Source organism: Microcoleus sp. N9_A1, assembly GCF_036701795.1.
Taxonomy (GTDB): domain Bacteria; phylum Cyanobacteriota; class Cyanobacteriia; order Cyanobacteriales; family Microcoleaceae; genus Microcoleus.
Genome location: NZ_JAUBRI010000020.1, coordinates 51,133 through 104,805, shown reverse-complemented (window position 1 = coordinate 104,805; position 53,673 = coordinate 51,133). Strand labels below are relative to the sequence as shown.

Below are 53,673 nucleotides of genomic sequence, written 5' to 3'. Positions count from 1 at the left end.
CTTTTTGCCAGGTAAATTAAATAAACCTGAATTCATTAAAGCTTTCTCAGTTCTAATTACAATTCGATAAGCATTTGATTCATTAATACCCCATTTAATTCCTAGATGAAAAAAAGTAGGATATTCTCGCAAATAGGATAATGTCATTAAGATTTGGTCTTCTACGCACAATTTACTTGGTCTTCCTGATTTTTTTTGAAATATTTTTTCCGCATTGACTATTTTTACCATTTCTTTGAATGTTTCTTGATGTACTCCACAGTAGCGTTTAAAGTCTTTGGGGGTTGAGTTTTGTAATTGTTCGTAATTCATATTATCAAGCTAATTTTTTCTTTTATTTTACTAGAGCGCTCGCACTTTCGCAAGAGGTCTAATAAATGAAATGTGTTAGAAATTGGGCGAACGGTAGGGTTTATTTCTCAACCTAACCTGCTACTATTTCGCCGACTTCTGCGCCTTTTTTTCCGATTCTACTAATTGCAAAGCTTCGTCAAGAATTACCCGTGCTTCTTCAGCTTTTCCCCTAGCTTCTCGATAGCGGACATTAGCTTGAGCGAAATTTTTGAGAACCTTGAAACCGTCTTTGAGACGACCAATTTCCTCGGCAGTCACAGCCTCATCTGTAAACAAAATATCGATCGCCTCCCGGATTTTTAGGGCTTCTTCGCGGGATTCCATCACCTTCAATTTGAGACTTGCCAAATTGCTCAAAATCTGCACTGCTTCAGTAATTGCGTCCTCACCGTCAGACACAGAAGCATCTTCGATCACTTCAACAAACTGCTTGGGCCCAAATCCTTCTGCGAGCTCTGTAGGTAGCTTACCTTCATCCATCAGCAGCATCAGCCGATCCATCGCTTCTTCGCGGGCTTTCGCTGAATCTTTCCCTTTGACAGTTAAAATAATTTCGGGGCTTTGAGGAAGTGTATAACGAACCATATTTTGACCACAAGTATGCGAAAACAATTGAATGATATTTTATCTTGATTCGATCGCCTGTTGCAGCTATCCATCCGCCCCATTACCAGAAAGAATTGGTTTAAAGCCTGAACCCTTGTAGGGAGAGATTAAAATCAGACTATTGATTACTCCAATCCTCGGACTTCTTTTGTCAAGTGCTGTCAACCCAACGACCTGCTCCCCTCGGCTTCGCTCAGGCCAAGCTGTCAACTGTCAACTGTCAACTGAATGAACAACCGCTTGCCAAAAATTTACAAATATACACTCAAAAGGAACCCTCGACCATGAAAGATAAAATTCTTAACTTCCTCAACTTGATTCTAGTAGCGGATGTGTTTTTCGTCTTTGCTATTTTTGCGTGGTTTATGATCGCCGTAGTTGGGCGATCGACCGGAGTGAATCTCGGTTTCGATTTATGGTACAGTCTGTGGCAGCCCGTATTTAATCCCGCTCTAGGAATTCTCATGGGCGGTGCAATTCTCAGCGGCATCATTAACCAAGTTTCTAAACGCCTCAATCCCAAGTAGGATTTATGTTGTATTTGAGACGGTGATTTGGGAGGCTAGAGCCACTAAATTACGTCGCAAATAAGGATTGGACGATCTGGATCTAAAAATATCAACTCATGTTCTGAGTAACAAAAGTCTGGCATAAATTATGGGAGAACAAAAGTGTATCGGCATTCTCACTAGCGGAGGTGATTGTGCAGGCTTAAATGCAGTGATACGAGCCGTTGTCTACCGCGCAACGGGAACTTACAATTGGAAAGTAATGGGAATTCGTCAAGCCACCAACGGATTGATGAGTCGTCCCCCGGAAGCAATTCCCTTGAATATTGAAAAAGTAGACTCTTGGCTCACCATTGGCGGTACAATGCTGGGCACGACAAATAAGGGCAACCCTTTTGCTTTCCCGATGGCTGACGGGACTGTGCGCGATCGCTCTGATGACATTATCGAAGGCTATCATCAACTGGGTTTGGATGCCTTAATTGTCATAGGTGGCGATGGCAGTCTCGCCATTCTCAGGAAGATTGCCAAACAAGGCAATTTGAATTTAGTTGCTATTCCTAAAACTATTGATAATGATGTCGGAATTACCGAGCGTTCGATCGGTTTTGATACTGCTGTCAATATTGCCACAGAAGCACTAGACCGCTTGCATTTTACTGCGGCCAGTCACAGCCGCGTGATAATTGTTGAAGTCATGGGACGCGATGCCGGACATATTGCAATTAGTGCCGGAATAGCTGGGGGAGCTGATATAATTCTGATTCCCGAAATTCCTTACAAAATTTCCCAAATTTGTGCCAAAATCAAAGAACGCCAAGACCGTGGGAAAACCTACTGTTTAATTGTAGTAGCGGAGGCAGTTCGCACAGAAGCAGGCGAATTAGTAATGCACACAAATCGCTTAGGTCAAAGTCGATTAGGCGGAATCGGTCAGTATTTAGCTGATACAATTTCTGAATGTAGCGGTGCAGAAACCCGCGTCACCGTTTTGGGACACACTCAACGCGGGGGAACACCTTCTTCGCTAGAAAGATTAATTGCTTCTGCTTTTGGTGTCGCAGCAGTTGATTTAGTTGCCGAAGAGAAATTTGACCAGATGGTATCTTGGCAACAGCGAGAAGTTGTCAGCGTTCCATTGGAAGATGCGATCGTCAAATACAGACCTGTAGACTTCAACGGTACTCTGGTTAAAACGGCCCGCGGTTTGGGAATTTGCTTGGGAGATTAGACAATTATTCGTCCTAGTTCTCAAAGAGTAACAAGAAGGAAAGAAACCGGGTTTTTTGGTGATAGAGGGTTTTGGGCTAGTATTTAGTTAAAAAACCCGGTTTCTGGCCCCATGTTTTTCACTTTCCCATCAGAAAATCATCGGCGTTTATTTGTGTCGATCGACTTGACACCTGCGATCGATCCTGTGATTTATGCAGAAAGTAGATTTGGCACTTGTCAAAAAACTTGAGGGTGTAATCCGCACGGGTAGCCCGCCTGCCAGTTTCGATATCGCAGGGGTACGATGGAATATAGGGACAAAGACCAAGCCCGTTAAGGTTAAGCTTGGCAATAATACCCACAGGAAGGTAAAAATGACACTTAACTTGCGGCGACCGATTTTAATAGGCGGAATAGGACTTTCAGCAGCGCTGTGGCTGCTGGAAACTCTACAGCATTCGGGTTCAGAAATGGGCGAAACGGCACTCATCGGCTTGGCGGCTGCCGGTGCGGGGTATTGGTGGTGGAAGCAACAATCCCCCAAACTCGAACTCGTACTCCCGGAACCCCTGGCGAACCGGGAAGCAGCCGAAAAAGCGATCGCCACGGCATCCGCAGCCATTAATTTGCTAGCTCAGGAAGCTCAAAACTCGGCAAATCCGCCTAATCTAACAGCAAAGCTCGATCGGCTCAGAACCGAATTAGACAGACAAGATTTGCGGATTACCGTAACTGGCGGCAAAGCTGTCGGCAAAACTGCCTTAATTCAAGTTTTAAATTCTAATTGGGCATCTCAACACCCGCAAAAGCTGAGTTTTCCAGAAACAGCACCGCTATTTGCTAATACAAATACCGATGCCAAAATCGGCGGTGATTTAGTGCTGTTTGTGACAGCGGGCGACATCACAGATTCCGAATTTAAAACATTATCTCAGCTAGCTGCAGCAGGTCAGCGTGTGCTGCTAATCTGGAACAAACTAGACCAATATTTGCCAGAACAGCAGTCGCAGGTTTTGAACTCTTTGCAGCAGAAAATGCAAGGAATATTGGGGACAGAAGATATAATTGCGATCGCAGCTTCCCCGAATTCTATTAAAGTGCGGCAGCACCAAGCGGACGGCACATTTAAAGAACGCATCGAAAATCAAGTCTCTCAACTTGAGCCACTGACGGAAAGATTGACTAAAATCTTAACGGAAGAACGGCAACAGTTGGTCTGGGCGAGTGCAGTGCGCGAGGCTGCAAGTATCAAATTAGAGGCAAAAACCTTATTAAATGCAGTCAGGCGCGATCGATCGATTCCCATCATCGAACAATATCAGTACATCGCCGCCGCCGCCGTTTTTGCTAACCCAGTTCCCGCCTTAGACTTGCTAGCAACAACCGCCATCAGCACCCAACTCGTCATCGATCTCGGCGCTATCTACCAGCAAAAGTTTTCCTTAGACCAAGCTAAAACAGTAGCGGGAACTTTAGCAACCCAAATGTTCAAACTGGGATTAGTAGAACTGTCTACCCAAACTATTACTGGACTGCTGAAAAGCAATGCCGTCACCTATGCAGCAGGAGGCGCGGTGCAGGGAATTAGTGCAGCCTACTTCACCAGAATAGCAGGACTGAGTTTAATTGAATATTTCTCAACTCAAGAATTGGAAAATGCTGCCAAAGGCATTTTCAATCTCGACCAGTTGACTAAAACTTTGCAAGCAGTATTTATGCAAAATCAGCAAGTTTCCTTCTTGCAATCTTTCGTCAACCAAGTGGCGAGTCGCCTTTCATCTCAGGTATCTGGGCCGCAGGCTGTTAATTCGGCCTCCAATTAAATAGGACTGAGGCACGGGCAACCAGAAACCGGGTATGGTTTGTCTGACGATTAGGTCTAGATCCCCCCTAACCCCCCTTAAAAAGGGGGGGACAAGAGAATTCTCAAAGTCCCCCTTCTTAAGGGGGATTTAGGGGGATCTGGCCTCGGGGGTAAACGACAGATATAAATGGTTTGACGCGGTTGTTAACACGCCTTGACAGTGCCGTGTCCCTACCTAATTCCCAAATAAAAAACTAGAAAATTATCAAAAATTGTATTAAAATAAGAAATAGAATGTTATAGTTCGACGCTCAATTATTCTTGCTTAAAAAAGCCGATCGCCAATGGCTGACAATTCCCTTCAAGAAAATCGCTTATCCCTTGCCCGCGCCAGTTTGCGCGAATCCCTGGCGCGCTATTCCCACCTGCGCCAAGGGAAAAAAAACTCGAATAATACAGAATTAGAAGCAGCGCTGCAATATCAGTTAGATATCTTAACTTCCACCTCAGAAAAACTAGACCACAACGTCATTCGCATTGCTACTTTCGGCTTAGTCAGCCGTGGCAAGTCAGCCGTATTAAACGCGCTTTTAGGTCACAAAATTCTGCAAACAGGCCCTCTCAACGGCGTGACTCAGTGGCCGCGTTCCGTGCGCTGGAGTGTGCCCTTATCCTTCCTTGACAGCGACGAATCCCCCCAAACCCCCCCTGGCAAAGGGGGGAAAGGAGGGGTGCAAGTAGAATTAATCGATACTCCCGGACTTGATGAAGTTGGCGGCGAAGTGCGCGGCGAAATGGCGAAACAAGTAACTCGCCAAGCTGACTTAATTCTGTTTGTCGTTGCAGGGGATATCACCCGAACAGAATATCAAGCACTGTGCGAATTGCAAACAGCGCAAAAACCGCTGATTTTAGTTTTTAATAAAATTGACCTTTATCCAGAATTAGACAGAAAAGCTATTTACCAAAGTTTGCAAGCGCTGGGAAATTCAGAACAGTTAGCAGCCGCTGCGCTAACAGAGGAAACAGATAGCGAAAATTTGTCCGATCCCCCAAACAACTCCTCCGATAAATCTACTGCAAAATCACCGCCTAAAACTTCCAAATCATTAGAAATAGTCATGGTAGCCGCCGAACCCGCGCCGGTGCAAGTGCGGGTGGAATGGTCCGACGGAAGAGTAACTAACCAATGGGAGTCGCCACCCCCGCAGATAGACGAACTCAAACATAAAATTCTCACAATTCTTAACAGAGAAGGTCGATCGCTACTCGCTCTAAATGCTTTAGTTGAAGCTAGAGATGCCGAAGCAAACATTGCCCGTCACGTTCTCAAATTGCGACAAACAGAAGCCGAAGATTTAATCTGGCAATTTGCAAAATATAAAGCTTTGGCTGTCGGTTTAAATCCAGTGGCCTTCTTGGATGTAATGGGAGCAACTGTCGCCGATTTAGCCTTAATTCGCTCTTTATCCAGACTTTACGGTTTACCCATGACTGGTTACGAAGCGGGGAAACTTTGGCAGACTATTTTCTCCAGTGCTGGCGGCGTACTTTTGGGAGAATTGGGTAGCAGTTTTTTGTTGGGATTTGGCAAAAGTGCGGCGGCCGCAGCCCCGCACATCGGCTTTTCTACTTTTGCCGGAGTTGCTGTCACTCAAGCTAGTTTAGCAGCTTACGGAACCTATGCTGTCGGTCGCGCCGCCCAAGTTTATTTAGAAAAAGGCTGCACCTGGGGCCCCCTGGGACAAGATACAGTAATTCAAGAAATTCTCGCCACTATCGAGCGTAATACAATTATCGATCGCCTCCAGCAAGAGTTTAAAAGACCTCTTGCATAAATCCGATCTCGATCCTGCAACCGCAGATGTCAGGCAGATAAACACAGATAAACGCAGATAGTTTCAAGATAGTTTGGGAATGAGTGCAAGAGTTTAAAATATGACACAAACAACAGCCATTACTGAAATTATCCAAACTTTAGCAGATGTTGAATCTCGATTCAATATTACGCGAACTGAATCGGAGGGATTTTTCCCAGAATGGTATGCAGATTTACCCGAAATTACAGAAGTCGATAAAGCCGCTCTCAATTTAATTCGGCGGCGATATCTCTATCATTTAAATGATGGAAGCCTTACAGAAGGAACCGTTACGCTAATTATGGGTTCGCCTCTATTGGAACGAGCGGGTTTTTACGATCCACCTTTTAAAATGATGGCTGAAAAATCTGTACAAATTGTTTTAGATGACGAGGATGATGAAGTAGAAACTCTCAAGGGAATGATTGATGTTTTAGTGATGCAAAATCAGTTTTGGGTGACACTCTTAGAGTCGAAGCGCACCACCATTTCAGTAATGTCTGCACTTCCCCAAACACTAGCATACATGACCGCCAATCCCCGCAAGGATAGACCGAGTTTTGCTGCGATGACAAATGGCAGTGAAATTGTATTCGTCAAGCTAGACTTTCAGAATCCGCCTAAATATGACTTATCAAGAATATTTTCACCGCTTCCTCTAATGAACGAACTTTATACGGTTCTTCAAGTCTTGATAAAAATTGGTCAACTGATTGCTCAGCCATAAAAATCGCAGTTGAGTATAAGTTGTCGCGCATTTATTTTGTGCACTTATTTTCATAAAAACCATTGTGGGCGGTTGCTCCTAGCCCGCCCGAAAAGTTTAATCTAAATACACAACAGCTTATTATCGTCTGGCAATTCTAACACCTTCCCTAAAATGGGCGATCGTCGCAATTACCGCTATAGAAAAGTAAAATATTCTAATCAGCCAAAAACACACCCGCATTGACCAAGAAACAATAGTCGGAGCAATTCCTGTGAACTGTACAAATCTGGAATTAACTTTTTTTTCAAAGCTGTCAAGGTCTTTCATCTCCGATTGTTTCGTCGGAATAACCGGAAACTGACCAGTATATACGTAATAACCGATAAAACCAGGCAATCCTACTTTTCTATTCAAAAATGAGTTAGTTAATGTTGCAGTTTGCGGAGGCGATAATTTATCGGATTCTCCTACTTTTTCCAGCCAAGAATTATATCTGATGGCTGGCGTAATCATGAAAACTAAGGGAACTATAACTATCAACAAAGCTGCACTAATTTTGCGACCATATTTAGGGTGTAGAAGATTTGTCGCCACACCCACTCCCATACCGATAAATGCAAATATCAATATATTTAACAGTTCAATAATTTCGATGCCCCTCAACAAATCGCCGATAATCAGAATTGTATATAATAATTTGTCTGCCAGTAGCAAAGCTGCCCACTTGATGAGCATTGAAACGCCTACAATAGTAGCTACAATTGCCACATACCCGATGCCACCTAGAACGTAAAGTAAAATTGAACCGGCTTGTTTTAATGATTGCATGGAATTATTCACTAAGTGAAAGTTTAGGAGTCTGATTGAAAAAAAATTTTGAAATTTTTGAGCAATCTGGAGTTCCAAATTTGATTTTTAAAAGAGATTAGTTTGACATCTTGAAATCAATCTAAAATCTACAATCTACAATCGATCGACAAGTTCCCGCGCCGCCGCTTTGGTGACTTGTGCGATCCGTTCTTTCACAACATCCTCTTCGATCGCCCTTTGGTCTGTTTCTTGTTCGCGATCGATCCCCAACCATAAAAGATACTCGATATTACCGGCCGGGCCAAGTAAAGGCGACCACGTTAAGCCTTTTTCCTGCCATCCTAAAGCTGTGGCTGCCTTCCACACTTGAAAAATCGCATCAGCTTGAGTTGCTGAGTCTCGCACTACGCCTTTTTTCCCGACTCTCTCGCGCCCTACCTCAAACTGCGGCTTTACCAGCAACACCGCTTCTCGCGGTGATACCAACAATTCCCACAGCGCCGGTAAAATCTTATCCAGGGAAATAAACGACACATCTACTACCGCCAAATCTGCATAAACCCCTATGGGCAACGAATCTTGTTCCCCCCCTTGAGAAGGGGGGGCTGGGGGGGGTGAATTCCCGTAAAGCTCAGCAGCAGTCATGTACCGCAAATTGGTGCGTTCTTTCAAAATTACCCTCGGATCATTCCTCAAGCCCCAATCTGCTTGACCGTAGCCAACATCTATGCCGTAGACTAGGGCCGCGCCGGCTTGCAGCAGACAGTCGGTAAAACCGCCTGTGGAGATGCCGCCGTCGAGACAAATTCTGCCTGCAACGGGAATCGCAAAAACTTCTAAAGCTTTGGCTAGTTTGTCGCCGCCTCTAGAAACGTAGCGCGATCGCTCTTTAATCTTAATTTTTGCTGCAATGTCAACCTCAGTGCCCGGTTTGTCAACTACCTGCTGGTTGATAGAGACTTTCCCAGTCCGAATCAAGGCCTGAGCTTGCTGTCTGGAACTGCACAAATCTAGGCTGACCAATAATGTGTCTAGTCGCTGTTTAGCCAAGGTTTTTAATCTGTACGGATAGGGTTAAGAACAGTACCAGATTAGCACTTACGCACAAGCCCCACTGCTAATTTTTGGCGATTATTTTGGTTTTGCGATTGTCGCGGGGCGATCGCCCCACCTGACATGATGTGACTGAGATCGCTCTGATTGTGTATTTTTATCACAGATAAACATTCATAGAATCACACAATAATTTTTGTGACTAGCGGATGATTTATATGCAGCTAAAAGCACTACAACTATCACCAGGGCGATCGACAATGAAAACAATTAACTTTCCTATCAGAAATCCTGGCACTTGTCAAGAAAATCCCCTCGCCTTCGTCAGCGGTGACATCATCCATATTCTTTACCCCAACGGCGAAGTAGAAGCAACAACCGTCGCACAAATCGAGCTGCGCCAAACCAAAAATCCCCTGGACAAATGCCTCGTCTGGGGATGTGTTGACGATTTTTAACATTAGTTTCAAACAAGAATGCAATTATAGGGAAGCTCCAAACCCTTAATTCATCAGTCATTCCCAATTATTCAAATTTTTAATCTATAATTTTTAATCTGAAATCTTTAATCTAAAATTGTATAACCCATAAAAAAAGATCGCTTGGAGGCTGTGAGGCCAAAAAAAGCGATCGATCCAACTGCTGCTAACTGCCAGCCACAAATGCAATTTGCGGCTAAAAGAACTAGCAAATTGACTTAAATATCTTGTTCGCTCAATTCGCGAATCAAGTAATCAAAAGGCTGCTCCAAAAAAGGCCCCACAGACAAGCCAGCAGCTTCCACCTGAGCCTTAACCATCTCCTTCATAATGCCAATCCCCATCACCGTCGGGCCAATGGGAACGCTTAGAGAATTGTAAGTTTCGCGCAAACCTTGCAGCACGCGCTCGTCTAGCACGTCGGTACTTCCAGCCACCAAGGCGTAAGTAGCATAGCGCAAGTAGTAGTCCATATCCCGCAGACAAGCCGCGTAACGGCGAGTCGTGTAGGCATTTCCGCCCGGACGGATCAATTCCGGCTGTTCGGCAAATAGCTGAATACCAGCTTGCTTGACAATTGTCGCAGCATTGCTGTTAATCGCCGCCGCAGCCTGTACCCGTGCCGTGCCTGTTGCAAAATAAGATTTCAACCGATCGATACCATCTCGGTCTAAATACCTACCAGCAACATCATAATTTTCAATCAGGCTCGTCACTGCATCGCGCATAAGTTTCTCTCCCAAAAATCTTTATCAATACTTTGCTATCTGAGACAGACCGCCTATTGTAGACTACTACAAATCGGCGTTTGATTAAGATTTGAGATAGGATTTTCACGAAGGGTAGTCTATCCGCGGCAAACTGTCGTAAAATTCAGCCGTTTGCCTTGTATCTTCAGCCGAAAAATCGACAGGGCAAGAATCACGAACTGCCCGGCCGCACTGGGCCCCTATTTCAAAATTTTGTAGCCCTAGATACAAAATAGTGGATACTGAAGGCCTACGATCGCCCAAACAGTCTGAAATCTGCCGTTAGCGAAGCCCTCGAAGAGGATCGCCAAGACCAAACCAATATCAGGAGTAAGTCATGTTCCAGACACCCCAAGAAGCCTTAAACTACATAAAAGAAAATAAAATCCAGATCGTTGACCTGAAATTCATCGATATGCCGGGGATCTGGCAACACCTTTCGCTGTACCACGACCAAATCGACGAAACCGCCTTCACAGAGGGCGTACCCTTCGACGGTTCCAGCATTCGGGGCTGGAAAGCCATCAACGAATCAGACATGACAATGGTCATCGATCCTACCACCGCGTGGATCGACCCGTTCATGGCAGAACCCACCATCAGCTTCATTTGCAGCATCAAAGAGCCCCGCACCGGCGAACCGTACAGCCGCTGTCCCCGCACCATTGCCCAAAAAGCCATAGACTACCTGCTTACGACCGGTCTCGGCGATACAGCATTCTTCGGCCCGGAAGCAGAATTCTTCATTTTTGACGACGTTCGCTTCGACCAAACCCAAAATTCCGGCTACTATTACGTAGATTCGATCGAAGGTCGCTGGAATTCCGGCAAAGAAGAAGCAGGCGGCAACCTCGGCTACAAACCGCGTTACAAAGAAGGTTATTTCCCAGTAGCACCAACCGATACCTCTCAAGACATGAGAACGGAAATGCTGCTGACAATGGCAAAATGCGGCGTACCCATCGAAAAGCACCACCACGAAGTCGCCACCGGCGGTCAATGCGAACTCGGTTTCCGCTTTGCCACATTAGTACAAGCCGCCGACTACTTGATGACATACAAATACGTCATCAAAAACGTCGGCAAAAAATACGGCAAAACCATCACCTTCATGCCCAAACCGCTGTTTAACGACAACGGTTCCGGGATGCACGTTCACCAGTCGATTTGGCAAGACGGCAAACCGTTATTTGCAGGCGATCAATATGCAGGTTTCAGTCAAATGGGACTGCATTACATCGGCGGCATTCTCAAGCACGCGCCGGCACTTTTGGCGCTCACCAACCCCACGACCAATTCATACAAGCGGTTAGTTCCGGGTTTTGAAGCGCCTGTAAACTTAGCTTACTCTCAAGGGAATCGATCGGCATCAGTGCGGATTCCGTTGTCGGGAACCAACCCCAAAGCCAAGCGGTTAGAATTCCGCTGTCCCGATGCCACATCCAACCCCTATTTAGCATTTGCAGCCATGCTGTGCGCCGGCCTAGATGGCATCAAGAATCAAATCGATCCGGGCGAACCTTTGGACGTGGATATCTACGACCTTTCCCCTGAAGAATTGAGCAAAATTCCTTCGACTCCCGGTTCCTTGGAAGGCGCTTTAGAAGCTTTAGAAAAAGACCACAGTTTCTTAACAGAAACCGGCGTATTTACCGAAGACTTCATCCAAACCTGGATTTCCTACAAACTAGATAATGAAGTCAACCCGATGCGGCTGCGTCCTCACCCCTACGAGTTTGCTCTCTATTACGACTGTTAGAAAATTAAGAATACAAAATTGAAAATGGGAATTATACCATTTTTAATCTTTGATTTTTAATTGAGAAGAACGCCGCCCTTAAAAGTGGCGTTTTTTTGCGGTTTAAAACTTCAGGATTGGGGCCCAGATTCTCCCGTTACCAGACACTATCTGGGCGACACTGTGAGTAGTAGCGCCCATTATAGCCTCCGAGACATTCTCTACAGCTCATTTGTTTGCTTTATCATCCACAATAGACCTTTTGCCTAAATATTTGATTAATGGGTTAACCGCAGATTTTAAGCGGATAAACACAGATGCAACGCAGATAATTCAATATAGTCTGCGAATGAATGCAAGAGGTCTAATAAACAAATCGTCAGCGGTAGTGCCTTCCTGAACCCGATATATCTTATTCAGAATGAAACGTGTCCGCGCCTCAGCTTTTGGTATGCCCGTAACTTCATCAGGATCGATAGAGAGGGCACTGCCTTCTTTTAATGTACCTTTCGAGTTACTTAAATTGCGATGCTCTTTTCTGCTATTTGCGCGCTGCGAAACTGTAAAGAATGCTCGGTCTCAGAAATATTCGAGGCAGCAGCTAGCGCCCACTTTTGCCCAAACCTAGAACCGCTGCAAAAGCCGTCAAAATTAGCAAAGGCTTGAAATAATGCACAGTTTTCATGCTTATTTGTTTGTCAGGTGCTGCTCTCAGTATAAAGTAGCAATTAGCAATTACCAATGACCAAACGATGTCCGATATTTTTGTGATGATCCGCAATCAGAGTAATAATGCTATGACTTCCGTTGAAGGCATTGCCTTTATTACTTTACTCACTCGGGACGGACGGGTATTGGCCGAAGAGACGGTTGCCTTGATTGAGGCAGATGCGGGGTTTGATGACTTGCCAACAGGACACTATACTGTAGTTGTCAGGCATGAACTGGTTGAACCGCGATCTGCCACCTGGGATGTAACTATCAGCAGTGAAGATCGAGTGATCATGCTGACATTTGTTTACTTAGAGCCCGAACGGGTTCTGCTTCGCATTCTAGCTTCAGTGGAAGAGAGGTTATGAGCATGACAGCTAAAGTTATTCCATCACAATCAATTAAAATGTTTCGCTATCGAGTGCATTTCTTGGCAAAAGACCTTTGGAATGAGAAAAACCCGGTTTGTCGGATGAATCTGGCTTTGCAGTTAGCGGATGCCGCGACAACGCTGGCTAGGTTGGAAGTAGAAGAGGCGCGAAAATTTCAACAAGAGCCTGCTAGTGTTGAGGCTTCAGAGTTTATGGAACCTGAAAAGTTTTGATGGCGCTACCATTGCTTGGGAAAGCACAGCACTTGCGGGGCTAGCAACTCAAAACTATTAGACATCCTGCATTCAGTCGAAAAGCACCTGAAAATTATCTGCGTTGATCTGCGTTGCATCTGCCATTATCTGCGGTTTCTGTATCGATCGAAGATTTATGCAATTGCTCGTCTGTAGAAATGCCAGCAAACAAAATTTCTCTGTATAAAATTTCCTCTGCTTGCTACACAAAAACTTCCGTCTTGCGAGGTAATTGGTTGTCGAAAAAACTGCGTTACACTTATACAAGTATCTTTACAAAACAACATAAAAGCATGACTGTTGCCTATCCCCACAAGCTTCGCAACGCTATGGGAGCGCGCGAAATTTTAGCTCAAGTAGTGCGCGATCGCGAAATCCACCTGATCACCCTCAACCGCTACCGCTTCAGCGAACAGCGCAGTTGCAAAGACCTCACCGACTTGATCGAACAGCTAGACGGCGAACCGGCAGAACTCGTGCGCGACCTTTCCCGGCACATCTCCGACGAAGCGCGGCACGCCATGTGGCTGACAGATTTGCTGGTAGACATCGGCCAAAATGTGGGAAAGCCGCCGGGAGTTTCCTACATAGACGAATTTGAAAGGTTGTATGACAGCGAACAACAAGACCCCACCAAAGACCGCGAAGATTTTGTAATTTCTTCCCTCGCCGCGATTAACGTCACCGAGAAGCGGGGATGCGAATACTTCTCAGCGCACATCCACGCCCTCAAAAAGGCTCCCCAAACCGACGAAAACGTCAAAATCCGCGAAACCATCGAAAAGATTTTTCCCGAAGAAGCTGGTCACGTCCGCTGGGGGAATCGCTGGCTGGGCGCAATTGCTGCTAAAAGCCCGGAACACCGCCAGAAGGTGGAACAGGCAAAACGCAAGTATGTGGCGATCGAACAAGCAGCATTTGAATCGGGAATGGATATCATGCTGGGGGCAGAACTCCGCCGCGTCACCCGCTTGGTGGACATTGCCAACACCATGCCGATGTGGGAACGCCCGCAATACCTGATGGAACGCTTGCCCAGAACCCTGCTGGCCCCCGACCTACAAATGACCAGAGTCGATGTAGCTCAGCGCGCCTGGAACCGCGACCCGCAGGCATTTGTGGAGAAATTGGTGCCGATGTTCCTCAACGGGTTGAATACCATTGAGAAGAAGCCGCCGGCGACTAAGCCCAAGGCTTAAAAACGATCGCGAACCTGGTTGAAACCGCTCTGCAAGTCAAACTTGCGTCTGCCTCCGCAAACAAGCGAGATATACTGGTTCCCAGGCATAGCCTCGGAACCAGTTATTTAAAGTCATCATTTTAAGCTTGAGCAATTGACATACTCACCGACTATCAGGTGCGGTGATTCTTGACACTTCATCGAAACTTGCTAGCGGACTAGACTTACTGTCTCTGGGCGCCCGTTTAAAGTCTCCCAATGCCCTATGGCGACTATCAAAATCTTTCAATTGTTGAAATTGAAAATGTATCAGTGCATTCAAGGTTGGATTCCACCATTGCCCTACATCTGCTTCCCGGATCTACTTCAGGCTCGGTTTCTTGCCTACTAATTTTCAGCAATATCGACTGCAAAGTTGGGTGGGTTGTTTAGACCACTTCTATTACAGCACAAGTTTTAGGAAAGCCGTCCTAAAAGGACGGGGCTTTTACCCAAGTTTTCGGTAAACTGATTATTGGAATAGTTTTCCGTCTAAATATAATCATGACTACCAGCGAGCCGAACATACAAACAGCTTCCGCAGAAAGCCTATCGAGGGAAAGCGCGATCGCCTCTGAGCAGGTCGAAAAAGCCACAGCCGTCACCTATGCAGAAGAAATTGAAACTGTCATCGCCAGCATGGCTGTAGACCAAAAAGTGATGGTCGGTCAAAATGAAGCTGGCGGACATCTTTGGAAGTTCAAGTACGGCAGTGTTGAAGTGTTCGTGCAACTCACGGGCGAAACCGAAGATGATACTTTGACTGTTTGGGCTTTTGTACTGCAGTTGCCGGCGAAGAATGAAGCTCAATTAATGCGGAAACTTCTAGAAATGAATTGGCTGTCTACTTTGGAATCTCATTTTGCGATTGTTGACAATCAAGTTGCGGTAATATCGACTCGGACGATCGCCGAAATCTCGACCGGAGAAATTTCTCGGGTGATTACTATTGTCGCCACGATCGCCGATGACAACGACGATATTCTGCAAGCAGAATTCGGTCATTAGTCATTAGTCATTAGTCATTAGTCATTAGTCAGCAGTCAACAGTCATTAGTCAGCAGTCAACAGTCAACAGTCAACAGTCAACAGTCAACAGTCAACAGTTAACAGTTAACTAATATGCAGGCCCTGCGATCCAAGCAATAGTGATTCCCAGCCCCAAACCGACAAGCACTTGAAAAGGAGTGTGTCCCAGCAACTCCTTCAGGCGAGCCTCATTCAGGTTGTGATCTTCCTCAAAAAACTCGTCAATAATTTGGTTGAGGATGCGAGCTTGCTTGCCTGCTGCTTGGCGGACGCCTGCTGCGTCGTACATCACAATAATTGCAAAGATCGCAGCGATCGCAAAATCTGGACTTTCCCATCCCATAGTTTGTCCCACTCCCGCAGCCAAAGCGCCCACAAAAGACGAGTGAGCGCTGGGCATTCCCCCCGTTGTTACCAAATACCGAAGATTAAACTTGCGATTTTTGACCAACTCGATCGGCAGCTTCATGATCTGAGCCGCCAGACAAGCGAGCAAAGCAACCACGAGTACATGATTGTTTAATATGCCGCTGCAAATTTCCTGCATAGTGTTTGGTATTTCTAGTTACTGCGGCTGGTAATAAAATCGGCGATCGCCAGCAGCGGTAGAGCTTTGCTCCCAAACACTGCCAATTGAGCCTTAGCATCAGCAACAAGCTGCGAAGCTTGGCGCCGAGACTCCTCAATTCCCCACAAACTCGGATAAGTGACTTTTCCTGCTTGAACATCTTTGCCAGCAGTTTTGCCCAGTTCTTCTTGGGTAGCAGTAATATCCAGAATGTCGTCAATGATCTGGAAAGCCAGCCCAATATTTTGAGCGAAACGAGACAGCCGCTGCAAATCCGCAGCAGACGCCCCAGCCAGAATTGCCCCACAAACTACGCAGGCTTCTAACAGCGCGCCAGTTTTGTGAGCGTGAATGTAATTCAAAGTTTCCAGAGAAACATCTGTCTTTCCTTCCGATTCCAAATCAACCACCTGGCCGCCTACGAGTCCTGCAGCGCCGGATGCCCGCGCCAAATGGGCGATCGTCTGCAACACCTGCTGGGGGGGTACGTTCTGAGTTTTAGTGGCGATAAATTCAAAAGCATAGGTCAACAAACCATCGCCAGCCAAAATGGCAATATCCTCGCCGTAGACTTTGTGGTTCGTCAGTTTGCCACGCCGGTAGTCGTCATTGTCCATTGCCGGCAAATCGTCGTGAATCAGCGACATCGTGTGGATCATTTCCAAAGCGCAAGCTGTCGGAATTGCCATAGATGTAGTGCCGCCGGCCAGTTCGCAGCTAGCCAGACACAGGATCGGACGCAGGCGCTTGCCCCCCGCTAGCAGCGAGTAGCGCATTGCTTCGTAAATTTTTTCTGGGTAGATGACCGGGAGTGCACTGTCGAGAGCTACCTCGATCGCCTCTTTTCGCTTTACTAGATAAGTAGATAAATCGAAAGAGGATTCCGGTTGGGACGAACCCATTTCTGTTGCCAATACCATCCCTTGCTCTCTTGTACTGAATAGTTATATGGGATATTCTGAGCCGTTCAGGTCGCATCGTGCCGACTTTTACGGCAGTAGTTGCTCGAACTCCGAGCATCAATTAATCATTCTACGGGTGTTGTTGCACAGAAAATCTTTGAGTTTTGATAACTTTGTCAAATTACCAGTCAATCTAAAATTTACAATCTCAAATATGAAATCCGCTGATTTGTCGGGCGACTTCCAAGAACCGCTGCACCGCCGCCGTTGGATCGCTGCGCCAAATTAGGGCGATCGCCACAATGCAGGTTGATTCTGGCAAAGATTTGTAAACAACCCCGCTGCGCTGGAAATTTTGCATCGATGCGGGGACGATCGCCACCCCCATCTCGGCAGCTACCAGACTCACAATGGTTTGCATTTGAATGGCTTCTTGAGCTGCGATCGGGCTAAAACCGGCTTGCTGACAAAGACTGACGATCGCATCGTACAATCCCCGAGCCTGGGATCGCGGAAATAAAATGAACGGTTCGGTAGAGAGTTCGCGTAATTCTACCTGCGCGCGATCGGCCGCCGGATGCGTTTCTGGCAGTGCCACGATCAGCGGTTCTCGAAAAACGATTTCAGAATTTATCCCATCTTCCTCAACCGGAGGCCGCACGAAGCCGATATCAATGCGCCCTTCTCGCAGCCGCTGCAACTGTTCGTTTGTCGTCAATTCGTGCAGTTCCAGCTTGACGGCGGGACACCGAGTGCGAAAGGCCTGCAAAATCGCTGGAACCACGTTGTGTGCTGCAGAACTCACAAAGCCGATCGTCAGTTGGCCGAGTTCGCCCCGACTTGTCTGTCGGCCGAGTTGAATTGCTCGATCGACTTGCTGCAGAATTTTCTGTGATTCCTCAAAAAAAAGCTGTCCCGCTTCCGTGAGCACAACCGTCCGCTTCGTGCGTCGAAACAATTGAAATCCCAACTCTGCCTCCAAATGCTGGATTTGTTGGCTCAGCGGAGGTTGGGCAATATGCAGTTTTTCCGCTGCGCGAGTGAAATTCAATTCCTCTGCAACGGCAATGAAATAACGCAAATGCCGAAGTTCCATAGCTCCCCAATCATTAATACTTTAAAAGTATAAGTGGTTAGTTAAACATATATTGGACATTTATGAAGACATTTCATACAGTGATTAATAGGCGAAGTTGAGAATTAAACAATGGCTAATTTGGATATCAAAATTAGAGAAGCAGAACTTGCTGACTTGGAAACTATTCTGACTTTTATCGCGCAAAAAAGCGAGTTCGATGGAGCGAAAACTTTGTTAGCAGCAACCGCAGAGCAATTGCAGCAAGCTTTATTTAGTCAACCTCCGCTAGTGCGGGTATTGTTGGCAGAAATTGAAGGAACTGCGGTAGGATTTGCTATGTTTTATGCTACCTATTCAAGTTTGTTGACGCAGCCTTGTCTGTGGCTTGATGATTTATTTGTGCAAGCTCCCGTGCGCGGTATGGGAGTCGGTACAGCGCTGTTAAAGTATTTGGCAAAAATTGCTAAGTCAACAAATTGCGGGCGGATTGAATGGACTGTTAATGCTAATAATGCGCCGGGAATTGCTTTTTATGAAAAGCAGGGAGCGCGGATTTTGAAAAATATTAGAGTTTGCCGTATTGATGGGGATGGAATTGGTCTGCTTGCTGGCAAATAATTTAATAACGAACCGCGTGTTCGTCTCAGAAACACGGTTGATCGCTACACTCTTCAACCCGCGCACCATCAGGGTTTTGCTTGTATATAAGCGGTTTCAACCGCCCTGTGTAATTTACAATTTGAGGAATTTCAAATGTCACAATATTCTTGGAATACATCTCTTTACGAGAAAAATCATGCTTTTATTTGGCAGTACGGTGAATCGCTTTTGGAGTTACTCGCTCCGAAGGCGGGAGAACGAATTCTGGATTTGGGCTGCGGTACGGGACAGTTAACTGCAAAGATTGCTGAAAATGGTACTTTTGTGCAAGGTATTGATTCATCTTTGTCGATGATTTCCACGGCAAAATTTAACTATCCTCACATTAACTTTGTGGCTGCGGATGCTAGGGATTTTCAAGTAGAAGAGCCGTTAGATGCTGTGTTTTCTAATGCTGTTTTGCACTGGATAAAACAACCGGATGCTGCGATTAATTGCGTGGAAAAAGCGCTGAAGCCTGGAGGGCGTTTTGTGGCTGAGTTTGGCGGTAAGGGGAATGTGGGGGCGATCGTCCGGGCGCTTTTGAGTGTTTTGTCGGAAATTGGCTGCCAGGAGCCTGAAGCGCTTAATCCTTGGTATTTTCCGAGTATTGGCGAGTATGCTGGGCTTTTGGAAAAGCAGGGATTTGATGTGGGTTATGCGGTTTTGTTCGATCGACCGACTCCCCTAGAAGGTGGCAGCGCGGGTATGGTAAATTGGATTGAGATGTTTGCTGGCGGGTTTTTGTCGGGGTTGTCTGATGATGTGCGTGAAGCGAAGCTATCCCGTAGGGAATCGCAGATAATTAACTCCGTTGAAGAGCGTTTGCGATCGGCGCTGTACCGCGATGGTAATTGGATTGCAGATTATCGCCGAATTCGCGTTGTTGCTGTCAAAAATTCCTATTGACTCAATAAACATCGCAACAACCCGGTTTCTTTGATAAACCGGGTTGCTAAACACAGAGCTTAGTTTAAATCTGTTCTTCCCCTTGATTAAAACGCTGAATTCCTTCATTTTCCTCTACGCGTACAATAGCATCTTTGGGAATATTGAGGATGCCTGTAAATGAATTTTGGCTTACTTTCAAAGCTTGTTCCTTATTTTTGTGTTCGGCAAGTTCGCGCTGTAAATTGTCAATAGTCTGTTGAAAGCGAGTGGCTTGTCTGAGCATTTCTTGTTCTGAAAAATCCAGCAATTGAATCAAATTGGCAACTTGATGTTCCAGTAACTGGGTTTCGGCAAAATTGTTATTATTAACAAAACTTTTAGAATTTTCTGAATATTCAAAAACACTTTGTTCGTCGGGGATGGACAATGCTGTTTTGACACTAAGTGCCAAATATTTAAACATTTCAGCCGTGCTTGGGGGAATTTTAACTTTCAGGAACATCACTACCGCAAACAAACTTCCTGACGGCAGAAGTCCCCCAAATCCCAAGACAGACTTGACTTGGTAGGGGATAATTAAGGAATTTTGCTCAGGAATAAAGCGGCTGCCTTTTGCTTCTGATACGTGAAAAATATTTAATACTGCGGGCTCTAATTGCAGGAACCTTTCTGGCTCAATTCCGAGGAATGTAGGAATGTCTAAACCGAACTGCCTGATTATTTCCGAAATCGCCGGCATTTGAGCCACTAATTTTGTGCTAACTAATGGAATAGCTGTATTTTCTACTGCTGTGTGCCGAGAATTCCACTGCGGTTGTGTGCCTGCGGCTGCTAGCAGAGTCCAACATTTCATGTCGGCGGCGGGAGAATTGCCCTTCATCAAGCGACGGGCGGATTGTTGCAATGAGTCTTCTAATTCCCCGTAGGGATGAGTTTTGAACAAACGCACTAAGGCACAGGTATTTTCTCCTGTTTGCGAGTCGCAAAAATGTTGGTAAATATAGTTAACAATTTTCTGGCTGCTGGCTTCCATACTAGCAGTATTTCTGCCTAAGTGGCGCAGGACTAAGCTGCATTTAGCCATGTCTTGCGGGGTAAATAAGGTAATATCGTACATTCAAAAACGCTCTCCCAGAACTCAAACACTCTTTTCCATTTATCGTTAAGGTCGCTAACGCATCCGGAATCCTACTGAGAGTTTTGAACAAAGTGTTAGTGAAAATATGGAGAACATTTGCCCGCCAAATGCAGTGGTTGTATGGCAGGATACAGAAATTAAGATTAAAGCAAAAAAAGTCTATTCCCTAGGGTAGGTCACAGGGACAGAAAAGCCGATGTACAATTTATAAAATAATTTTTTACGAGAACTCCCCCAGAGGAATTAAAGAAACGGGGTTTTTCACCGGATATGCCTCGCGTTTTACAGGGCATTTTCGTAGATAAAAGTCGGTTTCTCGGTAAGCCATATTCACCGAAATCCTAGAAACTCAAGCTGCTATTTTTGTGGCGGGCGATCGCACGCCGATTGATCAAAAATTGGTACAATTTTGTCAGTTTTGGACGCAGAAACCGGGTTTGCTTACAGAGAAAAAACCCGGTTTCTTGGGTATTGGTAAGTAGATGCTGTCTTCAAAACTTTTAACCACCCCAAACAACTCTACTGAGCAGGTGGAGACTTTGCTTCCAGGGCATCTTTAGCAGACAATCCCTGATCTTGAACGCCAAAATACCACAAACTAGCAGCAGCTTCGGCCCGAGTCACCGATTTCTTCGGCTGAAACAGAGTAGTAAAACCAAAAACGCGGCGAATATTCGCTAAGTCTCCATTGTTAAAATCAGCTAAAACTGCCCGCGATGCCTGGGAATCAATCTTAGAAGCATCTTGAAAACCCCATTTTTCTTTCACTCCGTCAATGTTAGCTGTCGGTAAAACTTGACGACTATCTAAAGGCACTTTCCAAAGAATCATTGTTTCGCGAGTTAAAGGTGCATCCGGGCGAAATTTCACATCTTTACTTTCTCCCGAAAGCGAACTCGGAATTACACCGGCTTCTGCTAAACCTTGAATTGCTGAAAAATCCGGGTCTGTTTTGGGTACGTCAGAAAAGGCTGGTTCGCTAGAGTCTACTGCTAATCTAATTTGTTTGGCTTGACGGCTAGCATAAATCTGATTGTTAGCTGCTACTAACCAGCGGGCGTATTCGCGCCGAGTGACAATTTTGTTGGGTTTGGGCAAAGTGCTGGCTGTTTCTAAATTAGCACTTTCTGTTGCTCGCACTTTCAGCACTTCCAACTGAGTTAAATCAGCCACATACTGCCGCAACTGTTGAGGAATTTGGCTTTCTTCTTCGCTAACTTTTGCTGATTTTGGCGAGGCGGATGGCGTTGGAGTAGTTCCCTCTGAATTAGATGGAGTTGGTGAAGCGGTTGGAGATGCGCTAGACTCGGAATTATTAGGTTGGGGACTGGCGGCAATTTCGGGGCTTTCTTTGCTGTAGTCGATCGCAAATTCTGTAGAACCTCCTACTTTCTGAGTAGGAGAAAGCGACACAGTTACCCGCAAATTATCTCGCGTTGCTACCAAAGAACCTTGTCCCTCGGCGGTGGGGCGGCTGACTATTTCCCAGTTGCGACGCCCAAACTCTGTGGAGTAAAAGTTCTGAACCGAATTAACAGGATCTGTGCTTTCCCAGCGCAGCCGCACATTTTTTTGCGACGGATCGGTTTGCCCACCAACTTCGATTAACTCAGCATTAGGATAGAGTGGAATCTCTGTAGGGAAATCGGGAGGAAGTTTGGCGGTAGAGTTTGTCTCAATTGCTTTCGCTGGTGGCGGGGAAGAGAAAACTACTGGGTTTTGTTTTAATTTGGGATCGGCGGCTAAAGATTCTTCGAGGGCCTTGCTGTTGGGGCTGTTTGCACAAGCTGTGACAGCAGCCAGCAGACACACAGCCAGCCAAGTATTTACAGCAACGAGTATATTGGTTTTATTGGTTTTAGTGATTTTAGATCGTCCTTGAGAGTTGCCTCGCCGTTGAGTAAATATAATATTCAGCATAAATCCCCCCTTTGCGGATATATTTCTAGGCTAGCGCAGATCGATCGGGCATATATAATTTTTACCCAAATGAAATTTCTGTATATACTTTTAGTTATTGCTACATTACTTTCATACCCTGTCAAGTTGGCCCGTCCCGCTGCATCTCAACCAGCCCCGCTGCGGATAGCCATTCAGACGCCAGAGTGGCAGCCATTTTGCTCGGCGATGGGTCAGTTTGCGATCGATATGCCGGCAAATCCCAAAATTAATTCAGAAACTTTTTCAAATCAAATTATTGCTCACACATACGGATCGAACTTAAAAAACAAAGAAACTTATTTGCTTCAATATGTTGACCTTGATTTTCGGATGAGGAACAATAATATAAATAATATCAGAATTACTTTAAATAATGCCGTTGATTTTTTCGTCGTGGCAGCGAATGCTAAAGTCTTGCAAGTGCGGGATCTTTCCCTCGGAGGCTATCCCGGAAAAGAATTTGAGTTTTCAGTCGCTTTCCCCGACTGAACCTGTAGGTGTAGGTCAAGTTTTTTTGGTGGAAACGCGCGTTTACGGCCTGGTTGCCACTACCCCAGAACCAGAAAATGCTCAAAAATTTCTCGACTCTTTTCGTTTGTTTTGAAGCAGGAAGTTTGGCAATGAGTAGTGTAGGAGATTTAACAGATTTAACGGAGAGAGCTTGAGGGAATAAGTCAGAGGTTGCAGGGAAGAGAGAAAAATTAGTTGGGAGTGGGGATCGAATTTATTAATAAAACTTACGCTTGGCAACTGGGTGTTTAGGAAAATATTGGCTTTGGCAACAAAAAGGTCGCCATCAACCGGGTTTTTGAGTAATAATGTGGTCAAAACTCAATTACGCTCAATTTGACTTAAGACTTTATTTGATTTTTGTACTCTATCTAACGACATAGATGAATTTTACACCCGTGGAGCGATGTAGATACTTGCTCCAGTTTGTATATTTAATATAAGGATTTTTAAATCGCAGAAAGCACAAACCAGAAAGCACAAACTAAAGATGCTGTCTTGCTCCATCTGGCTCCCATCTGGCTCAACCAAGTCAGCCTCATTGAAAGCTTACCCGGAGGGTATTAACCTATTATGAACAAACTAACACCAATTCTCCTCAGCTGCATCCTATTATTTGGAGGTGCTGCTTGCAGCGACGGGGCTAAAACTAGCGCTGATGCTCCTAATTCTGCCACAGGAAATACTACTAGCCCGCCCCCAGCCGAGACAGTTCAAAAAACTCAGGGTGACGCAACGAGCGATATTCGCAAAAACCAAGCAAATTCTGATATCAGGGCCAGAGAACAGCGCAACAATGTGACGGGCGGTGATGCCATAAGAGCCGACGGCGACCTCCAAAGTGAAGTGCGCTCCAAGTTAGAAGTAAACATCACTAAAGGTCAGCTAACTGTTGACGCAAAAGATGGGCTTGTCACCGTAGGCGGCACAGTTCCCAATCAAACTGATTTAGCTAAAATTGAGCCACTAGCTAAAGAGATTAAGGGTGTCAAACAGGTGAATGTTACTGCTGTTGTCGCCCCCGCTGCACCCGCATCGCCTAGCAGCAGTCAATAAATTAGAAGGGAAAAGTCCGAGGGAAAGAAGGGAGAAGGATGTAGTTATCTAGGAGAGAAGTCTGAGGGAAGAGGGTAAAGTTTGGCATGGTAAGATTGCTTGCGGAGCGGAGTGCAACGCTTAGGTGACTCTCTAGGGAGATCGGGGTTTTAAGTTAAAGAGTTTAAATTTAATTTTAAATTCACGCAGTCAAAACTCCCGCAATACCTGCAATTTCCCCTTCCCCATTTCCGATTTTCCATCCCGGAGAATTAGTTGGAAACCAACCTGAAGATAGAGCGGGAAGTTATTCCCAGCGACCGATGAAAATTGTTGGGAAAAAATGACTAAATGTGATTGATGGCAGAGCATAAATTCTGTGATTGTGTAAAAGTAGTATATTTTCGAGGAGAAAAAAAATGTCTTTAGGTCAACACAAGCGAGCTGTAGGAGCATTTTCTAATTACCGAGATACGGAACTAGCCCTGATTGAGCTGCAAAGTACCGGGTTTCCGATGAATAAAGTTTCGGTAGTTGGGGAAAATCTCGATCGCGGCGACATTGCGGGCGCTACCGCTGGTAAGAGTACCGACGAGAAAGTGGGCGGTGGCGCAAAAGCAGGCGCGACAGCGGGAGTTGTGACGGGCGGTTTGATTGGGTTACTCGGAAGCATTGGAGCGCTAGCGATTCCGGGAGTTGGCCCGGTGATGGCGGGGGGTGCGATCGCCACTCTGCTGGCAGATACTGTAGTCGGAGGCGCGATTGGGGCTGCAGCAGGCGGTTTGGTCGGCGGTTTGGTCGGCTTGGGAGTTCCCGAAGCAAAAGCTAAAGCTTATAACGATCGCGTCTCGCGCGGTGAATATTTGGTATTCGTAGAAGGAACAGATGCCGAACTTGCCACAGCCGAAGGAATTATGAGCGTGCGGGGCATTCAGGATTGGGGCATTTACGATGTGCCGGCAGACACCGGCCGCAGAGCTGGGGGCCACCAGAAGCGCGCCGTGGGAGTATTTTCAACCCGCCGCGAGACGGAACACGCACTGGGAGAACTGAGAACTACCGGTTTCGACATGAATCGGGTTTCGGTCATCGCTAAGGATGCTGACTCGAAAGGGGACATCGCAGGCATTGACGTGCACGACAGCGCGGATAACAAATCCGATGAAGGGGCCACAAAGGGCGCCCTCACAGGTGGCACTTTGGGCGGTTTGACAGGTTTGTTGGTAGGTCTGGGTCTAGTGGCTATTCCGGGCATCGGGCCGATTATGCTGGCAGGAGCCTCAGCTACGGCGATCGCCACTACACTCGCCGGTACGGCTTTGGGTGCGGCAGCAGGCGGTTTGATCGGAGCTTTAGTCGGTATGGGAATTCCTGAGGAGGAAGCTAGAGCATACAACGATCGCGTGGCAAGGGGAGATTACTTGGTACTGGTTGACGGCAGCGAAACAGAAGTCGCTCAAGCCGAAAGCATTCTGAGTCGCGGAGGTATTCAACATTGGAACACCTACGACTATCCCAGCGTAGATAGTGCTCGGGCTGATTACGGCGCTCCTGGCACTCCCGGCGTTGATACTACGGCTGATATTTACGATCCCAATCAGGGCGTGACAGGCCACCGTCGGGTTTAATAATTCAGACTTTGTTTGGGTATTGTTTCTACTTTCTGCAGGGTAGTCGCACTCGCGCGCTAGGATTGTGGAAAGTGATCCAACCAACACCCGCGAGCTAGCGGTTTTACGCTTCGTCGGTAAAATTATCTCAAAAGTCGGCTTTTTCTCTGAAAGCCGGCTTTTGTTTTGTTCTGGAAACTTAAAAAAGCCACCTGTCAAAAGTTTAATTTTGATTAGCGGCCCAGTCCGTGAGCTGGGCTTTGCGCCGGAGGATCGATCGGCTCCCTGAATTTTTACGTCCTAAATCCGCAGCGGTTTTTGAGTCTGTAACACTCACTACTGCTCGATTTTAAACCCCGCAGTATTATCAAATTCGATGACATAAATTACCACAGATATTGCCTGGTTAGTCAAAGAGCGACTATCTTTAATTATGGGTAGCTAATTTCAGCAACTTATACAGGTCAAGTAGCCAGTCCCACGCGCTCAGAAAAGCCTGCGGTGGTCGGCAAATATTAGAATAATAATATTGTCGTCGCCTTCCGGCAAGACTTAGGCTGGTCATTAGTTGGCTGTAGCAGCCCAATTGCCGTTGGCAAGACCTGCTACAGGAATACACTTTTTCTGGGAATGCCTCAGAGAAGCATTTGAGAAGCCCAGGAACAGCTTTTATGTTCGGGAGCGCGTCTGGTGTCGGGTGTTCTGTTAATTAGAACCGCAAGCGCTCATGGATCGAGTAAAGATTAACAGCAAGCACAGCAGCGCGAGAATACGGGAACGACTCGCGAGCCATTTTTTCGCGCAATCTCAGGCTCAGCACAGCGTATTGCTTGCTTCGCCGACGATTCGCTCAGAACTCCGACGGAAACAGCCTTCCTGTTGGTTTTCACTGGCACGGAGCACAGTGGGGGGAGGTGACACTAGCTGAGCTGACCGGGCTCTGCTTTCATGGGCAATCGAAGATAGAAGGCACTTATGTAGAAGGCATTAGGGGTTGAAGCTCCGATATCTTGTTTCTTGATTGCACGAATAAATCCGATCGCCTGTACTAGCAATTTTTCTGGTCAGAATGTGGCGCGGATGCCGCCAGCAATACCCCAAATATTCGATCAACCTTGACAAGATTGATCGACAACTTCTCGGTATTTTGGTAAAGAGTTAGCAGGTAATATTTAGTGGTTAGCAGTTAGTATAAACACAACTAACCATTAACAACTAACATCAACCGCCAACTAATTACTAGCAAAATAATACTTACAGGACTTACAGGCGGCGAGAAACGCGATTTTTTCATAACTTCCGCGCTAGCCAACCTCAGATTATACCAGAACCAGGTTTATTTTCGTAAATTATAACTAGGTGAGCAGGGTGATGGTAGGAATCAAGCAGTTTTGACAATTGTTAATGTGGCAGTATTAGTTTAAACAACTTACTACCAAACACGATAGTACAAACTTTCAGACAACATAGAACATCGAGAAATTAAGGAAACTCACTCAATTTTTTTATGAATTTCACTGAAATTTTAAGTGCCGATGAACTTTTAATTAGACATAGAAACGGGGAACGAGATTTTCGAGGAGCTAACCTCATTGCAGCTCATTTGAGTGAAGCTAATCTTAGTCGAACAAATTTGAGCAACGCTAATTTGAAAGGTGCTAACTTAATTAGAAGCAAACTGATAGGAGCTAATTTAAACGCCGCCGACTTGAGCGGGGCTAATTTGTCTAAGGCGAAATTAATTGAAGCTAACCTCGGGAGTTCTAGTTTAACTGGAACTGTGGCGATCGCCGCAGATTTTAGCGGGGCAAATCTCAGCGGAGCAATATTGTCTCAGGCTGACTTGAGCAAAGCTGTGATGACGGGAGCGAGTTTAGTAGGAGCTTGTTTGCTAAGCGGCTCAAAACTAACTGAGGCTAATTTGAGCGGGGCGACGCTGAGCCGAGCAATTATGAGCGGGGTTGACTTAAGCAGAGCAAATCTGACGAGAGCGATTCTCAGCGAGGTAGATTTGACCGGGGCAAACCTGAGCGGAGCAACTTTAACTCGGGCTTATCTCAATCGCGGAAATCTCAGCGGCGTCAATTTGGTTGGGGCTACTTTGAGCGAAGCAAGTCTGCGGGAGGCTTCTATTTGCGCTGCTAATTTGAGCGGTGCTGACTTGAGCGGTGCTGACTTGCAATCCGCCAATCTAAATGGCTCTAATTTGAGCGGTGCCGACTTGCAGGGAGCTAATTTGAGTAAAGCTAATTTAAATGGTTTGATTCTGCACAATGCTGATTTGAGGGCGGCGAATTTGAACAAAGCTTCTTTGCGGGGAGCTAACTTGAGCGGTGCAAATTTGGCAGGTGCTAGCTTGCTGGAAGCGGATTTGCGGGGGGCGAATTTGAGTCACGCCAATTTGTCGGGAGCGGGTTTGCTGCTGAGTTCTCTGACAGGGGCGAATTTGACAGGAACTAATTTGTCGGAGGCTAATTTGATCGGGGCGAGCTTGAATGTTGATAATTTGAATGAAGCGGCTTTGGGCGGGGCGATTTTGCCGAATGGAGCTACTCACAGCCGGGATTGATAAGTTGATTCAGGAAAAAGAGTTGTGAGTTTTAAGTTAAATAATCTTTAATTTAAAACTCAAAACTTTTGACAATAAAGAATTCAGGAGTCAGAATTCAGAATTCAGTTATCGGTTGTGGGGGGCGGGTTGATAAAGATTGTCGGCGATCGACAATCTATTGACAATCTATGAAAATTCGGACTCAGCGATGCAGTCTCAGAGGCAATTTCAGCATTGCTTTGACTAACTAATTCGCTTCGACAGGTTTTGCAACATGATGTTGAAACCCAGCAGCAAGAGCTTGTTTCTGATTAAAGTCTCCAGCATAGGCAGTCAGGGCGATCGCCGTGCAGTTCCACAATTACAATTTGACGCGCGATCGCCAGCCCAAGTCCCAAACCCCCAAATTTACGACTTAGGGCTCCATCCTCCTAATCTTCATCTTTCTTTGTGAAACATACTTGCAAAATTTTTGACACCGTGCTAACGTTAAAAGGTTTGAGACTTAACATCAATAGAGGTAAAACCCCGCAGAATGAAACAATTGGGAACCCATCTGGTCGCTGATGCTTGGCAGTCTCCTGGAGACCTGCTCAACGATCCTGAACGTATCCGCCGCGCTATTCTCGATGCGATCGAAGCCGGAGGAGCTACTCTCATCGATTTGTGCGTACACCAGTTTAGTCCTCACGGAGTGACAGCTACTGCTACTTTGGCAGAGTCTCATATAGCAATCCATACTTGGCCTGAACACGGTTATTTTGCTGCAGACTTATTTTTCTGCGGAGCCGGCGACCCTCACCGAGCCATGAAGGTGCTACAGACAGCTTTGGAAGCTAAACAGGTAAAACTCACTGAGTTCACGCGCGGTTTCGAGCCAGGGGTGGGCATTGTAGGTTCTGCTTGTGAAGAGCAGTATGCCCCTCGTTCAGTAGAAACGAGTGCCGCCAGAGGATGATAGCCAATTAGCGTAACTTTGAACAATTTATGCTAGGTTTTGTTTAAAATCCCACGGATCGAACCGTGGGATTCTTGTTGGAATTTACTTTTTCATTAATAAAGGGCGGACAACTAAATAACCTGCACCGAAAGCTGCAATCACAATCAGAAAAATTGCGATCGCCAACCACAATCCACTTAAGTCTGAGGTTTTTTTGAGTTGAGGTCGCACACGGTAAGGAGTTTCCGGCACCTCTGTAAATAATTTTTCGGGAAGTGGCTGCGGCATCGAGGCGGCTGTTGGCTCCGGTTCCGGTAGTGGGAAGGGGAAAGCCACTGTCTGAGGTGGTTGAGGTACGGCAGAGTTAGTCTGCAAGGTTACAGGTGGTGGGGGCGGAGGTTCAACGCTGAAATTGAATTTGACAGATGGCATTTGCGGCATCCCTGTCTGGGTGATGCTCTGAGCCGAGTTGACTACTTGCTGTAACTGTTGGGATACTTGAACTACTGTTTCTACTTCTCGTCGCAGTTGTTGATTTTGTTGGACTAATTGCTGATTGTGGGTTTTGAGGGAATCAAGCATGGCTTGGGCGGCTTGCAATTCGGCGGTGACTTCTCGATAGAGCGAAATCGGTACTGATGGAGAGTAACTATTGGAGTTTTCAGGGGATGTATTGTCAGATAAGGTAGTATTTTGCATAATTGTAGATGGCGAGGGTGAACTTTTTTTAGTTTAGCCTGAGAGTATTTGCAATTAGATCGATCGCAATACAATTCGTCAAGATATTTGTTAAAAATATTAATAGTGAGTTTAGTTAAATGTTATAAATTTTTAGTCGATCGCCATGAATCACCACCAAACCCAACAGAGTATGTCGCAAAAGTCAAGTACCGAAGAAATGAAATACGGCGAGCGCGAGATTTTGGACGGGCAGTTAATTACATTCCCCAATCCGCGAGTCGGGCGGCGCTATACGATTAACATTACTTTGCCGGAGTTTACTTGCAAGTGCCCATTTTCTGGCTATCCCGATTTTGCGACAATTCACGTTACTTATGTGCCCGACGAGCGGGTGGTAGAATTAAAGGCGCTGAAACTGTACGTTAATAGTTACCGCGATCGCTACATTTCTCACGAAGAATCTATCAATCAAATTTTAGACGATTTTGTGGCAGCTTGCGCGCCGCTGGAAGCGACGGTGAAGGGCGATTTTTCGCCGCGGGGGAACGTCCACACCGTGATTGAGGTGTCGCATCAGAAGTAGGGCGGGTATTAAGCTGGTGTGTCATTGAGATTTAATTGTGGGGCGGCGTCGGAGCAACGCCCCACAATAGTTTTAAGAAATAGGATTGTTAATAAAATTAGTAAGTAATTCAGGACTTACGCACAGCCTCAATATATAGTGTTTTGTAGGGGCAAACCCCCCGTGGTTGCCCCCATACCTGGGATGATTGCGTAAGTCCTATAATTGTAGGGTGCGTCAGGGCAGCCCTCTCAAAGTAGTAAAAAAGTTCCTCAAACGCTTAAAATCTCGTAGTTTGTAGGGTGTGCGCTGGGCATCGGTTGAGTTTGTCGCCCACCGGAGAGTACCGATTGACAGGCGTTTCAGCGTTTTATTTTGAAACCAATTTCCGTATAGCAATTTTCATTGCTTGAAATTTGAAAAATTAGAACGTGAAATAGCGGTTTTATGCTTTTTCTCCGGTTCAAATTAACCAGTTCGACAAATCTGGCAAGGCGCACCCTACAAACTCAACTAATCTTTTTGATATTTATCGATTGGTGTAAGGTGCGCCTAGCGCACCCTACGGTTAGCTTTGACTTGCAACAGAAGTCGGGGCGATCGCACTTTTTTCCTCTGCTGTTTTCGATTCTGCCAACTTGTCCAAAATCTCGACAACCTCTCTTTCAAAAGTCACCTGAGCGCGATTAGTGCGGCCGCCGACATAGAGTTTGCCGTCCTTTTCCAAAGCCCAAATCTGCGAGTGAGACAGATAGCTCATCAGCACGCTGAGCATTAGCAACCCGAAGCCAGTATAAACGAGCGGAATTCCCGGATCGGCTTTAATTTGCAAGCCAGTGCTGCCAACAAGTTCATCAATTGATAGCATGACTCCGTTAACTTCCACCGCCGTGCCCGCGCGAACTGTAGTTAATAATTTGCCATCCGTACCGTAAACTAACATCGTTCCTTGCAAGTCTTTTGCTAGCAAAGAAACTCCAGCACTCAAATCTGGTTTGGTCGGAATCCAAGCACCCCAAATTCGGCCTTTACCTTGAGTATCTAACTGAGCCATTGGTAGTTGCAAAACCGGGCTTTTGTTGAGGCGAACTCGCACGGCGGCTATTGCCCAATCTGCTTGATAAAATGTGACTCCCCGGTATCTCAGGGGCTCGTTAACGTGAATGGTTTTGCGATCGACCTCTTGGCCTGTTTTGTCCAAAACTGACAGATCAGAGTAAAATTGGTCGATGCCGCCCTCGGGAGTATAATCAATCCAGAACCGATTAACTCGCATCGACCAATCCTTCGGTATTTGCGGCCGGGCCCAAGGCCCTGCATCCAGGATATTCTGCACCTGAAAAGTTTCGCCGCTGGGAACCATTTCTTGACCGAGAAATCCCGTCATCGCGCCCCACATCGACCCAGCTAAAATAATTAGCATACTGGCGTGAACAATAATCGGGCCGATTTTGCCAATTATTCCCTTGCGGGCATAAACTTTTTCGCCTTCTCGAAATATGCGGTAGTTTTTTTGCTGCAAAAGTGGTTCTAACGAACTTAAAGCAACTGTTTCTAATTCCGCACTGAGAGCTAATTTTTCAAACTGCTTTGGTTCTTCATAAAATTTCCAGCGGCGGGCAGCTTTTAGCGCCGGAAATTGTCTGGTAAAAGTGCAAGCCGTCAAGCTGCTGCCGAACAAAATTAGGATGGACAAAAACCACCAAGTGCGGTATACGTGGTCTAGTCCTGCAATTAGTACAACTTTCCAAGTTAGGAAGCCGAACAAAGCGGGGTGTTCTGGATAGTTAGATTGGTAAAAGGGTACTGATTGGCCTTGTTCGATGACAGTGCCGGAAATGCTGAAAAATGCGATCGTCAGTAGCAAGATAATTGCCAGCCGCAAATCTGCTAGCACCGGCAAGATTTCTCCCTTGAAAAACCTTTGAGGGGCAGTCGCCCAGTTTGATAGTTTAGATAGAAATACTTCTTTTGATGTCATTGGTAATTATGAAGGAAGTTCGGCAACGGATTGTGTAACGGATGTAACGGATCGAAGGAAGGAAGTTCGGTAACGGATGTAACGGATGGAAGAAGGGAGAAGGAAGAAAGAGGAGGGAAAAACAAAAGATGAACAAAATATTATTATTTTTATTGAAAAAGTCTCAATCAATTTTGAAGTCTTTCTCTTTTCTTTCTTTCTTCCTTCGTGTTGTTCGCGTCTTCGCGGTTCGTTAAAAACAACTTAATTCACGCATTCAGTAGAGATTGCTATATCTTTAAATAAAGACTGAAGTCCTTACTACTAAACTTAAGCGGGAAGGATGCGGGAAAGCAGAGAGAAAACGCCAAATCCTACTAGCAAAACGCCGCTAACAGGCGTAATCCAACTCGACCACCGACGTAATTCTAACAACTTTTTAATGCTAGCAGTGAAAGTACCTGCTATAATCAGCGGAGCGACGTAGCCAGCAGCATAAAACAGCAGCAACACACCACCTAAAACTGTATCTCCCGTTTTGGAAACCCAAGCTAAGAGTGTAGCTAAAACCGGCGTGCTGCAGGGAGACGCTACCAAACCAAAAGTTAAGCCCAATAAGTACGATCGCACGCCCGCCGGCAAATCTTTCGGCACCCACCCCACAGCGTCGAAAGACGGCATTTGTAAGGGTAAAGCTTCGAGTAAATTCAGCCCCATTAGAATAGCAATAATGCTGACAAGAATCGGCAAACCCAGGCCAATTTTGCCGTAAACTTGTCCGGCAAATGATGCTACAATACCTAAACCCGCAAGGGTGGTGGCTAATCCCAGGGAAAACCACGCAGACTGGGCTGCAGCTTGCAGGCGACTTTTTGCTTCGTATCCACCGATGTAGCCGATCGTGATCGGCAACATTGAAAGCATACAGGGCGTTAAGCTCGTTAGCAACCCTGCCAGAAAGATGACTCCGACGCTGACTAAACTGAGGTTTGTCAGTTGAGTATTTACTAAATTATTAGCAAATTGTGCGAGTTCGTAAAGTTGAGTTTGCAGGGTTTCCATCAGTCGATTTTAGATTTTAGATTTTAGATTGACTCCACAGTCTAGCGATTTTAGATTTTAGATTTTAGGTTTTAGATTTTAGATTGACTCCACAGTCTAGCGATTTTAGATTTTAGATTTTAGATTGACTCCACAGTCTAGCGATTTTAGATTTTAGATTTTAGATTTTAGATTGACTCTACAGATGAATCTGGGAGTTTAAACTAAATATCTAATTTTTTTGCTCTTCACGACTCCTGTCGGGGGCTTGTATCCCTAGGCAGGTGACTTCAGGTTCGGGGCTGTTCTGGCTTTGTTGAAAATTGTAACAGATGCGGGCAGGTTCGGTTTGAGATTTAAGATTTTAGCAATATTTACTGGTTAGGAGTTAAAAGGTCGATCGCACCCTGGTTTAAATTAATATCTTGACAGCATCCTCAACAAGCTGTTGGCAACGGGCGCAGCTACACCCGATAATTCATTGACTGCGAAATCGGCCCGAAAGGCTGTTGTTGAAATTATTCAAGCAGACTTTAATTTTACTCTACTTTAAATTAAAGCCACTTTCTTCATTAATAGACCCGTCCGGCATTATTGCCCCTGCCAGCACCGCACCTCTGAGATTTGCTCCCGTTAAAATAGCGCCTTCTAAATTAGCATTGCTCAAATTTGTGACTTGTTTGGAACCTCGGAAAAAGAAGCTGTGCAAGTCAGCACCTGTTAAATTAGTGTCGGCTAAATTAGCATATTGCAAGTCAGCACCGTGCAGCGTCGCATCCCTTAAATTAGCTTGGGTAAGATTGCTTCCCCAAAGTCGAGAGTCTAAGACATTAGCATCTTGTAAATTGGCGCGGCTCAGATTTGCCAAAGTCAGATTAGCGTCCCACAATTTGGTGCAGTTGAAGTTAGCTTCTGTCAAATTGGCTCGACTGAGATCCGTACCTAAAATATCAGCATTTGCTAAATTAGCGCCGGTGAGATCTGCGTCAGAAAGATCCGCATTTTTTAAGTTAGCACCGGACAAATTAGCGCCGCTCAAATTGGCGCCGCTCAAATTGGCTTCTTGGAGATTAGCGCCCCGCAAATCGACAGCGCTCAAATCGCATTGCTTCCACAGAAAGCTGACGCACCAATTATCATTTAATAGGTGACTCAAATCCTCCCCATTCGCGGCCATCACAGGAGGAGTTAAGTAGAGAGTGAACAGGACGATCGCCAACACCGCGGCGAAGAAAGTTTTCAACCTCATAACTCTTTTCATTGACCCTAATTTGCGCCATAAATTATTGATGTCTAATCAAAGCATAGCAAATAATCTGCAACTTCCCTCAGCAAGATCACTCAAAAATATTAGTGTAGTGAAAGGTTGATCAGGGTTGGTGCAGGCACAAACTTAACTCAGCCAGTCTTAGAGGCGCTTTGAGCTAGAAACCCGGTTGCTTCACAGATGCCTCGCTGCAAAACTAATATTTTTCCTAAAAACCTGGTATAAGATGACCGCAAGTTCGATCGGGATTTGCCAGTGCAATATCGCTACAAAGTAATACTTGCAGCAGGCAGTTGCGATCGCTCCCCCAGGGGCATATCTGCAAACAATCCTGATATAAACTGCTCAATATGGGAATCAAGAAACCGCTAGTCTCGACTGAAAGCCTTATATTTAAAGGGTTGTAGAGGTAATTTTTGTTAATTGCGATCGTCATCACTAACTAAGCCGAACTTTCATCACACAAGTCAATGCCCCAGCATCACCAAATCTCATCAAACTTATCACGTTCCTGAGACTACGGATATCACTGTCAATAGCTCAACTATGGAGGAAGATAAGAGCATACAGTTAAACAGCACTTCTCCCATGCCTACTATCCCCCTTCTCCCAACTCAATTAGTTGTCACAACTATTTTCAATTCGATCGAATCTTTGGGATTCACTAATATTGCCGGCGTATTTTCGGGGGAGCAAGCTGAATCCCGACAAGAGGCAAATTTAAAAGTTAGTACCAAAAAGTTTTACACTCAGGGTTTAAAAAATCTCGAACAACAAGACTTGCACGGCGCTATTAAAAATTTTACTGCCACAATTAACATTAATCCGCAATTCGCGTCAGCTTACAACGATCGCGGTGTTGCCCGCTACAAATTAGGCTACAAGCAATCGGCGATCGAAGATTTAACTACAGCCATCGAACTCAATCCTTACCGAGCCAAATATTACAGCAATCGGGGGTTTATGCTGACTCGTTTAAAAGATTATACTGCGGCCATCGCCGATTACAACTCGGCACTGCTGCTCAACCCCAATTTAGCTAAAACTTACTTCAAACGTGGCACTATCAACTTAAAAATAGATGATTTAGTGGCAGCAATGGCTGATTTTGAGTCAGCTATTCGCATCAACCCTGACTTTGGCAAAGCTTATTTCAATCGAGGTATAACTAAATATAAGTTGAGAGATGTTCAAGGGGGATTTGAGGATTTTCAGAAAGCATCAGAACTTTTTAAACAGCAGGGTAAAATAGAAGAGCATTACGATGCAGTTGCTAAAGTCAAACAGTTATGGTAATAAATTTCCTCAGATCCCGGACTTCTTAAAAAAGTCCGAGAGCTAATTGTGGCTAAATTAGCCAATTCTCAATATGGGATCTCCTGGTATCAAGCCATCAAACGGGGAAGAATTACTAGCCGTAATTGCAAAAGTAGCATTTTGAACTACTGCAGGGAGGACATTTTGAACCACAACCCTTCCACCACCTACCAATGGAATGATAGTGTTGCTTCCAGACGCAATGAATGAAACATTTGATAAATTGCTGGCACTAATGCCAATGCGATCGCCCTCTTCCGGTTTGAAATCAAGAATTATATCGTTGTCATCCTGCAACAACAGCGTAGTTATGTCCGAGGTACTTACAACAAAAGTGTCTGCACCGCTACCGCCAGTGAAAGTGTCATTGCCATCATCGTTAACTAAAACATCATTGCCATCACCACCTGTTAAAACATCATTTCCTTTGCCGCCTCGCAAAAAGTCGTTACCAGCACCGCCATCGAGATTATCGTCGCCGAGATTTCCAATCAAAATATCGTTACCAACACCACCCGTAATTAAGTCGTTACCTTTACCACCTCGCAAAAAGTCGTCACCCGCTTCGCCACTGATGGTATCGTTGCCTTGGCTGCCATTAATTGCATCATCCGTCGGTGAACCAGTTATGCGATCGTTGCCGCTACCTCCCACTACACCGCTGGGATTTTGCTGAGAGTCTTGGGGAGTGACTTGATAGTTGTTCGGGGCATCAGGCAATCTGAGCGATCGCAAAGATAGATTTACGAAATTGGTACTATTAATTAAATCGTTGAGGAGATTAACATCGGTAATGATGCTAGAAACCCTACTGGGGACGATTCCTTGAACGACTTTTGCGGTAGAAATGCGATCGCCCTGCTGCACGGCATTAACCGTTTCAAAACCTTGAATAACGTTGCCAAAAACAGCATAATTACCATCCAAAAATGGCAAATCATCCAAAGCAAAATAAAACTGCGAAGAAGCCGAATTCAAAGCATTAGAACGAGCCATTGCCACAGCCCCGCGAGTGTGTTGCAACTGCGGCGTCTGGGTTACAACTTGGTTGTAAACAGGTTGCGCGGCGCCTTGCGGCTTAATTTCCAAAGGAATAAAACGCCCCTGATTAGTATCCGGGTCAATAAAATTACCCGTTCCCAATTGACTTGCTGGAATTGTCGTATCTCTGCTGCGCGGATCGCCTCCTTGCACCACAAAAGGCTCTGGCTGGCGCACAACTCGGTGAAACATCACCCCGTCGTAAATGCCGCGTTCAACTAAGTCAACAAAATTTCCCCCAGTAATCGGGGCATTAGTGCCGTCTACTTCGATCGTAACGGGTTGACCGTTAATTACCTGGACTACTATAGCTTTGCCTGTTAACGGGAGTGCAGCGCTCATGGGTAAATTGCTATTTGAGTGAGTGATCTTTGGGTTTTAGAAGCAATCCGCGAATTGCCCCTACCCATTTAATCAGAAAACTGTAAACTTGTCTTAAGTACAGTTCTACTTCTAAATTTATGATGTCCCGTCGCAAGTTTTTTAGCACTTTATTGGCAATTTGTCTAGTTTTTCTAAGTTTCAATTTTGCCACACCTGCATTTGCCCTCGGTGGCAAGCTTCCGACGGTGAATCAAGCCGCACCGGATTTTAGTTTGCCGACAAACAGCGGCGACGGACAAGTGTCCCTGTCTGATTATCGCGGTAAGTGGCTGGTAGTCTATTTTTATCCGAAAGACTTTACATCAGGTTGTACCATCGAAGCGCGGAGATTTCAGCAAGACTTGCCGAAATACTTGGCAAAGAATACTCAAATTATCGGCATTAGCGCTGATGATGTCGATTCCCATGCGGAATTTTGCGATTCCGAAGGTTTGAAGTTTCCGCTGTTAGCTGATACGGATGGTAAAGTGAGTAAAGCTTACGGTTCTTGGATGAGTTTTATCTCGGCGCGACACAGTTTTATTATTGACAATGAAGGAATTTTGCGCGAAACTTTTGTGAAGATTAATCCGGCGATTCACTCCAAAGAAGTGTTGGCTCGTTTGGGGGAATTACAGGCTAACGGGTAATACCATTTTAGATTTTAGATTTTAGATTTTAGATTTGAGTAACTGGCAATGGCTGATCAAGCTTGTATGTGTAGTGAGGACTACATTCCTCGGTATTTTCAGAGGATTTTAGTCCTCACTACAAACGTTATCAGGTTGATTTGACCTCACATCTTGCACCATTCTCAATAATCATCTTTTGGGCGGGCAGGATGCCCACCCCACAAGAAAATCTACTCTTTGTGGAACGGGCATCTTGCCCGTTCTTGACAATGGTGCAACATCTCAGTTTTACGGGAAATGATGGCTGGTAACGTGACAAGCAATATCATAGTAAATCTAAAATCTAAAATCGCGCCCCATACTCAGTGAGACTTAAACTGGCTATTGACTGCAACAGAATCGGAAGAAGATTCCGGATCGGAAATTTTTCTATTTCTGTTAGTAAGGCGGCGTTCCGGGTCAATTCCCTCGAAGGTTGGTGGCAACCAAACTCGGACTACCAACAACACTCCCAAAACCAGCAAAAATGCGCCAGTTGATAATATTTGAACCCAGGGAGTTTCTAGCACTCCCCGCACTATCACTTCTCGCAAAACTGATACAATACAAACTTCCACAGCTACGCCTATCGAAACTCTTTGTTCTTGCAAGTAAATAATTAGCAACCGAAATAATTCCACTAAAACTAATAAAAATAGAATGTCTGCAGTGACTTCCTGGAAATTCAAAGGAGGTAGCAGCGAGAAGAACATTTCTCGCAGTTCGATTACCATGAAACAAAACAAACCAATACATAGGGAAATTACAATTAAGTCTTGGACTGTTTCCAGAGCGGTGACGATTAATTGCAGATTCAACCATTGAGCGGGGTTACTGGACGAGTTGTTTAAACGCTTTTCCATTGACAGCTCCTGCAATTTATTTGACTTTCTTACAGCTTAATTGAACTTAGGTTAATCTTTGACAATTTACAGGTTTAATCTATTTATCAGTCTCATAAAATTTCGAGCGTTTGACAATTTCACACACACTTTTATTTGTCTCCCAGGTGGCTTGACATTTAGTGATGCTTTATGCTAATTGAATCCGGCAATAAGTAGCTTTGATATCTAAAAAATAGAAGTCGGAATGCTAAAATGCTGCAACTGCTATAAAATAGGAAAATTGTAAAGAATTATTTACCACAGCTTGATAAACTCAAGCTAGTGACTCTCGGCTTTAATCATACAAAAGCCAGAAAGTCAGCCGAAAAACCCAAAGTAATCCAGAGAGGATTGAACACAATGGCATTTGAACTCGCACCATTACCCTTTGCCGCTGACGCCCTAGAGCCAGCTCATATGTCGGCCAACACGTTTTCCTTCCACCACGACAAGCACCACGCTGCTTACGTCACCAATCTGAATAAACTGATTGAAGGGACTGAAATGGCGAGCAAATCCCTTGAAGAAATTGTCAAGGAATCTGCTAAAGACCCATCCAAAGCAGGCATTTTTAACAATGCAGGTCAAGTTTGGAACCACAATTTCTTTTGGAATTCCCTCAAACCGGGCGGCGGCGGCACTCCGACAGGAGCTTTAGCTGACAAAATCAATGCCGACTTCGGCAGCTTCGACAAATTCAAAGAAGAATTCAAGACTGCTGCGACAACTCAGTTCGGTAGTGGCTGGGCTTGGCTGGTTGTGGACAACGGCACTTTGAAAGTTACCAAAACTGCCAACGCTGACACCCCGGTTGCACACGGGCAAACTCCGTTATTGACTTTGGATGTGTGGGAACACGCTTATTATTTGGATTTCCAAAACCGCCGTCCCGACTACATTACTAATTTCTTGGATAATTTGGCTAACTGGGATTTCGCAGCAGCAAATTTGGCTGCGGCTTAGTAGCATCTGAGTTTGAGGACTAAAGTCCTCACTACAAACTTTATAGGTTTGTAGTGAGGACTTTAGTTGTGATGAATGAGAATTATTTAACAAAACTTGCTGTTAGTAGATAAAAACAGCTTTCAACATTTCTTCGCCTTGCTCTGGTTTCAGTTAAAATCCTAGTTTTTCACAGAGGCTCTGCATCTTGTAGTTGCTAGTGAGAATGTAGCCGACGATCGCATTTAATTTCTCTTCGCGACCAATTTGCAGCATCCGCCTTAATAATTAGACCTCTTGCAAAAATAATTAGGACGGGATCTCCGGCCCATCCCACAAGAGTGATTTTTTCTTGTGGGATGGGCCGGAGATCCCGTCCCATTAACTGATGAAAAGGATTTTTGCAAGAGGTCTATTCTGTTCCCAAACCGCGCTGCTGATAGCTATCGCTGACGATGAGCGCAAATTCGGCTTCGTTTGTGCCGTGGAGTTTGCTGAGACGTGCTACTCCCAAAATCCGGTGTTCTAAGGTTTCCGGGTCTTTGCGATCGCCAATAGCATCGCCCAAAATATCGATCGGGTGGTGATGGCTGTCAACCTCGGTTGCGGTAGCTGGGGCGATAAGTAGTTCAATAAAATTAATTACACAAAGCAACTAATATGATATACTAAAAATATAGAGTTGTATTCAAAGATGTTTTATATGTTTTTACTTCGAGATATCAATCCACTTTCGTTGAAATTGCTAAACCGAATTTATCGCGAAAGCAGACATCATCAAGTGCGCCAAAGAGCACAGTTTTTAATTTTGGTTTCACAAAATTTCAAAAATGAAAAACTGATGAAAATTTTTAAAATTAGTTATAAGACCATGTATAACTGGTTGAATCGATGGGAACATCAGGGAATGCTCGGATTATACAATAAACCAGGTAGAGGTAGAAAAAAAATATTTAATTCGGCAGAATCTGCTCAAATTAAAGACTGGGTAAAATTGCCACCAAAACAATTAAAGCAAGTAGTACAAAAAATCAAAAAAGAAGGGTCTATCAATATAAGTACGGAAACGATTAAGAGAATAATTAAAAAAAAACATGAGTTGGCATAGGATGCGTCGAGGTGTTGGGGGAAAGCCAGACCCCATAGAATACAAGGAAAAAAAACAAAAATTGTCAGAATTAAAACAACTAGAAGATGAGGGAAAAATTGATTTATACTATTTAGATGAATCCGGTTTTTCTGGCATCCCTTGTGTCCCTTATGGATTGCCAGAGATTGGTGAATATTTGTCAATTGATAGTCGTAGAACTAAGCGTTTAAATGTCTTGGGAATCATGAATCGGCAAAACATTCTTCATGCATGCTTACGTTTCAGAGCAGACCATTAATTCTGATGTCATCATAGCCTGTATAGATACTTTCTTTGCTGTAGTAGAGCGGCCAACATTTATTGTGGTAGATCAAGCTTCTATTCATACTAGCAATGCCATTTTAGATAAAATTGAAGAATGGAAAAAACGCGGTTTAACTATATTTGAATTGCCAACTTATTCACCTGAATTGAATTTAATTGAGATTTTGTGGCGGTTTATTAAATATGAATGGCTCGAAATAGATGCCTACTCTAGCTGGCAATCTCTTGTTTCATCTGTCGAAATAATTCTTAAAGAATTTGGAGATAATTATGTAATTAATTTTGATTAACTACTTAATTCGATTTCTGTCAACGTGACACCCCATCACCTGCTCAATATCAAAACTGTAGCAGAGCGGCGCGAAAATATGCTCTGGTTCCGGATTCCTCCCAAGATTTATGTTAAGTCTGGCTGCATTCCTGTAGCTTTGAGAGATATTGCCGGTAAGAAACGTGCTTTGATCGTGACGGATAAACCTTTGTTTGAATTGGGATTGATTAAGGAAGTTACAGATAGTTTGGAAGAAATCGGCATCGCTCACTATACATTTTACGATGTGGAACCCGATCCTTCGCTGGTTACTGTTCGCAAAGGTTTAGAAATCTGCAATAGTTTCCATCCAGATGTAATTATTGCCTTTGGTGGCGGCTCGCCGATGGATGCTGCTAAGGTAATGTGGCTGATGTACGAGCATCCAGAAATTGAGTTTGAAGGATTGGCGATGCGGTTTATGGATATTCGCAAGCGTGTATACGAACTGCCGCCTTTGGGTTCAAAGGCAATTATGGTGGCAATTCCGACTACTTCGGGAACGGGTTCGGAAGTTACACCTTTTGCGGTTGTTACGGATGAGAAATCGGGGATTAAGTATCCGCTGGCTGATTATGCTCTGACTCCGAGTGTGGCGATCGTCGATCCAGAAATTACGCTGAATATGCCGAAGAAACTGACTGCTTACGGCGGCATTGATGCGCTGACTCACGCTTTAGAAGCTTATGTTTCTGTGTTGGCTTTTGAGTATACAAATGGTTTGGCTTTAGAAGCGATTTGTTTGCTGTTTAAATATCTGCCTAGCGCTTACAAAAATGGTGCTAACGATCCGAAAGCACGGGAAAAAGTACATTATGCTGCTACGATCGCCGGAATGGCATTTGCCAACGCTTTTCTGGGGGTTTGTCACTCAATGGCTCACCAATTAGGTGCAACTTGCCATGTTCCTCACGGTTTAGCCAACGCGCTGATGATTTCCCATGTAATTCGCTACAATGCCACGGATGTTCCTTTCAAGCAAGCGATTTTTTCTCAGAATAAGTATCCTAACAGCAAGTGGCGTTATGCGCGAATTGCGGATTATCTGAATTTGGGCGGCGAGACGGAAGAGGAGAAAGTTGAGAAGTTGATCGCAGCGGTGGAAGATTTGAAGCGTCAGGTAGATATTCCTAGCACGATTCAGGAGGCGATCGCCAGTCAGGGAATCAGCGATGATTTCTTTTTTGCTCGTGTTGAGGAAATGGCCGATCGCGCTTTTGACGATCAATGCACCGGGGCTAACCCCCGCTATCCGCTGATTGAAGATTTAAAGCAACTTCTGCTGCAAGCCTACTCTGACACCAACACTTCTGGAGTCGATCGAGAGTTATAGTCATTTCAAATAAGTATGAGACACTCTTTCTGCACAATAAGCACGAATAACTTCATCAAGAGATGTGCCAGGAGACGCATACATTTTAGCTCTCTTTAATGCACTAAAATCATGCTCAATATCATTTAAGTCAGGAGAGTATTTTGGTAAAAATATTATCTGATGACCCGCCTCCTCAACCAATAGTCTAATGACTGTCTTACGATGAATGGGTGCATGATCCAGGTAGTGCTTTTATGTAAAGGATGGAGAAATTTGAGGCGGTTGAACTTTCAGCATTCCTAATCGGATTTGGTGATTGTAGTCATGAATGAAGTTCCAAATAGCACTATGAGTGATTCTCCAACTTTTTAGAAAACGATAACGTCTTCCTGACTAATCGCGAAATTCGTTGCCTGAGAGTATTGTTCAATCGTTCAATGTAACTGGTTAATCCACTTTCCTTGCCGACAGACTTATGCCTTTTACTTGGTAAAACTACGGCATAGGCATCAAGAGTGATCGGTATAAATCTTGGCACATTGGCGATCGACACAAGCGTAGTGAATCCCATAATGCTTGAGCCGACTTCGAGGAGCGGTCTCCAATATGACATCCGATCACTTCCCGAGTCTTGGTATCCATTGCTAACCAGACCCATTGTTTATTCCCTTTGTCATCTACTTTCATACCAGAGTTCATCCATTTGGACTGTGTGTTTTCCAACTTCTTTCGGGATGACCGTGGCTTTGAGTTCTATTGCACCGTACAAGTGGTTCACATAATGCAAGGAGCCAGCTCTCAGAAACGCCCATGACTCGGGCAATACCAGCGAGGGAAATCCGCTCCAGCAGAAGTAACTCAATTTTTGCCAAAGTGTCGGTGTCTTTGGCTGTCCACTGAGGATTTTCGACAAATTGCCGACCACAGTCGCGACATTTGTGGTTTTGTTTGCCCCGACGAGTCATCCCATTTTTCATTACATCGTCAGAACCACAAGTGGGACAAATCAGATAGGGTTTCATGATGAGACTCCTCAAAAGACTGGACATAGAGGTATTATCCTCCATCCTTTACATAAAAGCACTACCCATGATCCATAATTAATATAGATGGACTTGTTAAATCTGGTAACAAATACAAAGATAACCATCCTTCAAATCCTTCTGCATTCAAACTACCCATAAACAGCATTGGTGCAATTAAGTCCTTCTTTCCTTTTCTTCTTGCTGCTACTAAATTTTCTCTTTTCCCCCGTTTTCCTGGTCTTTCGCCATAGACTTTCTTTCCTCTTTTGGCCCAGGCACAAACAGAACCTTCAAATTCTTTAAATCCTGACTCATCAATGAATACAAGACTTTTGCTGCCATAAACTTTAATTAATTCTCTCAGATTTCTGTAATATTTCATTCTTTCTTCTCGATTTCTTTCTTTATAGCGAAGTTCTTTTTTTTTGGTAATTTTCAGTTTTTTTAAGGCATAGCAGATGGCACTCGGTCTGACGCCTGAAAGTTTTTGCTCTTTCTACTAATCTTGCTTCAGGATTTTTTTCAACATCTTTTTTGAGTGCTTCCCAATCTAGCTTTCGTTGACGGTGGTTGACCTGAGTTGGTCGAAGGTCTTCCCTACCAGTTGCATCTATAAATTGTTGCTCTTCCTACCTTAAATATGGCGGCAGCTTTCGTTGTACTCCCTCCATTTTCCACATGATCGACTACTTTTTGTCTTAGGTCTAGACTGTAAGCCATTTTTTTATAATTAACTCTTTTTATCGATTTTATCATGATCTTACCTCTGTCTCACATTTATTTGAAATGACTATAACTGTAGTTGGATAAGCTGTACTGCATCTAACGAGTAGCCAGAAACCGGGTTTTTCAACCAAAATCGTGGGTAGAAACCCTCAATTTCCTGAAAACCCGGTTTCTTTGTCCTCAAATCTCAAATCTAAAAATCGTCCTCAAAAATCGCCCAAGTCGATCTATTTGCAATAGGCGGTTTAAAAGTTCAGAAATTGTGATAGAGTTGAAAAAGTTACTTTTTTAAGAATTTTGTAGTTTTAGTGGCTGTTCGCGCGATGACCTCTTCACCAACCATAGCACCCGTTCGATCGAGTCAAGTTACCCGCAAGCCTTATCCTAACTATCGGGTAATAGTCCTCAACGACGATTTCAACACATTTCAGCACGTTGTGGAATGTTTGACAAAATACATTCCAGGGATGACGAGCGATCAAGCTTGGAAACTAGCCGACCAAATCCACAACGAAGGCCAGGCCACCGTCTGGGTTGGGCCGCAAGAGCAAGCAGAACTTTATCATATGCAATTAAGCCGTGCTGGACTGACAATGGCTCCGCTAGAATCTACTTAACATTTTTTAATTAACATTTACAATACTTACTTTCAAATTTGCCAAAATGGCAACATCACTTCATCCTCTTGATTTAGATTATGTGTCAATACACCTAATCTTTTACTCAAGTAGGAGAATTTTATGAATCATCCTTTTGATCTAGATATTGCTGATCTGGAAGCAATTGATTTGGATTTTGAAGAGACGTTAACTGATGAACAGGCCGCCCACATCGGAGGTGGACTAATGGCTACCACTCTAGCTATAGGTGAAGAAGGTGGTGGTGAGATACAGTGTATCTCAGCTCCCTGTCCGGGAAGTGAAGGAGGAGGAGGATTTCCTCCCAAGCCTATTCCCATTGACCCTCCGATGACCACTATGGCTGTAGGTGAAGAGGGTGGAGGATATTACACGAAAGCTTGGTTTGAAGGCGGTGGAGGCCCTATTTATTGGTAATCTCATTCGTGCCGACAATGGTAGAGATTTTGCCTAATTCCTGAACTATTCCGCTTGTTTCTGTAATAAGACTTTCAAAGATTCAGCCTCATTCGAGTGTTTTTTTTCAGTTTTTTTTCAATATATAAAAAGTTGCAACACTCTCAAAACAAGTGATGCGACTTTTCATATTTTTCATTGATTTTAGCACATTATTAATTTTACAATTTCCCATGAACATTTTAATTCTGGGTAATGATTCAGATGCTCATGCTGCTCATATAAAAGATGCTCTAACCCAAGCCGGTGCAGAAGTAGATTACTTAGATACCTATCTGTTTCCAAGACAGTTACGTCTGTCTTGGCAACCTGATACCCTGGTAGGGTGCTTGACGCTACCCGGAGGTCGCCAGTTGAATTTTCAAGACATTCACAGTGTATTTTGGCGCAATTTTTCCGGTGTTGGCGTTCCAGCTTTAAAAGATGCAAATCAACAGCAAGTTGCATTGAACGATTCCATGAGTACAGTGCGATCGCTAATGCAAGCTTGTCCGGCTCGCTGGATTAATTCCTGGCAGGCATACCAATTTCATAAAGAAAAACCCCTACAACTGAGTCTGGCAAAGCAAATAGGAGTTACAATTCCTGCAACTTTAATCAGTAACAATCCAGAGCAAGTTAGGGAATTTTTCCAATCTCAGAAAAAAGTAATTTTTAAGCCCGTTTATGGTGGCGCTCATACCAAGTTGGTGACAGAGGCACATTTAGAACCTAATCGGCTGGACTTGGCTTTGAGTATTTCTCCAATCACAATACAAGAGTATATTCCTGGGACAAACATTCGCAGTTATGTGATTGGTGAATCAGTTTATTCTGCGGAAATTCGCAGTCAAGCTTTGGACTTTCGGGAAGATTTAGAGTCCGAGCTAATTCCGATAGATTTGCCCGAATCAGTTCACCAACAATGTTTAGCAATATTAAAGGCATTTATGCTCGACTGGACTGCTATTGATTGGCGTCTCAAGCCAACCGGTGAGTATGTATTTTTAGAAGCAAATCCTAGTCCGATGTTCAGACATTTTGAGCGTCAGACTGGTTTTCCGATTACACAAAAATTAGTCAATCTTTTAATGTATTAACTAGGATTTAAGAGGCGATCGTAATTTTGCCAATCATCCCCCCCCTCCGTATGTCCCGCTACGGTACAGCGAAGGTTGTAGCTTCCCGATTTCACCGGCACGAACACCCAGTCGGCTACAGCGCCCGGTTTAAGTTCCAATTCGTGAATACTTCCTTTAATTTCCACCTTACCGGCTTCAACTTTTTGAGTCCAACTCGCATCTGCAAAATTTTTGGCAGTGAAATAATGTTTCTCCTGACTGGGATTTTTCAGCACTAATTTATAGCGTTTTCCAGATTCAAATTCTAGCAGATTGGGGAAAATTTTAAGTGCTCCAGCTTCGTTACCCAAGCTAACATTAATTTCGGTGACAGGTTGGCGAGACAAATCGCCAGCATTGGCAATTGTCGCAGGTATTAAGATTGTGCCCAAACATAAAATTAGTCCCAAAATTAGCTTTAAGGTTTGTGGGAACCGCTGGCTGTGGTTAAATTGCACTAATAGCGAACAAAATGATTTGAACATGAGATTAATTACTGTTGAATGTTGAAGGTTGATTATTGTCAATTCCGGTTGTATCGGAATGATTTAACCACAGAGGGCGCAGAGAACGCAGAGGAGGAGAAGAGGGAGATGAGTGATTCTGATACAACCGGAATTGAGATAATTGTAGAATCCAAAATCTAAAATTGCTTGGTTTGCCAAACTTCATCCCAAGGCCCGCCCCCAACTTCCAAACCCGATAAAGAACTTTGAGCCTCTAAGATAATTCTAGAACGCTGCTTGCCATTTTTTTCCACATTTCCCCCCAACAACTCTCGCAGTTGCAAGCGCAATTCGCCGTGCGTCGTATCCCGGCAGCAAAAAGCCATGCCTTTTTCTGTAGGAGTTCGCACATAAGTACCAGGACTGTTTGTAGTGCCAATTAACTCAACTTCAAATTGGCTGTTTCTTGCCTGCATTTTCCAGCTTCCCCAAGGTTGAATAGTCCAACTAACTTGCGAATTCCAAGGCACAAATTCGTAAAATTTGCCTCGGTAATGCAGACAAATCATTGCCACCGATTCCATCCACCACAGCACGCCCCGCTTGCCACCGCCAGCAGTTAAAGCTAAATCGCTTTCGCCTTGAAAACAATTGCAATTAATCCAAAACCACTTTTGCGGAAAAGCACCGCCCCAGTTTTTTTCGCTGTAAGCGGGAGCATCTTTAAATTCGTAGAGTTGGCCGTTCCAATCAATCCAGCCCGTGGCTAAACCGTGAGCCATTAAAATTTGCCATCCTGGCTCAAATACGGGGAGAAAAGATAGCATTCCCGCCGTAGATTTCTGGATTTCCTCAGAGTTTCCCCAGCCATAAACTGGTTTAATTTCGTACTGCCAAAAACAGTGACTGCCGCTTCCTGGATCGTGCAGATAACCTTGATTTAAAGTAGCAGTAGCTTGATAGCCTTCTTCGACGCGGCTGTCGAATACTTGCGGCTCTAAATATTGGGGTTTAATTTGTAAATCTGTTTTGCCCCAATGTCCGAAACCTAAGCTTTCTCGATCCGCCCAAAACTTATTTACATTGGGAAAAGTGCGACACAAATAGCTATCTTTCGGGCCGAGAATCTGAGCTGCACCGCCACTGTAAGGTTGACCGCCTCTGGGATCTTCGATGGAATACATGAATGCAAAGGATTGTCCGTGAATCGGTAATGTTATTCTGTAGTACCAGCCTTCAAAAAAGCGGCGGGAACTGCCGTCCCAGTGGTAGCCACTGTGGGGAGTTTCAATAGTTTTGAGTTTTGAGAGTGAATTTGACATAGAATTACCAATAGCAGAAAGAAGAGTCATTAGTCATTAGTCAGTAGTCATTAGTCATTAGTCATTAGTTAACGGTTAACAGTTAACAGTCAACGGTTAACAATGTCCAATACCCAATGCCCAATTCCTAATGGCTAATGACTAATGACTAATATGATAGGTTATTAATTATGTCTTTAGCACTTTGGCGATCGCCCTTAGCTCGCGCGCTCCACCGCAATCGCAGTCTTGCTTTTTCCCGCTACTTGCAACTAGCAACGGTTCGGGCTACCGGGCGACCGGCTAACCGCACTGTGGTGTTTCGAGGCTTTTTAGCAGATACTAATCACTTAAAGTTTATTACAGATATTCGCAGTCAAAAGGCAGAGGAAATTAACCTCTATCCTTGGGGGGAAATTTGCTGGTATTTCCCGAAAACTCGTGAACAATTTCGGATTGCTGGAAAGCTCGTTTTGGTAGGGGCCGATTATCCAGAGGCAGAGTTGTTCTCATCGCGGTGCACAACTTGGCAGGAGCTTTCTGAGGCGGCTAGAGCGCAGTTTGCTTGGCCGCAGCCGGGGGATGACAAAGCCGAGGCTAGCGCTTTTGATTCTGCTTCCCCAAATGCGATCGAGCCGCTGCCTAATTTTTGCTTGCTGTTGTTGGAACCGGAAACGGTGGATTTGTTGGAGTTGCGGGGGGAACCGCAAAACCGATCGCTTTATCGGCGCGACGGGGAGGGAATTTGGTCTGTGCGATCGGTTAATCCGTGAAGTCAGTTGACTGTTAACTGTTGACTGTTGACTGTTGTGAGTAGGAAAGTTTTAAGTTGAAAAATTCCCAATGAAAAACTCAACACTCAAAACTATTTTTAGATGCCGCTGCCGTCTAAAAATTCTTGAATTGCTTTATCTTTTAACTTGCAGCTAGGGGTTGTAACTAGCTGTGTTTTTTCGGCTAGGGCTACATTGCTGGCTTGGTTTAAAGCTTCTGATACTGAGTGGAAATTGTGGGAATTGGGATCAGAAGTTAAGGAGACAGATTCTTGAGGAAGCAAACTTTTTACTTGCTGTTCGAGGGATTCGATACGATCGAGCAAAGAGCGAATTACCACAGCTTCCGAATCCGGCAAACTGCCGTGTTCTAAAGGATTGACGCGCACTCCCGATCGATAGACGATGCGGCCGGGAATCCCTACAACCGTACAGTCAGATGGTACGTCGCGGAGCACGACCGAACCGGCGCCGATGCGAACGTTGTTGCCAATTTGCAGATTGCCGAGTACCTTGGCGCCAGCACCTACAACTACGTTTTCGCCGACGGTAGGGTGACGCTTGCCACTTTGTTTGCCAGTACCGCCCAGGGTGACACCTTGGTAAATTAGGGCAAAATCGCCGATAATCGCTGTTTCGCCGATCACAACCCCCATACCGTGGTCGATGAATACGCTTTTGCCGATGGTTGCCCCTGGGTGGATTTCAATTCCGGTCAAAAAACGAGCAATGTGGGAAATCAAGCGGGGGATGAAGGGAAGTCCCAACACATAAAGCCAGTGTGCGAGGCGGTGCAACACTAGGGCCTGAAGACCGGGGTAGCAAAACAATACTTCCAGCCAGTTGCGAGCGGCAGGGTCGCGATCGAAAATTATACTGAAGTCAGCTCTAAGAGTCTTTAGCACTTTCGGAGTTACCTATTTTGGTTAAACACGCCACTTTCGATTTTACATTTTACTGGATGGAGGAAGTGGGCGGTCGATCGGGAGATTGGGAGAGGGGGAGAGTGGGGGAGTGGGAGAGTGGGAGATTGGGGGAGAATTTGATGATATTTTATTGTCTCCATCCAACAGCGCCGCTGCGTTTTATTCCTGTACTGAGATTGTATAGTTAGACTTGACTCCGGGTTCGACAGTACCTACCCAAATCCTGTAAGAGCCTGCTTGCCAGTCTGAATCAAGTATGCCAGCATCTTTATTCTGACCTATATCGTCTCCGCAGCGCACCGCATTACCGGGGCCTTGTACGAGTAAGGTTGTGTCCTTGCCTCCGCTGTTGATTTGGAGTGTGAGTTTTGAAAAGTTTTGTTGCAAGACTATGATGTGGTCGGGAGTTGGGGTGGCAAAACCCAAACATTTGTTTTTGTGGCGATCGGCGTTGGCTATGACAGATAGAGAGTACGATCCGCCTGTGGAACCTCTCAAAACTGCTGTTGGGGCTGCAAAACCTCGCGATAAAGTTAAAGTGCCGAAATTGGCTGTTTCTGCTAAAACTGGTAGGGCGGCGATCGCGGCGATCGCAGCCAAGAGCGCACCGTTTTTGAAATTGGGTCGCTGATTAAACAACATGGCAATACTCCTCGGTCACAACTTAAAATCACAACTCAGAATTTACCCATCGCAGCCCCTATCATCCTAACTCTGGAGGAAGAATAATTTTTTTTAAATTAGTTCAAAACTTCCTGGCTTCTCTTCCTTATGTCTATCAGGACAATCCCTGTACGATCGCGCTCGCTTGTGCCACTCGGATTTCTGCCACAGGCGATCGACTCATATCCGAAATTGTACGGTGTCAAGATGATAAATTTGATACTCCTAGCCTTGCTGTTGGCGCTCGGTTCCCTATTGACACAGGCTTTGGTATTGTTACCTATAGGTCTATCGGGCTGGCTCCACCTCCCTAATTGGCTGAGCCTGACCTTGATTTTTCTGGCTATTTCTTGGTGCTTGGGGGATTAGTGAGCAGTCATGAGTTATTAATGATTAGTCAAAAGTTAACGATCAATCCTTCTGCTTCCCCCAAGAGTCAAGGCCCGATCGCCCCCGGTTGGATGATGTATACTTCACAATTGACAATTCAAGAATCTAAAATCTAGGATTTGACATCTACCTATAGAATGATGCAACGACAAGTTTATTCGATCTCAGCATTTCACTCTCCTGACAAAACCCTGGCGGAAACTCCTAAGAAACAGGAGCGTCCGATACACCGGGCGATCGTGTTAATGCTGGTGGCAACAGGTTTGCTGGGCCTGCACGCTAGTCGGCTGGTGGAATTACAACTGATACAAGGAAAGCAAAACCGGGAACGAGCCGAAAACAATCGCGTTCGCCTAGTACCCATGCCGGCAAATCGCGGACATATTATCGATCGCAAAGGCAACTTGCTAGCGGCAAACAATTTAGCTCGATCAGTATATTTGTGGCCGAAAGAACAAACGCCGGAAGAGTGGAAAGCGACAGCAGAAAAGTTGAGCCCGCTGGTTAAAATCCCGGCACAAGAAATTTTAAAAAAATTAAAAGAGGTCGATCCTCTATCCTATAGACCGGTGCGGCTCAAGCAAGCAATGCCGCCAGAGGTGTTTGTGCCACTAGCAGAACAGGTGGGACAAATGCGGGGAGTGGAAGTGCGGCCCGAAGCGAACCGCTATTATCCTGAAAGCAGTTTGGCGGCTCATGTTCTCGGATATATTGGCGAAGCTACTGCTGCAGACTTGGAAGATCATCCCGAATATCCTATGGGGATGATTGTGGGTCAGATGGGCATAGAAGCGAGTTCTAACCAGAAGATTGCGGGAGTTTGGGGCGATCGGCTGATCGAGGTAAATGCCCAAAATCAAGAATTGCGACTGATGGGAGATACACCGCCCAAACCCGGTGAGGCGGTGCAGCTAACCATAGACTTGTCCATGCAAAAAGCAGCCGAAAAAGCCCTGGGGCAGCGCCGGGGAGCAGTAGTGGCGCTGGATGTCAAAACCGGGGCGGTATTAGTTATGGCCAGTCACCCGACTTTTGATCCCAATCTGTTTACGCGAAAAATCACTAAGGATGAGTGGGAAACTCTTCAAGATCCGCAAAATCCATTTTTGAATCGGGCTATGCAAGGCTATCCCCCCGGCAGCACGTTTAAAATTGTGACTTCCGTCGCGGGCCTGGAGTCGGGCAAATTTTCGCCGGACTCAATTCTCGGTACTTCGTCTTACATTACTGTGGGGGGAATTGATTTTAACGAACACAGCGGCGGTTACGGCGACATCGGCTTTCGGGATGCTTTGGCTTTCAGCAGCAATACGTTTTTTTATCAAGTGGGGATTAGTACGGGGCCAGAGCCAATTTCTAAATGGGGACACCGCTTGGGAATTGGCAAGGATACGGATTTGAATCTTTTGGGGCTAAGCGGCGGCAGTCACGGTCAAATCCCGACGCCGGAGGAGAAGGAGAAAATTTATAAAGAACCTTGGTATGCGGGCGATACGGTAACAATGTCGATCGGTCAGGGGTTGGTGTTGGTGACTCCTTTGGAGGCGGCGGTGATGGTGAGTTCGATCGCTAATGGGGGTTATCGGGTGAAGCCTCATCTTTTGACTTCTATGACTGGCACAGCGGAGACTCAACGGGTACATACGGGGATGAAACCTTCAACAGTTCAGGTGGTTAAGGAAGGATTGATCGCGGTGGTTGCCGAGGGTACGGGACAGGGACTCAATGACGGTTCGATTCCGCTGACGGCGGGCAAAACAGGGACTTCGGAGGTCATCGGACAGGAAGATCACTCGCTGTATGTGGCATTCGGGCCTGCTGAAAAGCCAGAAATTGCGATCGCCGTGGTTGTGGAAAATGGCGGTTATGGTTCTGTTGCCGCAGCCCCGATCGCGAAAGAGGTGTTTCAAGCTTATTTTGGGAAACCCAAAAAGGTGAATGAGTCAGTAGTGATTAGTCCTTAGTTATTGGGAATGGGGAATTGGGAATGGGGAATTGGGAATTGGGCGTAGTTTCTTCTTCTTCCTTCCTTCCTTCCTTCCTTCCTTCCTTCCTTCCTTCCTTCCTTCCTTCCTTCCTTCCTTCCTTCCTTCCTTCCTGACATCCGTTACATCCGTTACAGAATCCGTTGCCGAACTTCCTTCTTCCTGACATCCGTTACATCCGTTACAGAATCCGTTGCCGAACTTCCT

The 53,673-nt window shown here is 45.2% G+C and carries 49 protein-coding genes and 6 pseudogenes; 30 read left to right on the top strand and 25 right to left on the bottom strand.

Annotation, left to right across the window (positions count from 1 at the left end; genetic code table 11):
* Positions 1 to 312, bottom strand: a 312-nt coding sequence (locus tag QUA58_RS12320) for a transposase family protein (RefSeq protein ID WP_333394259.1), incomplete at its 3' end; no start/stop codon positions are given.
* A gap of 123 nt (positions 313 to 435) precedes the next feature.
* Positions 436 to 939: a hypothetical protein gene (locus QUA58_RS12315; RefSeq protein ID WP_333254460.1), complete on the bottom strand. Its 504-nt coding sequence runs from the start codon at positions 937 to 939 to the stop codon at positions 436 to 438.
* A 305-nt stretch (positions 940 to 1,244) separates the two neighbouring features.
* Between QUA58_RS12315 and QUA58_RS12310 the strand changes: the two genes are divergently transcribed.
* The 5 genes from QUA58_RS12310 (at position 1,245) to QUA58_RS12290 (ending at position 7,071) form a co-directional block, all read left to right on the top strand.
* Positions 1,245 to 1,487: a hypothetical protein gene (locus QUA58_RS12310; RefSeq protein ID WP_333254462.1), complete on the top strand. Its 243-nt coding sequence runs from the start codon at positions 1,245 to 1,247 to the stop codon at positions 1,485 to 1,487.
* Between the two features lie 130 nt (positions 1,488 to 1,617).
* Positions 1,618 to 2,700, top strand: coding sequence for an ATP-dependent 6-phosphofructokinase (locus QUA58_RS12305; RefSeq protein ID WP_333394258.1), 1,083 nt, complete (start codon positions 1,618 to 1,620; stop codon positions 2,698 to 2,700).
* A 355-nt stretch (positions 2,701 to 3,055) separates the two neighbouring features.
* The gene (locus tag QUA58_RS12300; RefSeq protein ID WP_333254466.1) at positions 3,056 to 4,504 is read left to right on the top strand and encodes a slr1306 family protein; all 1,449 of its coding nucleotides are present in this window, start codon (positions 3,056 to 3,058) and stop codon (positions 4,502 to 4,504) included.
* Between the two features lie 325 nt (positions 4,505 to 4,829).
* Entirely contained in the window at positions 4,830 to 6,323 is a 1,494-nt protein-coding gene (locus QUA58_RS12295) for a DUF697 domain-containing protein (RefSeq protein ID WP_333254468.1), read from the top strand.
* A gap of 100 nt (positions 6,324 to 6,423) precedes the next feature.
* Positions 6,424 to 7,071: a type I restriction endonuclease subunit R gene (locus QUA58_RS12290; protein WP_333394257.1), complete on the top strand. Its 648-nt coding sequence runs from the start codon at positions 6,424 to 6,426 to the stop codon at positions 7,069 to 7,071.
* 120 nt (positions 7,072 to 7,191) lie between these two features.
* On the opposite strand, the gene QUA58_RS12285 is transcribed toward QUA58_RS12290, so the two are convergent.
* Both QUA58_RS12285 and QUA58_RS12280 read right to left on the bottom strand, forming a co-directional pair.
* A complete protein-coding gene (locus tag QUA58_RS12285) occupies positions 7,192 to 7,881 on the bottom strand; it encodes a hypothetical protein (RefSeq protein WP_333254473.1) in 690 nt (229 codons plus the stop codon).
* A 135-nt stretch (positions 7,882 to 8,016) separates the two neighbouring features.
* Positions 8,017 to 8,913 (bottom strand): TlyA family RNA methyltransferase, encoded by an 897-nt coding sequence (locus QUA58_RS12280; RefSeq protein ID WP_333254476.1) that lies wholly within the window; start codon positions 8,911 to 8,913, stop codon positions 8,017 to 8,019.
* A 221-nt stretch (positions 8,914 to 9,134) separates the two neighbouring features.
* On the opposite strand from QUA58_RS12280, the gene QUA58_RS12275 reads away from it, so the two are divergent.
* Complete coding sequence (locus QUA58_RS12275; protein ID WP_333254477.1) at positions 9,135 to 9,374, top strand: hypothetical protein; 240 nt, start codon at positions 9,135 to 9,137, stop codon at positions 9,372 to 9,374.
* 239 nt (positions 9,375 to 9,613) lie between these two features.
* On the opposite strand, the gene apcB is transcribed toward QUA58_RS12275, so the two are convergent.
* The gene (gene apcB, locus QUA58_RS12270; protein WP_333242076.1) at positions 9,614 to 10,123 is read right to left on the bottom strand and encodes an allophycocyanin subunit beta; all 510 of its coding nucleotides are present in this window, start codon (positions 10,121 to 10,123) and stop codon (positions 9,614 to 9,616) included.
* A gap of 358 nt (positions 10,124 to 10,481) precedes the next feature.
* On the opposite strand from apcB, the gene glnA reads away from it, so the two are divergent.
* The 5 genes from glnA to QUA58_RS12245 all read left to right on the top strand — a co-directional run bounded on the left by glnA (position 10,482) and on the right by QUA58_RS12245 (position 15,445).
* Complete coding sequence (glnA, locus tag QUA58_RS12265) at positions 10,482 to 11,903, top strand: type I glutamate--ammonia ligase (RefSeq protein ID WP_333254479.1); 1,422 nt, start codon at positions 10,482 to 10,484, stop codon at positions 11,901 to 11,903.
* A gap of 776 nt (positions 11,904 to 12,679) precedes the next feature.
* Positions 12,680 to 12,961, top strand: a complete 282-nt coding sequence (locus QUA58_RS12260; RefSeq protein WP_333254481.1) for a hypothetical protein — start codon at positions 12,680 to 12,682, stop codon at positions 12,959 to 12,961.
* A gap of 2 nt (positions 12,962 to 12,963) precedes the next feature.
* Positions 12,964 to 13,197: a hypothetical protein gene (locus QUA58_RS12255; protein WP_333254483.1), complete on the top strand. Its 234-nt coding sequence runs from the start codon at positions 12,964 to 12,966 to the stop codon at positions 13,195 to 13,197.
* A 314-nt stretch (positions 13,198 to 13,511) separates the two neighbouring features.
* Positions 13,512 to 14,417 carry a ferritin-like domain-containing protein gene (locus tag QUA58_RS12250; RefSeq protein ID WP_333394255.1) on the top strand — a complete coding sequence of 302 codons (906 nt, stop codon included), beginning with the start codon at positions 13,512 to 13,514 and terminating at the stop codon, positions 14,415 to 14,417.
* Positions 14,418 to 14,941: 524 nt separating this feature from the next.
* Positions 14,942 to 15,445 (top strand): YbjN domain-containing protein, encoded by a 504-nt coding sequence (locus QUA58_RS12245; protein WP_333254487.1) that lies wholly within the window; start codon positions 14,942 to 14,944, stop codon positions 15,443 to 15,445.
* 109 nt (positions 15,446 to 15,554) lie between these two features.
* Here the strand turns inward: QUA58_RS12245 and QUA58_RS12240 are convergent, their stop codons facing one another.
* The 3 genes from QUA58_RS12240 to QUA58_RS12230 form a co-directional block, all read right to left on the bottom strand.
* Positions 15,555 to 16,013, bottom strand: a complete 459-nt coding sequence (locus QUA58_RS12240) for a divergent PAP2 family protein (RefSeq protein WP_242722198.1) — start codon at positions 16,011 to 16,013, stop codon at positions 15,555 to 15,557.
* Between the two features lie 14 nt (positions 16,014 to 16,027).
* Positions 16,028 to 16,954 carry a geranylgeranyl diphosphate synthase CrtE gene (gene crtE, locus QUA58_RS12235; RefSeq protein WP_333036045.1) on the bottom strand — a complete coding sequence of 309 codons (927 nt, stop codon included), beginning with the start codon at positions 16,952 to 16,954 and terminating at the stop codon, positions 16,028 to 16,030.
* Positions 16,955 to 17,144: 190 nt separating this feature from the next.
* Positions 17,145 to 18,032, bottom strand: a complete 888-nt coding sequence (locus QUA58_RS12230; RefSeq protein ID WP_333394253.1) for a LysR family transcriptional regulator — start codon at positions 18,030 to 18,032, stop codon at positions 17,145 to 17,147.
* 111 nt (positions 18,033 to 18,143) lie between these two features.
* Here QUA58_RS12230 and QUA58_RS12225 point away from each other — a divergent pair, with 111 nt between their 5' ends.
* Positions 18,144 to 18,632: a GNAT family N-acetyltransferase gene (locus QUA58_RS12225; protein WP_333254491.1), complete on the top strand. Its 489-nt coding sequence runs from the start codon at positions 18,144 to 18,146 to the stop codon at positions 18,630 to 18,632.
* Positions 18,633 to 18,767: 135 nt separating this feature from the next.
* Entirely contained in the window at positions 18,768 to 19,562 is a 795-nt protein-coding gene (locus QUA58_RS12220; protein ID WP_333394252.1) for a methyltransferase domain-containing protein, read from the top strand.
* 64 nt (positions 19,563 to 19,626) lie between these two features.
* Here the strand turns inward: QUA58_RS12220 and QUA58_RS12215 are convergent, their stop codons facing one another.
* Both QUA58_RS12215 and QUA58_RS12210 read right to left on the bottom strand, forming a co-directional pair.
* Complete coding sequence (locus QUA58_RS12215; RefSeq protein WP_333254494.1) at positions 19,627 to 20,661, bottom strand: histidine kinase; 1,035 nt, start codon at positions 20,659 to 20,661, stop codon at positions 19,627 to 19,629.
* Positions 20,662 to 21,201: 540 nt separating this feature from the next.
* Positions 21,202 to 22,602, bottom strand: coding sequence for an S-layer homology domain-containing protein (locus QUA58_RS12210; RefSeq protein WP_333394251.1), 1,401 nt, complete (start codon positions 22,600 to 22,602; stop codon positions 21,202 to 21,204).
* Between the two features lie 69 nt (positions 22,603 to 22,671).
* Between QUA58_RS12210 and QUA58_RS12205 the strand changes: the two genes are divergently transcribed.
* The 6 genes from QUA58_RS12205 to speD all read left to right on the top strand — a co-directional run bounded on the left by QUA58_RS12205 (position 22,672) and on the right by speD (position 29,287).
* A complete protein-coding gene (locus QUA58_RS12205) occupies positions 22,672 to 23,112 on the top strand; it encodes a hypothetical protein (RefSeq protein WP_333394249.1) in 441 nt (146 codons plus the stop codon).
* 594 nt (positions 23,113 to 23,706) lie between these two features.
* Positions 23,707 to 24,189 carry a BON domain-containing protein gene (locus tag QUA58_RS12200; protein WP_333394248.1) on the top strand — a complete coding sequence of 161 codons (483 nt, stop codon included), beginning with the start codon at positions 23,707 to 23,709 and terminating at the stop codon, positions 24,187 to 24,189.
* A 398-nt stretch (positions 24,190 to 24,587) separates the two neighbouring features.
* Positions 24,588 to 25,796: a histidine kinase gene (locus QUA58_RS12195; RefSeq protein WP_333254501.1), complete on the top strand. Its 1,209-nt coding sequence runs from the start codon at positions 24,588 to 24,590 to the stop codon at positions 25,794 to 25,796.
* A 1,489-nt stretch (positions 25,797 to 27,285) separates the two neighbouring features.
* A complete protein-coding gene (locus QUA58_RS12190; protein ID WP_333254503.1) occupies positions 27,286 to 28,347 on the top strand; it encodes a pentapeptide repeat-containing protein in 1,062 nt (353 codons plus the stop codon).
* Between the two features lie 256 nt (positions 28,348 to 28,603).
* Entirely contained in the window at positions 28,604 to 28,783 is a 180-nt protein-coding gene (locus QUA58_RS12185; protein WP_333254505.1) for a hypothetical protein, read from the top strand.
* Positions 28,784 to 28,864: 81 nt separating this feature from the next.
* Positions 28,865 to 29,287 (top strand): adenosylmethionine decarboxylase, encoded by a 423-nt coding sequence (gene speD / locus QUA58_RS12180; protein ID WP_006633984.1) that lies wholly within the window; start codon positions 28,865 to 28,867, stop codon positions 29,285 to 29,287.
* Positions 29,288 to 29,371: 84 nt separating this feature from the next.
* Here speD and QUA58_RS12175 read toward each other — a convergent pair whose 3' ends face one another.
* Complete coding sequence (locus QUA58_RS12175; protein ID WP_333254507.1) at positions 29,372 to 29,968, bottom strand: hypothetical protein; 597 nt, start codon at positions 29,966 to 29,968, stop codon at positions 29,372 to 29,374.
* A gap of 145 nt (positions 29,969 to 30,113) precedes the next feature.
* Here QUA58_RS12175 and queF point away from each other — a divergent pair, with 145 nt between their 5' ends.
* Positions 30,114 to 30,533, top strand: a complete 420-nt coding sequence (gene queF, locus QUA58_RS12170) for a preQ(1) synthase (RefSeq protein ID WP_333254509.1) — start codon at positions 30,114 to 30,116, stop codon at positions 30,531 to 30,533.
* Between the two features lie 547 nt (positions 30,534 to 31,080).
* Here queF and QUA58_RS12165 read toward each other — a convergent pair.
* From QUA58_RS12165 to QUA58_RS12155, 3 genes are all read right to left on the bottom strand, one after another.
* On the bottom strand, positions 31,081 to 32,493 hold the full coding sequence (locus QUA58_RS12165; RefSeq protein WP_333254511.1) for a cytochrome c biogenesis protein: 1,413 nt from the start codon (positions 32,491 to 32,493) through the stop codon (positions 31,081 to 31,083).
* A gap of 309 nt (positions 32,494 to 32,802) precedes the next feature.
* Complete coding sequence (locus tag QUA58_RS12160; RefSeq protein WP_333233091.1) at positions 32,803 to 33,534, bottom strand: cytochrome c biogenesis protein CcdA; 732 nt, start codon at positions 33,532 to 33,534, stop codon at positions 32,803 to 32,805.
* Positions 33,535 to 34,057: 523 nt separating this feature from the next.
* Complete coding sequence (locus QUA58_RS12155; RefSeq protein WP_333394247.1) at positions 34,058 to 34,774, bottom strand: pentapeptide repeat-containing protein; 717 nt, start codon at positions 34,772 to 34,774, stop codon at positions 34,058 to 34,060.
* 594 nt (positions 34,775 to 35,368) lie between these two features.
* Here QUA58_RS12155 and QUA58_RS12150 point away from each other — a divergent pair.
* Positions 35,369 to 36,076, top strand: coding sequence for a tetratricopeptide repeat protein (locus QUA58_RS12150; protein ID WP_333254515.1), 708 nt, complete (start codon positions 35,369 to 35,371; stop codon positions 36,074 to 36,076).
* Positions 36,077 to 36,133: 57 nt separating this feature from the next.
* On the opposite strand, the gene QUA58_RS12145 is transcribed toward QUA58_RS12150, so the two are convergent.
* Positions 36,134 to 37,480, bottom strand: a complete 1,347-nt coding sequence (locus QUA58_RS12145; protein ID WP_333254517.1) for a peptidylprolyl isomerase — start codon at positions 37,478 to 37,480, stop codon at positions 36,134 to 36,136.
* Positions 37,481 to 37,599: 119 nt separating this feature from the next.
* Between QUA58_RS12145 and QUA58_RS12140 the strand changes: the two genes are divergently transcribed.
* Positions 37,600 to 38,151, top strand: a complete 552-nt coding sequence (locus tag QUA58_RS12140) for a peroxiredoxin (protein ID WP_333254520.1) — start codon at positions 37,600 to 37,602, stop codon at positions 38,149 to 38,151.
* Between the two features lie 344 nt (positions 38,152 to 38,495).
* Here the strand turns inward: QUA58_RS12140 and QUA58_RS12135 are convergent, their stop codons facing one another.
* Complete coding sequence (locus tag QUA58_RS12135) at positions 38,496 to 39,035, bottom strand: phosphate-starvation-inducible PsiE family protein (protein WP_333254522.1); 540 nt, start codon at positions 39,033 to 39,035, stop codon at positions 38,496 to 38,498.
* 381 nt (positions 39,036 to 39,416) lie between these two features.
* Between QUA58_RS12135 and QUA58_RS12130 the strand changes: the two genes are divergently transcribed.
* The gene (locus QUA58_RS12130) at positions 39,417 to 40,019 is read left to right on the top strand and encodes a superoxide dismutase (RefSeq protein ID WP_333063623.1); all 603 of its coding nucleotides are present in this window, start codon (positions 39,417 to 39,419) and stop codon (positions 40,017 to 40,019) included.
* A 391-nt stretch (positions 40,020 to 40,410) separates the two neighbouring features.
* On the opposite strand, the gene QUA58_RS12125 is transcribed toward QUA58_RS12130, so the two are convergent.
* A complete protein-coding gene (locus QUA58_RS12125) occupies positions 40,411 to 40,653 on the bottom strand; it encodes a hypothetical protein (RefSeq protein ID WP_333394245.1) in 243 nt (80 codons plus the stop codon).
* Positions 40,654 to 40,701: 48 nt separating this feature from the next.
* Here QUA58_RS12125 and QUA58_RS12120 point away from each other — a divergent pair.
* Positions 40,702 to 41,702: pseudogene (locus QUA58_RS12120) on the top strand (IS630 family transposase).
* A 6-nt stretch (positions 41,703 to 41,708) separates the two neighbouring features.
* A pseudogene (locus QUA58_RS12115) lies at positions 41,709 to 43,055 on the top strand (iron-containing alcohol dehydrogenase); the annotation flags it as partial.
* On the opposite strand, the pseudogene QUA58_RS12110 reads toward QUA58_RS12115, so the two are convergent.
* The 3 pseudogenes from QUA58_RS12110 to QUA58_RS12100 form a co-directional block, all read right to left on the bottom strand.
* Positions 43,056 to 43,280: pseudogene (locus QUA58_RS12110) on the bottom strand (transposase); the annotation flags it as partial.
* 9 nt (positions 43,281 to 43,289) lie between these two features.
* Positions 43,290 to 44,059 (bottom strand): annotated as a pseudogene (locus QUA58_RS12105) (IS1 family transposase).
* A 67-nt stretch (positions 44,060 to 44,126) separates the two neighbouring features.
* Positions 44,127 to 44,782, bottom strand: a pseudogene (locus tag QUA58_RS12100) (IS630 transposase-related protein); the annotation flags it as partial.
* A 329-nt stretch (positions 44,783 to 45,111) separates the two neighbouring features.
* Here QUA58_RS12100 and clpS point away from each other — a divergent pair.
* The 3 genes from clpS (at position 45,112) to QUA58_RS12085 (ending at position 46,961) form a co-directional block, all read left to right on the top strand.
* A complete protein-coding gene (clpS, locus tag QUA58_RS12095) occupies positions 45,112 to 45,405 on the top strand; it encodes an ATP-dependent Clp protease adapter ClpS (protein WP_333257118.1) in 294 nt (97 codons plus the stop codon).
* A 123-nt stretch (positions 45,406 to 45,528) separates the two neighbouring features.
* Entirely contained in the window at positions 45,529 to 45,843 is a 315-nt protein-coding gene (locus tag QUA58_RS12090) for a hypothetical protein (protein ID WP_333309999.1), read from the top strand.
* Between the two features lie 212 nt (positions 45,844 to 46,055).
* Positions 46,056 to 46,961 (top strand): MvdC/MvdD family ATP grasp protein, encoded by a 906-nt coding sequence (locus QUA58_RS12085; protein WP_333257123.1) that lies wholly within the window; start codon positions 46,056 to 46,058, stop codon positions 46,959 to 46,961.
* Here QUA58_RS12085 and QUA58_RS12080 read toward each other — a convergent pair.
* Positions 46,958 to 47,467: a biphenyl 2,3-dioxygenase gene (locus QUA58_RS12080; RefSeq protein WP_333394243.1), complete on the bottom strand. Its 510-nt coding sequence runs from the start codon at positions 47,465 to 47,467 to the stop codon at positions 46,958 to 46,960. The two genes, QUA58_RS12085 and QUA58_RS12080, sit on opposite strands and share 4 nt — an antisense overlap.
* 158 nt (positions 47,468 to 47,625) lie before the next feature.
* Positions 47,626 to 48,750 (bottom strand): tocopherol cyclase family protein, encoded by a 1,125-nt coding sequence (locus QUA58_RS12075; protein WP_333394241.1) that lies wholly within the window; start codon positions 48,748 to 48,750, stop codon positions 47,626 to 47,628.
* A 170-nt stretch (positions 48,751 to 48,920) separates the two neighbouring features.
* Here QUA58_RS12075 and QUA58_RS12070 point away from each other — a divergent pair, with 170 nt between their 5' ends.
* A complete protein-coding gene (locus QUA58_RS12070; RefSeq protein WP_333394238.1) occupies positions 48,921 to 49,502 on the top strand; it encodes an Npun_F5749 family FMN-dependent PPOX-type flavoprotein in 582 nt (193 codons plus the stop codon).
* Positions 49,503 to 49,600: 98 nt separating this feature from the next.
* On the opposite strand, the gene cysE is transcribed toward QUA58_RS12070, so the two are convergent.
* Together cysE and QUA58_RS12060 are read right to left on the bottom strand one after the other, a co-directional pair.
* Positions 49,601 to 50,407 (bottom strand): serine O-acetyltransferase, encoded by an 807-nt coding sequence (gene cysE, locus QUA58_RS12065; RefSeq protein ID WP_333394236.1) that lies wholly within the window; start codon positions 50,405 to 50,407, stop codon positions 49,601 to 49,603.
* A gap of 180 nt (positions 50,408 to 50,587) precedes the next feature.
* Positions 50,588 to 51,070: a hypothetical protein gene (locus tag QUA58_RS12060; RefSeq protein WP_333257133.1), complete on the bottom strand. Its 483-nt coding sequence runs from the start codon at positions 51,068 to 51,070 to the stop codon at positions 50,588 to 50,590.
* Positions 51,071 to 51,618: 548 nt separating this feature from the next.
* On the opposite strand from QUA58_RS12060, the gene mrdA reads away from it, so the two are divergent.
* A complete protein-coding gene (gene mrdA, locus QUA58_RS12055) occupies positions 51,619 to 53,445 on the top strand; it encodes a penicillin-binding protein 2 (protein WP_333257136.1) in 1,827 nt (608 codons plus the stop codon).
* Here mrdA and QUA58_RS12050 read toward each other — a convergent pair.
* Positions 53,446 to 53,673: pseudogene (locus QUA58_RS12050) on the bottom strand (hypothetical protein); the annotation flags it as partial. It lies immediately after the preceding gene.

Coding starts and splice junctions, on each gene's coding strand:
- QUA58_RS12190 (WP_333254503.1), top strand. CDS start 27,286: ATGAATTTCACTGAAATTTTAAGTGCCGATGAACTTTTAATTAGACAT.
- QUA58_RS12155 (WP_333394247.1), bottom strand. CDS start 34,774: ATGAAAAGAGTTATGAGGTTGAAAACTTTCTTCGCCGCGGTGTTGGCG.
- apcB (WP_333242076.1), bottom strand. CDS start 10,123: ATGCGCGATGCAGTGACGAGCCTGATTGAAAATTATGATGTTGCTGGT.
- QUA58_RS12185 (WP_333254505.1), top strand. CDS start 28,604: ATGATGTTGAAACCCAGCAGCAAGAGCTTGTTTCTGATTAAAGTCTCC.
- QUA58_RS12075 (WP_333394241.1), bottom strand. CDS start 48,750: ATGTCAAATTCACTCTCAAAACTCAAAACTATTGAAACTCCCCACAGT.
- QUA58_RS12090 (WP_333309999.1), top strand. CDS start 45,529: ATGAATCATCCTTTTGATCTAGATATTGCTGATCTGGAAGCAATTGAT.
- QUA58_RS12200 (WP_333394248.1), top strand. CDS start 23,707: ATGAACAAACTAACACCAATTCTCCTCAGCTGCATCCTATTATTTGGA.
- QUA58_RS12250 (WP_333394255.1), top strand. CDS start 13,512: ATGACTGTTGCCTATCCCCACAAGCTTCGCAACGCTATGGGAGCGCGC.
- QUA58_RS12215 (WP_333254494.1), bottom strand. CDS start 20,661: ATGTACGATATTACCTTATTTACCCCGCAAGACATGGCTAAATGCAGC.
- queF (WP_333254509.1), top strand. CDS start 30,114: ATGAATCACCACCAAACCCAACAGAGTATGTCGCAAAAGTCAAGTACC.
- QUA58_RS12140 (WP_333254520.1), top strand. CDS start 37,600: ATGATGTCCCGTCGCAAGTTTTTTAGCACTTTATTGGCAATTTGTCTA.
- QUA58_RS12290 (WP_333394257.1), top strand. CDS start 6,424: ATGACACAAACAACAGCCATTACTGAAATTATCCAAACTTTAGCAGAT.
- QUA58_RS12205 (WP_333394249.1), top strand. CDS start 22,672: ATGAAATTTCTGTATATACTTTTAGTTATTGCTACATTACTTTCATAC.
- QUA58_RS12150 (WP_333254515.1), top strand. CDS start 35,369: ATGCCTACTATCCCCCTTCTCCCAACTCAATTAGTTGTCACAACTATT.
- QUA58_RS12160 (WP_333233091.1), bottom strand. CDS start 33,534: ATGGAAACCCTGCAAACTCAACTTTACGAACTCGCACAATTTGCTAAT.
- crtE (WP_333036045.1), bottom strand. CDS start 16,954: ATGGTATTGGCAACAGAAATGGGTTCGTCCCAACCGGAATCCTCTTTC.
- QUA58_RS12130 (WP_333063623.1), top strand. CDS start 39,417: ATGGCATTTGAACTCGCACCATTACCCTTTGCCGCTGACGCCCTAGAG.
- QUA58_RS12135 (WP_333254522.1), bottom strand. CDS start 39,035: ATGGAAAAGCGTTTAAACAACTCGTCCAGTAACCCCGCTCAATGGTTG.
- QUA58_RS12295 (WP_333254468.1), top strand. CDS start 4,830: ATGGCTGACAATTCCCTTCAAGAAAATCGCTTATCCCTTGCCCGCGCC.
- glnA (WP_333254479.1), top strand. CDS start 10,482: ATGTTCCAGACACCCCAAGAAGCCTTAAACTACATAAAAGAAAATAAA.
- QUA58_RS12195 (WP_333254501.1), top strand. CDS start 24,588: ATGTCTTTAGGTCAACACAAGCGAGCTGTAGGAGCATTTTCTAATTAC.
- QUA58_RS12275 (WP_333254477.1), top strand. CDS start 9,135: ATGCAGCTAAAAGCACTACAACTATCACCAGGGCGATCGACAATGAAA.
- QUA58_RS12245 (WP_333254487.1), top strand. CDS start 14,942: ATGACTACCAGCGAGCCGAACATACAAACAGCTTCCGCAGAAAGCCTA.
- QUA58_RS12240 (WP_242722198.1), bottom strand. CDS start 16,013: ATGCAGGAAATTTGCAGCGGCATATTAAACAATCATGTACTCGTGGTT.
- speD (WP_006633984.1), top strand. CDS start 28,865: ATGAAACAATTGGGAACCCATCTGGTCGCTGATGCTTGGCAGTCTCCT.
- QUA58_RS12305 (WP_333394258.1), top strand. CDS start 1,618: ATGGGAGAACAAAAGTGTATCGGCATTCTCACTAGCGGAGGTGATTGT.
- QUA58_RS12085 (WP_333257123.1), top strand. CDS start 46,056: ATGAACATTTTAATTCTGGGTAATGATTCAGATGCTCATGCTGCTCAT.
- QUA58_RS12210 (WP_333394251.1), bottom strand. CDS start 22,602: ATGCTGAATATTATATTTACTCAACGGCGAGGCAACTCTCAAGGACGA.
- QUA58_RS12175 (WP_333254507.1), bottom strand. CDS start 29,968: ATGCAAAATACTACCTTATCTGACAATACATCCCCTGAAAACTCCAAT.
- mrdA (WP_333257136.1), top strand. CDS start 51,619: ATGATGCAACGACAAGTTTATTCGATCTCAGCATTTCACTCTCCTGAC.
- QUA58_RS12145 (WP_333254517.1), bottom strand. CDS start 37,480: ATGAGCGCTGCACTCCCGTTAACAGGCAAAGCTATAGTAGTCCAGGTA.
- QUA58_RS12060 (WP_333257133.1), bottom strand. CDS start 51,070: ATGTTGTTTAATCAGCGACCCAATTTCAAAAACGGTGCGCTCTTGGCT.
- QUA58_RS12285 (WP_333254473.1), bottom strand. CDS start 7,881: ATGCAATCATTAAAACAAGCCGGTTCAATTTTACTTTACGTTCTAGGT.
- QUA58_RS12310 (WP_333254462.1), top strand. CDS start 1,245: ATGAAAGATAAAATTCTTAACTTCCTCAACTTGATTCTAGTAGCGGAT.
- QUA58_RS12220 (WP_333394252.1), top strand. CDS start 18,768: ATGTCACAATATTCTTGGAATACATCTCTTTACGAGAAAAATCATGCT.
- QUA58_RS12165 (WP_333254511.1), bottom strand. CDS start 32,493: ATGACATCAAAAGAAGTATTTCTATCTAAACTATCAAACTGGGCGACT.
- QUA58_RS12230 (WP_333394253.1), bottom strand. CDS start 18,032: ATGGAACTTCGGCATTTGCGTTATTTCATTGCCGTTGCAGAGGAATTG.
- QUA58_RS12225 (WP_333254491.1), top strand. CDS start 18,144: ATGGCTAATTTGGATATCAAAATTAGAGAAGCAGAACTTGCTGACTTG.
- QUA58_RS12255 (WP_333254483.1), top strand. CDS start 12,964: ATGACAGCTAAAGTTATTCCATCACAATCAATTAAAATGTTTCGCTAT.
- QUA58_RS12080 (WP_333394243.1), bottom strand. CDS start 47,467: ATGTTCAAATCATTTTGTTCGCTATTAGTGCAATTTAACCACAGCCAG.
- QUA58_RS12300 (WP_333254466.1), top strand. CDS start 3,056: ATGACACTTAACTTGCGGCGACCGATTTTAATAGGCGGAATAGGACTT.
- QUA58_RS12070 (WP_333394238.1), top strand. CDS start 48,921: ATGTCTTTAGCACTTTGGCGATCGCCCTTAGCTCGCGCGCTCCACCGC.
- QUA58_RS12260 (WP_333254481.1), top strand. CDS start 12,680: ATGACTTCCGTTGAAGGCATTGCCTTTATTACTTTACTCACTCGGGAC.
- clpS (WP_333257118.1), top strand. CDS start 45,112: ATGACCTCTTCACCAACCATAGCACCCGTTCGATCGAGTCAAGTTACC.
- QUA58_RS12315 (WP_333254460.1), bottom strand. CDS start 939: ATGGTTCGTTATACACTTCCTCAAAGCCCCGAAATTATTTTAACTGTC.